General features: G+C 44.8%; 45 protein-coding genes and 1 pseudogene (1 of these 46 running past the window's edge). 21 read left to right on the forward strand and 25 right to left on the reverse strand.

Features of this window, described 5'->3' with window-relative positions; translation table 11 throughout:
• Positions 1 to 209: 209 nt before the first annotated feature.
• Positions 210 to 554 (forward strand): annotated as a pseudogene (locus tag FKN08_RS18845) (reverse transcriptase domain-containing protein); the annotation flags it as partial.
• Between the two features lie 470 nt (positions 555 to 1,024).
• On the opposite strand, the gene gcvP reads toward FKN08_RS18845, so the two are convergent.
• The 3 genes from gcvP to FKN08_RS18860 all read right to left on the reverse strand — a co-directional run bounded on the left by gcvP (position 1,025) and on the right by FKN08_RS18860 (position 5,748).
• Complete coding sequence (gcvP, locus tag FKN08_RS18850; RefSeq protein ID WP_170892685.1) at positions 1,025 to 3,889, reverse strand: aminomethyl-transferring glycine dehydrogenase; 2,865 nt, start codon at positions 3,887 to 3,889, stop codon at positions 1,025 to 1,027.
• A gap of 128 nt (positions 3,890 to 4,017) precedes the next feature.
• On the reverse strand, positions 4,018 to 4,398 hold the full coding sequence (gene gcvH, locus FKN08_RS18855) for a glycine cleavage system protein GcvH (protein ID WP_046876056.1): 381 nt from the start codon (positions 4,396 to 4,398) through the stop codon (positions 4,018 to 4,020).
• A 54-nt stretch (positions 4,399 to 4,452) separates the two neighbouring features.
• Positions 4,453 to 5,748: a serine hydroxymethyltransferase gene (locus FKN08_RS18860; RefSeq protein WP_170892686.1), complete on the reverse strand. Its 1,296-nt coding sequence runs from the start codon at positions 5,746 to 5,748 to the stop codon at positions 4,453 to 4,455.
• Between the two features lie 377 nt (positions 5,749 to 6,125).
• On the opposite strand from FKN08_RS18860, the gene FKN08_RS18865 reads away from it, so the two are divergent.
• Positions 6,126 to 6,749, forward strand: coding sequence for an XRE family transcriptional regulator (locus tag FKN08_RS18865; protein ID WP_164665596.1), 624 nt, complete (start codon positions 6,126 to 6,128; stop codon positions 6,747 to 6,749).
• Between the two features lie 260 nt (positions 6,750 to 7,009).
• On the forward strand, positions 7,010 to 8,128 hold the full coding sequence (gene gcvT, locus FKN08_RS18870) for a glycine cleavage system aminomethyltransferase GcvT (protein ID WP_170892687.1): 1,119 nt from the start codon (positions 7,010 to 7,012) through the stop codon (positions 8,126 to 8,128).
• A gap of 132 nt (positions 8,129 to 8,260) precedes the next feature.
• On the opposite strand, the gene vdeR is transcribed toward gcvT, so the two are convergent.
• Positions 8,261 to 8,989: an efflux transporter transcriptional repressor VdeR gene (vdeR, locus tag FKN08_RS18875; RefSeq protein WP_006742273.1), complete on the reverse strand. Its 729-nt coding sequence runs from the start codon at positions 8,987 to 8,989 to the stop codon at positions 8,261 to 8,263.
• Between the two features lie 161 nt (positions 8,990 to 9,150).
• Between vdeR and FKN08_RS18880 the strand changes: the two genes are divergently transcribed.
• The 4 genes from FKN08_RS18880 to FKN08_RS18895 all read left to right on the forward strand — a co-directional run bounded on the left by FKN08_RS18880 (position 9,151) and on the right by FKN08_RS18895 (position 15,233).
• The gene (locus FKN08_RS18880) at positions 9,151 to 10,224 is read left to right on the forward strand and encodes an efflux RND transporter periplasmic adaptor subunit (protein ID WP_074190630.1); all 1,074 of its coding nucleotides are present in this window, start codon (positions 9,151 to 9,153) and stop codon (positions 10,222 to 10,224) included.
• Positions 10,224 to 11,285 (forward strand): efflux RND transporter periplasmic adaptor subunit, encoded by a 1,062-nt coding sequence (locus FKN08_RS18885; RefSeq protein ID WP_170892688.1) that lies wholly within the window; start codon positions 10,224 to 10,226, stop codon positions 11,283 to 11,285. Before FKN08_RS18880 ends, FKN08_RS18885 begins: the two co-directional genes overlap by 1 nt.
• Positions 11,285 to 14,344: an efflux RND transporter permease subunit gene (locus FKN08_RS18890; protein WP_048625002.1), complete on the forward strand. Its 3,060-nt coding sequence runs from the start codon at positions 11,285 to 11,287 to the stop codon at positions 14,342 to 14,344. The genes FKN08_RS18885 and FKN08_RS18890 overlap by 1 nt, the downstream gene beginning before the upstream one ends.
• Before the next feature lie 175 nt (positions 14,345 to 14,519).
• Positions 14,520 to 15,233, forward strand: a complete 714-nt coding sequence (locus FKN08_RS18895) for a hypothetical protein (protein WP_170892727.1) — start codon at positions 14,520 to 14,522, stop codon at positions 15,231 to 15,233.
• 82 nt (positions 15,234 to 15,315) lie between these two features.
• Here the strand turns inward: FKN08_RS18895 and fruA are convergent, their stop codons facing one another.
• The 3 genes from fruA to fruB are packed head-to-tail and all read right to left on the reverse strand — an operon-like array spanning position 15,316 to position 19,188.
• Positions 15,316 to 17,055: a PTS fructose transporter subunit IIBC gene (fruA, locus tag FKN08_RS18900; protein ID WP_167427470.1), complete on the reverse strand. Its 1,740-nt coding sequence runs from the start codon at positions 17,053 to 17,055 to the stop codon at positions 15,316 to 15,318.
• Positions 17,056 to 17,073: 18 nt separating this feature from the next.
• Entirely contained in the window at positions 17,074 to 18,045 is a 972-nt protein-coding gene (pfkB, locus tag FKN08_RS18905) for a 1-phosphofructokinase (RefSeq protein WP_170892689.1), read from the reverse strand.
• Between the two features lie 9 nt (positions 18,046 to 18,054).
• Positions 18,055 to 19,188 carry a fused PTS fructose transporter subunit IIA/HPr protein gene (gene fruB / locus FKN08_RS18910; RefSeq protein WP_005397987.1) on the reverse strand — a complete coding sequence of 378 codons (1,134 nt, stop codon included), beginning with the start codon at positions 19,186 to 19,188 and terminating at the stop codon, positions 18,055 to 18,057.
• Between the two features lie 374 nt (positions 19,189 to 19,562).
• On the opposite strand from fruB, the gene cra reads away from it, so the two are divergent.
• Positions 19,563 to 20,543 (forward strand): catabolite repressor/activator, encoded by a 981-nt coding sequence (gene cra, locus FKN08_RS18915; RefSeq protein ID WP_006742265.1) that lies wholly within the window; start codon positions 19,563 to 19,565, stop codon positions 20,541 to 20,543.
• 9 nt (positions 20,544 to 20,552) lie between these two features.
• On the opposite strand, the gene FKN08_RS18920 is transcribed toward cra, so the two are convergent.
• Positions 20,553 to 21,506, reverse strand: coding sequence for an endonuclease/exonuclease/phosphatase family protein (locus tag FKN08_RS18920; RefSeq protein WP_164665602.1), 954 nt, complete (start codon positions 21,504 to 21,506; stop codon positions 20,553 to 20,555).
• 226 nt (positions 21,507 to 21,732) lie between these two features.
• Here FKN08_RS18920 and FKN08_RS18925 point away from each other — a divergent pair, with 226 nt between their 5' ends.
• On the forward strand, positions 21,733 to 22,266 hold the full coding sequence (locus FKN08_RS18925) for an RNA-binding S4 domain-containing protein (protein WP_170892690.1): 534 nt from the start codon (positions 21,733 to 21,735) through the stop codon (positions 22,264 to 22,266).
• A gap of 103 nt (positions 22,267 to 22,369) precedes the next feature.
• On the opposite strand, the gene FKN08_RS18930 is transcribed toward FKN08_RS18925, so the two are convergent.
• The 7 genes from FKN08_RS18930 to FKN08_RS18960 form a co-directional block, all read right to left on the reverse strand.
• Positions 22,370 to 23,188, reverse strand: coding sequence for an EAL domain-containing protein (locus tag FKN08_RS18930; RefSeq protein WP_005397994.1), 819 nt, complete (start codon positions 23,186 to 23,188; stop codon positions 22,370 to 22,372).
• A 92-nt stretch (positions 23,189 to 23,280) separates the two neighbouring features.
• A complete protein-coding gene (locus FKN08_RS18935; RefSeq protein ID WP_170892691.1) occupies positions 23,281 to 24,201 on the reverse strand; it encodes an amino acid ABC transporter permease in 921 nt (306 codons plus the stop codon).
• An 81-nt stretch (positions 24,202 to 24,282) separates the two neighbouring features.
• Entirely contained in the window at positions 24,283 to 25,101 is an 819-nt protein-coding gene (locus FKN08_RS18940; protein WP_170892692.1) for a transporter substrate-binding domain-containing protein, read from the reverse strand.
• A gap of 9 nt (positions 25,102 to 25,110) precedes the next feature.
• Positions 25,111 to 25,908, reverse strand: a complete 798-nt coding sequence (locus tag FKN08_RS18945) for an amino acid ABC transporter permease (RefSeq protein ID WP_170892693.1) — start codon at positions 25,906 to 25,908, stop codon at positions 25,111 to 25,113.
• Positions 25,908 to 26,642: an amino acid ABC transporter ATP-binding protein gene (locus FKN08_RS18950; RefSeq protein ID WP_020835258.1), complete on the reverse strand. Its 735-nt coding sequence runs from the start codon at positions 26,640 to 26,642 to the stop codon at positions 25,908 to 25,910. The genes FKN08_RS18945 and FKN08_RS18950 overlap by 1 nt, the downstream gene beginning before the upstream one ends.
• A gap of 209 nt (positions 26,643 to 26,851) precedes the next feature.
• Positions 26,852 to 28,330 (reverse strand): pyruvate kinase, encoded by a 1,479-nt coding sequence (pyk, locus tag FKN08_RS18955; protein WP_170892694.1) that lies wholly within the window; start codon positions 28,328 to 28,330, stop codon positions 26,852 to 26,854.
• 136 nt (positions 28,331 to 28,466) lie between these two features.
• Positions 28,467 to 29,846: an MFS transporter gene (locus FKN08_RS18960; protein ID WP_170892695.1), complete on the reverse strand. Its 1,380-nt coding sequence runs from the start codon at positions 29,844 to 29,846 to the stop codon at positions 28,467 to 28,469.
• Between the two features lie 287 nt (positions 29,847 to 30,133).
• Here FKN08_RS18960 and FKN08_RS18965 point away from each other — a divergent pair, with 287 nt between their 5' ends.
• Genes FKN08_RS18965 through FKN08_RS18975 form a run of 3 tightly spaced genes read left to right on the forward strand, consistent with a single transcriptional unit; the run spans position 30,134 to position 35,032 of the window.
• Positions 30,134 to 31,420, forward strand: a complete 1,287-nt coding sequence (locus FKN08_RS18965) for an ABC transporter substrate-binding protein (protein WP_170892696.1) — start codon at positions 30,134 to 30,136, stop codon at positions 31,418 to 31,420.
• Complete coding sequence (locus FKN08_RS18970) at positions 31,420 to 33,774, forward strand: ATP-binding protein (protein WP_170892697.1); 2,355 nt, start codon at positions 31,420 to 31,422, stop codon at positions 33,772 to 33,774. The genes FKN08_RS18965 and FKN08_RS18970 overlap by 1 nt, the downstream gene beginning before the upstream one ends.
• Positions 33,764 to 35,032, forward strand: a complete 1,269-nt coding sequence (locus FKN08_RS18975) for a sigma-54 dependent transcriptional regulator (RefSeq protein WP_074190641.1) — start codon at positions 33,764 to 33,766, stop codon at positions 35,030 to 35,032. The genes FKN08_RS18970 and FKN08_RS18975 overlap by 11 nt, the downstream gene beginning before the upstream one ends.
• 88 nt (positions 35,033 to 35,120) lie before the next feature.
• On the opposite strand, the gene FKN08_RS18980 is transcribed toward FKN08_RS18975, so the two are convergent.
• Together FKN08_RS18980 and FKN08_RS18985 are read right to left on the reverse strand one after the other, a co-directional pair.
• Positions 35,121 to 35,777 (reverse strand): lysoplasmalogenase, encoded by a 657-nt coding sequence (locus FKN08_RS18980; RefSeq protein ID WP_170892698.1) that lies wholly within the window; start codon positions 35,775 to 35,777, stop codon positions 35,121 to 35,123.
• Between the two features lie 296 nt (positions 35,778 to 36,073).
• A complete protein-coding gene (locus FKN08_RS18985; RefSeq protein WP_006742257.1) occupies positions 36,074 to 37,222 on the reverse strand; it encodes an iron-containing alcohol dehydrogenase in 1,149 nt (382 codons plus the stop codon).
• Between the two features lie 206 nt (positions 37,223 to 37,428).
• Between FKN08_RS18985 and FKN08_RS18990 the strand changes: the two genes are divergently transcribed.
• Both FKN08_RS18990 and FKN08_RS18995 read left to right on the forward strand, forming a co-directional pair.
• Positions 37,429 to 38,310, forward strand: a complete 882-nt coding sequence (locus FKN08_RS18990) for an AraC family transcriptional regulator (RefSeq protein WP_164665609.1) — start codon at positions 37,429 to 37,431, stop codon at positions 38,308 to 38,310.
• 277 nt (positions 38,311 to 38,587) lie between these two features.
• Positions 38,588 to 41,752 (forward strand): glycosyl hydrolase family 18 protein, encoded by a 3,165-nt coding sequence (locus FKN08_RS18995; protein WP_170892699.1) that lies wholly within the window; start codon positions 38,588 to 38,590, stop codon positions 41,750 to 41,752.
• A gap of 97 nt (positions 41,753 to 41,849) precedes the next feature.
• Here the strand turns inward: FKN08_RS18995 and glgC are convergent, their stop codons facing one another.
• The 4 genes from glgC to FKN08_RS19015 all read right to left on the reverse strand — a co-directional run bounded on the left by glgC (position 41,850) and on the right by FKN08_RS19015 (position 47,470).
• Positions 41,850 to 43,067 (reverse strand): glucose-1-phosphate adenylyltransferase, encoded by a 1,218-nt coding sequence (gene glgC, locus FKN08_RS19000; RefSeq protein WP_006742254.1) that lies wholly within the window; start codon positions 43,065 to 43,067, stop codon positions 41,850 to 41,852.
• Between the two features lie 410 nt (positions 43,068 to 43,477).
• Positions 43,478 to 45,226, reverse strand: coding sequence for a formate--tetrahydrofolate ligase (locus FKN08_RS19005; RefSeq protein WP_170892700.1), 1,749 nt, complete (start codon positions 45,224 to 45,226; stop codon positions 43,478 to 43,480).
• Positions 45,227 to 45,462: 236 nt separating this feature from the next.
• Positions 45,463 to 46,767, reverse strand: a complete 1,305-nt coding sequence (locus tag FKN08_RS19010) for an inosine/guanosine kinase (protein ID WP_005397615.1) — start codon at positions 46,765 to 46,767, stop codon at positions 45,463 to 45,465.
• A gap of 232 nt (positions 46,768 to 46,999) precedes the next feature.
• Positions 47,000 to 47,470: a CreA family protein gene (locus tag FKN08_RS19015; RefSeq protein WP_005397614.1), complete on the reverse strand. Its 471-nt coding sequence runs from the start codon at positions 47,468 to 47,470 to the stop codon at positions 47,000 to 47,002.
• A 262-nt stretch (positions 47,471 to 47,732) separates the two neighbouring features.
• Here FKN08_RS19015 and FKN08_RS19020 point away from each other — a divergent pair, with 262 nt between their 5' ends.
• Together FKN08_RS19020 and FKN08_RS19025 are read left to right on the forward strand one after the other, a co-directional pair.
• Entirely contained in the window at positions 47,733 to 48,242 is a 510-nt protein-coding gene (locus tag FKN08_RS19020; RefSeq protein WP_170892701.1) for a flavodoxin, read from the forward strand.
• Between the two features lie 194 nt (positions 48,243 to 48,436).
• Positions 48,437 to 49,105, forward strand: a complete 669-nt coding sequence (locus FKN08_RS19025; RefSeq protein ID WP_005397612.1) for an HAD-IA family hydrolase — start codon at positions 48,437 to 48,439, stop codon at positions 49,103 to 49,105.
• Between the two features lie 429 nt (positions 49,106 to 49,534).
• On the opposite strand, the gene FKN08_RS19030 is transcribed toward FKN08_RS19025, so the two are convergent.
• On the reverse strand, positions 49,535 to 50,965 hold the full coding sequence (locus FKN08_RS19030) for a methyl-accepting chemotaxis protein (RefSeq protein WP_170892702.1): 1,431 nt from the start codon (positions 50,963 to 50,965) through the stop codon (positions 49,535 to 49,537).
• A gap of 568 nt (positions 50,966 to 51,533) precedes the next feature.
• Between FKN08_RS19030 and FKN08_RS19035 the strand changes: the two genes are divergently transcribed.
• Both FKN08_RS19035 and FKN08_RS19040 read left to right on the forward strand, forming a co-directional pair.
• Entirely contained in the window at positions 51,534 to 52,136 is a 603-nt protein-coding gene (locus FKN08_RS19035; RefSeq protein ID WP_170892703.1) for an ACP phosphodiesterase, read from the forward strand.
• 67 nt (positions 52,137 to 52,203) lie between these two features.
• Entirely contained in the window at positions 52,204 to 53,463 is a 1,260-nt protein-coding gene (locus FKN08_RS19040) for a DEAD/DEAH box helicase (protein WP_170892704.1), read from the forward strand.
• A 27-nt stretch (positions 53,464 to 53,490) separates the two neighbouring features.
• On the opposite strand, the gene FKN08_RS19045 is transcribed toward FKN08_RS19040, so the two are convergent.
• A complete protein-coding gene (locus FKN08_RS19045; RefSeq protein ID WP_124007872.1) occupies positions 53,491 to 54,279 on the reverse strand; it encodes an EAL domain-containing protein in 789 nt (262 codons plus the stop codon).
• A 186-nt stretch (positions 54,280 to 54,465) separates the two neighbouring features.
• On the reverse strand, positions 54,466 to 55,098 hold the full coding sequence (locus FKN08_RS19050; RefSeq protein WP_005395531.1) for a hypothetical protein: 633 nt from the start codon (positions 55,096 to 55,098) through the stop codon (positions 54,466 to 54,468).
• Positions 55,099 to 55,284: 186 nt separating this feature from the next.
• Between FKN08_RS19050 and FKN08_RS19055 the strand changes: the two genes are divergently transcribed.
• The 3 genes from FKN08_RS19055 to FKN08_RS19065 all read left to right on the forward strand — a co-directional run bounded on the left by FKN08_RS19055 (position 55,285) and on the right by FKN08_RS19065 (position 56,807).
• Positions 55,285 to 55,527: a DUF2164 domain-containing protein gene (locus tag FKN08_RS19055; RefSeq protein WP_170892705.1), complete on the forward strand. Its 243-nt coding sequence runs from the start codon at positions 55,285 to 55,287 to the stop codon at positions 55,525 to 55,527.
• A 174-nt stretch (positions 55,528 to 55,701) separates the two neighbouring features.
• Positions 55,702 to 56,241, forward strand: a complete 540-nt coding sequence (locus FKN08_RS19060; RefSeq protein ID WP_170892706.1) for a cytochrome b — start codon at positions 55,702 to 55,704, stop codon at positions 56,239 to 56,241.
• On the forward strand, positions 56,238 to 56,807 hold the full coding sequence (locus FKN08_RS19065) for a YceI family protein (RefSeq protein WP_005395526.1): 570 nt from the start codon (positions 56,238 to 56,240) through the stop codon (positions 56,805 to 56,807). Before FKN08_RS19060 ends, FKN08_RS19065 begins: the two co-directional genes overlap by 4 nt.
• A gap of 138 nt (positions 56,808 to 56,945) precedes the next feature.
• On the opposite strand, the gene focA is transcribed toward FKN08_RS19065, so the two are convergent.
• Positions 56,946 to 57,671, reverse strand: the end of a protein-coding gene (focA, locus tag FKN08_RS19070) for a formate transporter FocA (RefSeq protein WP_170892707.1). Its footprint extends 726 nt past the window's final position; the window shows 726 of its 1,452 coding nt (coding positions 727–1,452); its start codon lies beyond the right edge, outside the window; it ends in the stop codon at positions 56,946 to 56,948.

Here is a 57,671-nt window from a genome sequence, read left to right on the forward strand (position 1 = left end):
GCTACATCATTGGATATTACTGTCAACTCAGGCCACATCAGTATAACGGTGGTCTAACTCCCAATGAGTCAGAACGATTATATTGGGAAAACTCTAAAACAGTGGCCAATTTTAGTTGACCACTACATCTACAAGTTAAACGGGTTTATCTTAACTGCGGATATTCTAATAATGTAGCTTCTGTTCTTTCAAATCTTTGTACCTATAATGGAAGACTGCCACAAGGAGCTTGTACAAGCCCGATATTGAGCAACATTATCTTGAAAGAGTTGGATGACGCACTTCAAAATATTTCTGAAAAATATTCGCTAACTTACACACGTTATGCGGATGATCTTACCTTTTCGGGAAATTCTATATCTGATGATGTACAGAATGAAATCAAAGCTAATATAGAGGGATTTGGATTACCTATAAATGAAGATAAGGTTCGTTTATTGAAACCGAATCAGAGAAAGGTTGTTACTGGTCTACTAGTTGGAGACAGTTCTCTCCGTGTCCCCAAAAAAATGAGACGAGCGTATCGTCAGTCAAGAAAGCTACTACTTGATTAAAAGTGGAAAGAGTCAGTTCGATGGTAGTATCAAGCCCTTAAAGCCACTGTATTTAGATGAGGTGATAGGGCGTGGAAGTTACATTTTGCAGGTTGAGCCAGATAATGACTACGTAAGAGATAGTTTGAAGGAACTTTCTAAACTTAAAAGTCATTTATTTTCAATTGATTAGAAATGTTCAAGTTTCCTTTTTTAGGGACAATTTCCTCCAATTTATTGACAGCTAGCACGATCGAAAACATGTATCTTGTGGTTTAAGCTTTCAACATCTTTCTGAGCTTAACTATCGGAGACCCGTTGCCAAACTAGAGTCTGCTAGAGTGCTACAATGCAAGGCTTTATGCGTAATTTAGAAAAAGGCGAACCAAATGGTTCGCCTTTTGTTTTCAAGTTAGTTTCCAACTTAGTTATCGGTTTCCAACTCGGTTATCACAGTTTCCAACTTGGTTATCTGTGATCACTACCAAAAATTAATCTTCGTAGTTATCGATGCTTGGGCACGAGCAGATTAGGTTACGGTCGCCGTATACGTTATCTACGCGGTTTACTGTTGGCCAGTACTTCCAAGATTTGGTCGCTTTAGAAGGGAAGCAGCCAAGCTCGCGAGAGTAAGGACGGTCCCACTCTTCAGCAGAAAGGTCAACTTGTGTGTGTGGCGCATTAACGAGAGGGTTGTTCTCTAGTGGCCATTCACCGCTTTTCACTTTTTCCATTTCTTCGCGGATAGCGATCATCGCATCACAGAAGCGGTCTAGCTCTTCTAGATCTTCCGATTCCGTTGGCTCTACCATTAGCGTGCCCGCCACAGGGAACGACATAGTTGGTGCGTGGAAACCGTAGTCCATTAGACGCTTCGCAATGTCTTCTTCGCTGATGCCTGTTTCTTCTTTCAGTGGACGAATGTCGATAATACATTCGTGCGCTACACGACCATTTTTGCCACGATAAAGAACAGGGTAGTGTTGGCGAAGTGTTTCCATCACGTAGTTTGCGTTCAGAATTGCTACTTTTGTTGCATCTGTTAGGCCTGCTTCGCCCATCATTGCGATGTAAGCCCAAGAGATCGGTAGGATAGAAGCGCTACCCATATCTGCTGCTGATACTGCAAAATCTTCGCCTTCTACACCGTCTTCAATATGGCCTGGTAGGAAAGGCGCTAGGTGAGATTTCACACCGATAGGCCCCATACCTGGACCGCCACCACCGTGCGGGATGCAGAAGGTTTTGTGTAGGTTTAGGTGAGAAACGTCTGAACCAATAAAGCCTGGTGATGTTAGACCAACCTGCGCGTTCATATTAGCGCCGTCTAGGTAAACCTGACCGCCAGCGGCATGAACCATTTCACACACTTCTTTCACTTTCTCTTCGTAAACTCCGTGCGTAGAAGGGTAAGTGATCATAATGCTTGATAGGTTGTCTTTGTGTTTCTCGATTTTCGCTGCTAGGTCGTCGATGTCGATGTTGCCTTCTTCATCACACTTAACCACGACAACTTTCATTGACACCATAGATGCTGTCGCAGGGTTAGTACCGTGCGCAGAGCTTGGGATCAAACATACGTTGCGGTGACCTTCGCCACGGCTTTCGTGGTAGCGTTGAATCGCGATAAGACCTGCGTACTCACCCGATGCGCCAGAGTTTGGCTGAAGTGAGAATGCGTCGTAGCCTGTGATCTCACAAAGCTTTTCTTTAAGATCTTTTGCGAGTGCTGCATAGCCCGCCGCTTGTTCTGCTGGCGCGAATGGGTGGATAGAACCAAACTCAGGCCAAGTGATTGGGATCATCTCTGCTGCTGCGTTCAGCTTCATCGTACAGCTGCCTAGTGGGATCATGCCGTGCGTTAGCGAGAAGTCTTTGTTCTCTAGCTGTTTCAGGTAACGCATCATTTGCGTTTCGCTGTGGTGCGTATTGAATACAGGGTGAGTCAGGTATTCTGTTGTGCGGCGTAGCGCTTCTGGAATTGCCGCAAACTCGTTGCCTGCGATTTCCGTCGATAGTGCTGCTACGTCTTCTTTTATACCAAAGACTGCAAATAGTGCTTCTACATCAGCGACCGTGGTTGTTTCGTCACAGCTAATACCTAGCTTGCCAGGTAGTAGGCGTAGGTTGATGCCTGCTGAAAGTGCTTTTGCGTAAAGCTCTTCTGTTTTTGAACCTGTGTTGATGGTGATGGTATCGAAGAAGCTGTTATGAGCAAGTTCAAAGCCGCCTTTGGTTAGGCCAGCGGCGATAATCGCAGTCATATGGTGTGTACGGCGAGCAATAGTGCGTAGACCTTCTGCGCCGTGGTAAACCGCGTAAAAAGACGCCATGTTCGCAAGCAATGCTTGAGCGGTACAGATGTTCGATGTCGCTTTTTCGCGGCGGATATGCTGCTCACGAGTTTGCATTGCCATGCGCAGTGCTTGGTTGCCGTTAGTATCGATAGAAACACCGATAACACGACCTGGCATGGTACGCTTGTGTTTGTCACGCGTTGCCATGAATGCCGCGTGTGGACCGCCGTAACCCATAGGAACGCCGAAACGTTGTGCAGAGCCAATTGCTACGTCTGCGCCCATTTCACCAGCTGGCTTCAATAGGGTAGAAGCAAGCAGGTCAGTCGCAACAGTGACAAGCGTTTTGTTTGCTTGCGCTTTTGCGATGATGTCCGTTAGGTCACGAACTTCACCTGTTGTGCTTGGGTATTGAACTAATGCACCGAACACGTCTTGCTCTGGTAGGGATTCTAGCGAACCAACCAGAACTTCAAAGCCGATGAATTTTGCACGAGTTTTTACTACTTCTAGCGTTTGTGGGTGAACATCGTCAGCCACAAAGAATACGTTGCTCTTGCTCTTACCTGCGCGCTTACACAGAGTCATTGCTTCTGCTGCCGCTGTTGCTTCGTCTAGCAATGAGGCGTTCGCGATTTCCATACCAGTTAGGTCGATGATCATTTGTTGGAAGTTTAAAAGTGCTTCCAAGCGACCTTGAGAGATTTCAGGTTGGTAAGGTGTGTAAGCGGTATACCAGCCAGGGTTTTCTAGCACGTTACGTAGAATGACGTTTGGAGTAAACGTGTTGTAGTAGCCCTGGCCAATGAATGTACGTTTAATTTGGTTTTGTTTAGCAAACTGCTTCATCGTCACTAGCATGTTTGCTTCGCTTTTCGCTTCTGCCAACGTCATTGGTTGTTCTAGGCGAATTTGTGCAGGCACGGTTTCTTCGATGAGGGCGTCAAGGCTTACCGCGTTGATGGCATCCAACATTTTTTGTTGGTCTGATTTGCTTGGTCCGTTGTGGCGTCCAACGAACTCATTTTGTGTGCTGAGGCTTTGAAGTAATTCAGTCATTGTCCTTTACCTACTCCTTGGCTCGGGTAACGGAAATGGTCGTTAGTGACACATTTAATTATACGTCCGAACCTAGAAAAAAAGCTGCTCTCTAAAAAGGCTAGGGAACAGCTTTCGTCACATCCTAATTACTCTTCTTCGATAGAGTTTAGGTATTCTTCCGCGTCTTTTAAGTCATCCAACTCAGATGGGTTTGAAAGCTTCACTTTCACAATCCAACCACCTTCGTACGGTTCTTCGTTGATTAGCTCTGGGCTGTCTTCTAGTTCTTCGTTGATTTCTACGATTTCACCGGTAACAGGAGAGTAGATATCTGATGCTGCTTTTACAGACTCAACCAAAGAGAAGCTTTCACCTGCTTCTACTTCGTCTTCTACGTCTGGTAGATCAACGAATACTACGTCACCCAACATTTCTTGCGCATGCTCAGAAATACCAAGTGTTACTGTGCCGTCACCGTTGTCACGTACCCACTCGTGGCTATCTGTAAACTTCAGTGTTTTGTCCATTGCTTAATCTCCAAATAACTTGTCAGGAATTATTGTGATTTTTAAAAAAATCGTTTATTGGTAAAGAGGGAAGCGACTGCAAAGTTCTTTTACTTCTTTGCGAACGCGTTTTTCAACGTCTGCGTCACCTTCTGGGTTGTTCACCAAACCATCCAGTACGTCACCAATCCAATTACCGATGAGTTTGAATTCTTCAGCGCCAAAGCCGCGGCTTGTACCCGCAGGCGTTCCTAAACGGATGCCCGATGTAATCATAGGCTTCTCTGTATCGAATGGGATGCCATTTTTGTTACATGTGATCCCAGCACGTTCTAGAGCTTCTTCTGCTTTGTTGCCTTTCAAGCCCTTAGGGCGAAGGTCAACCAGCATTAGGTGCGTGTCTGTGCCACCAGTTACGATGTCGCAACCGCGAGTTTGCAATACTTCCGCTAGTACTTTTGCGTTATTGATCACCGAATCAATATAAGTTTTAAATTCAGGGCCAAGCGCTTCTCCAAATGCAACCGCTTTTGCTGCGATAACGTGCATCAGTGGGCCGCCTTGTAGGCCAGGGAATACGGCCGAGTTGATTTTCTTAATGATGTCTTCGTGGTTAGTCAGGATCATACCGCCGCGAGGGCCACGCAATGTTTTGTGTGTTGTGGTTGTCACAACATGCGCATGTGGCAATGGGCTAGGGTGTGCACCTGTTGCGATAAGGCCAGCAATGTGCGCCATATCGACCATAAGAATTGCGCCAACTTCGTCAGCGATTTCACGGAACTTAGCAAAATCGATAACGCGTGGAACAGCACTGCCACCCGCGATGATCATCTTTGGTTTGTGCTCTACTGCAAGTGCACGAACGTCGTCGTAGTTGATTTCTAGTGTTTCGCGATCAACGCCGTATTGAACTGCGTTAAACCATTTACCAGAAAGTGCTGGGCGTGCACCGTGTGTTAGGTGGCCACCAGCGTCCAAAGACATGCCAAGAATGGTGTCACCTGGTTGAAGAAGAGCCAGTTTCACCGCACCATTTGCTTGAGCGCCTGAGTGAGGTTGAACGTTTGCGTATTCGCAATTAAAAAGTTTTTTCGCGCGTTCGATAGCAATGGCTTCCACTGTATCTACGTGCTCACAACCACCGTAGTAACGACGACCTGGATAACCTTCAGCGTATTTGTTTGTTAGGCATGTGCCTTGAGCTTGCATTACCGCTTTAGAAACAATGTTCTCAGAAGCGATAAGTTCGATTTGTTCGTTTTGGCGAGCGGATTCCGCCTGAATTCCAGCAAAGACAGCATCATCTGTCGCAGAGAGGTTGGTAGAGAAAAAGTTTTCCAAGCTGTGGTTAGGGTAACTCTTATTCATGGTAGTTGACCTTCCAAATCTTAAAATGAACCCGCAATAGATGAATTATGATTTGCGGTTGTGGTTCATTTGTCCTCAAAACAGCTGAACTGCATAGCAGAACAGAGTGAACATCCGGCCCTAAATGTGGGCAAAAACTCCGTCGGATTGCGTGTTTCCTTTACCAATCTCTTACGGAAATATGCATCTCTACATCTAACAAGTTGGTAACATAGCGCCTGCAGCGGGAACAATCAACCAAAAATTTCCTATAGGAAACAAGATTTCAAAAATTGTTAACAAGAGCACGGTTTAATTCACTTGGTGGACTTTTATCCACTATGTGCTTCATGCACAATGCTAGTAGGATAAAAATAAGGATATCTATAGAGGGATTTATGGCAGAAAGTATTTACGATGAATACCCATCGATGACGTTAGCGAAAGAGCAAAATGAGCAAAATATCGAGCCATTAAAGCTGGGTCAGCGTATCAAGGATATCCGCTCAAAACTTGGTATTACACTAGAAGAAGCCAGTCAGCGAACAGGGCTTGCTCGTTCTACACTGAGTAAAATAGAAAATGAGCAGATTTCTCCGACATTTCAAGCAATGCAAAAATTGGCGCTTGGCTTACAAATTGATATGCCGCAACTCTTTGAGCCACCTAGAAAAAAGGTTGCGACAGGGCGTAGGGATGTTACCAAGAAGAATGAAGGCAAACCACACCCAACGCAAACCTATGAACATGAACTGCTCGCTACTCAACTTTCCAATAAGAAAATGATGCCGTTTAAGAGCCAAATTCGTGCTCGCAGTTTTGATGAATATAAAGACTGGGTTCGTCATGATGGTGAAGAATTTCTGCTTATCTTATCTGGTGAGGTCATGTTCTATTCTGAGTTCTACGAACCTGTCGTTCTAAGCGAGGGCGACAGCGTCTATTACGATGCGAACATGGGACATATGTTGACCAGTGTTAGCGAGGAAGATGCGCACATTTTGTGGGTGACAGCCAAATAGTAATAAATTATTGTAAATTTCCTATAGTGAAAGCAAACGATTGCTGTCGGTGGTCGTTATGATGAAAAGGCGCTTTTTTGATGAGAATACACTCATTAAAGCGCTTTTTTTGTACGATTTGTTGTGATTAAAATGTTAAGAGTCACACTTTTGCAAGTCGATCTACGTCTTGTTCGTGCAAAATAGAATGAGCCGTGTTTATTATTGGAAACACATCGAATGCCGATAGCATTCTCGGGTCTATCTAAATGGAGACGAAAATGACTCAAGAACTACTGAAAACACCACTACACGCACTTCACGTTGAAGTTGGTGCCAAAATGGTCCCGTTCGCGGGTTACGATATGCCTGTTCAGTATCCTCTAGGCGTAAAAAAGGAACACTTACACACTCGTGATGCGGCAGGTCTGTTTGATGTTTCTCATATGGGACAACTTCGCCTAATTGGTGACGGTGCAGCTGCGTTCCTAGAAACATTAGTGCCAGTAGATATTGTGGATCTTGAGTCTGGTAAACAGCGTTATGCGTTCTTCACTAATGAAGAGGGCGGCATCATGGATGACTTGATGGTAGCGAACCTAGGCGATCATCTTTTTGTGGTTGTGAACGCGGCATGCAAAGAACAAGACATTGCACACCTACAAGCGCATTTGCCATCTGGTGTTGAGCTAGACATTATCGAAGACCGTGCTCTGCTTGCGATCCAAGGTCCTAAAGCGGCAGCTGTATTGGCGCGTTTTGCCTCAGAAGTTTCTGACATGCTGTTCATGGATATTCGTAAAGTCGATATTTTAGGCGCCGAATGCATTGTTTCTCGTAGTGGCTACACTGGCGAAGATGGTTACGAGATCTCGGTTCCTGCTGACAAGGCAGAAGAACTCGCACGTAAACTGACCGCGGAAGAGGAAGTTGAATGGATTGGCCTTGGTGCTCGTGATTCACTTCGTCTTGAGTGTGGTCTTTGCCTATACGGTCACGACCTAGACACAACAACTACGCCTGTAGAAGCAAGCTTGTTATGGGGCATCCAAAAGGTTCGTCGTATCGGCGGTGAACGTGAAGGTGGTTTCCCTGGTGCGGATATTATTCTTAAGCAGATCGAGACCAAAGATGTGGCGCGCAAGCGTGTCGGTTTGGTTGGCCAAACAAAAGCACCAGTCCGTGAAGGCGCGGAATTGTTTGATGCTGATGGGGTTAAAATTGGCGTTGTAACCAGCGGCACTGCGGGTCCAAATGCAGGTAAGCCTGTCTCAATGGGTTATGTGCGTGCTGATCTTGCTGCGATTGGTACCGAATTGTTCGCTGAAGTACGCGGAAAAATGCTACCAATGACGGTTGAGAAAATGCCGTTTGTACCGCAACGTTACTACCGCGGTTAGGTTACTCATTATTGTCATTCTTCGCGTATTCGGAGGCAAGAAACAAGCAAAAATGCCGAGCTTTCTAGCTCGGCATTTTTATGTATATCGGTTTTATTTATACGCTTGGAAGTTATCGTAGTTTCTGCAGCCTTATCCGACCGCTTTGTCGATTGTACAACACATGTCGATAACGATATCTTCAAGTTTTTCCGGATGAATCATGTCTTCTTTTGCAATCCCAAACTGAGACGCCATGATCGTATTGAACAACTCCCAATGTTTGATCAGCATTTTTTCGCGATTATCAGCGATGTCAGGCCATGTCTCTTGCATCATCGGAGTAAGACTGATTGCACCATGTGCAAAAATCAACATCTGCCACTTTGATTCCCACTGATCAAATTGGGCGTTAGGGTTTTCACTGTTGTACTGCTCAAAAATTCCGGTAAATATCGCAGCAAACTCATCTTTTGACTTTAAGAAATACTGCAGCAGGGCACCATCATCGCCTTGGCGAATAGCATCAGCGATCATCTGTACTGGGTGAGGATTAACGAGCGCAAATGCCAGCATGCGAACCATAAACAGATAAATTTTTCTATTCGAAGGTGTGTTCTCAGGCATCTCATTGATTAATTCAGCCATATAGCACTGCATGAATTCATCCATCGCGTCGCTAACCGCTTGCCAAATCTTCTCTTTGCTGCCGAAGTGGTGACGGATCAAACTATGTGAAACACCAGCCTTTTCACTGATATTGCGCAGTGAGACACGCTCGTAACCAAGTTCACAAAACATATCTGCTGCCACCTTAAGGATCAGACACTTAGTTTGTTCTGCGGCTTCAGCACTTCTACGCCCCTGCTTTCTTTCATTCATAGTTCGAATTTTCCCGAATATTAATCAACGCGCTTACTTTTACCAGAAACCGGACGCTTTGACTAATTAATTTGCTTTCCACCTGGAAAATATGTTGATCAATTTCAAATTCTGCATATACTGCACGACTGTGTAATATATAAAACCTACGGAGAAAGCGGGTGCGAAAACAATATTTAAAGCGCACTTTAGTTGGTGCTGTGGTGACATTAAGTCTCTCTGGCATGCTAACTGGGTGTAACAAAGCCATTTCCGAGCCGTCTGAACCTTTAATCAAACCTGTAAAATTACTGGCGGTGAAAGATCTAGAAGTTGAAGACTCGCATGCCTTTTTAGCGCGTATTGATGCGACACATCGCGCACAGCTTTCTTTTCAGGTTGGTGGTGAGGTCGATGAATTACTTGTTCGCATGGGCCAAGAGGTAAAAAAAGGTGAAGTGCTTGCAACGTTAGACCCTAAAGATCTTCAGCTTGCGTTAGACGCCTCTCAAGCTCAGTTCGCGTTAGCAAAAACGCAATGGGAGCGCGCGAAAAACCTTTATGGAAAAAAGCTGATTAGTACAGATGAGTACGACCAGAAAGAAACTCAATATAAAGCGGCATTGGCAAACTACGAACAAGCCAAAACAGATTTGAGTTATACCAAGATTCACGCGCCTTTTGATGGCATCGTGTCATACACCTATGTCAACCCGTTTCAAGTGGTCGCAGAGAAGCAAGAGATCCTGAATCTTATCGATAATACGACCTTAGATGTATCGTTCACACTGCCAGTCAGTTATGCGGAATCCGTATCACTTGAGTCACTGCAAAATTCCGATATGTGGGTGACGATGGATAGCGAGCCAGGAAAACGTATCCCTGGAAAATTTAAAGAAATTTCGACTCAGCCAAATGTCGATACCAATAGTTATGAGGCGATCGTAACTATAACTCGACCAGAAGATCGCAATTTGCTAACAGGTATGACAGGGCAGGTACACATAGCTAAACAACATCTATCGGACGCGATGACGTTGCCTCAATCCGCTTGGGTAAACAAAAAAGAGACGCAAGGCGAAGTGTGGGTAATGGACAGAAACACACAGCAAGTTAATAAAGTCACAGTGTCTCTTGATGCCTCTGGAGGTGTGAAAGCAGGGCTTGATAACAATGATTACGTTGTTGTTGCTGGCGTTGAGCGACTGGTCGAAGGACAAGTCGTGAAAGCTTGGGTTCGTGAGGGAGGCATTTAATGAAACGATCTCTATTTACGATCTCTGCAATTGCGCTTGCAGTTTTAACGGGTTGCAAAAATGAAAACCAAGCTGTCGTCGAGCAGCCGCTTTTTGTGTCGACTGTCTCTGTGGATGCGCCGGTACAAAGCCAATATCGAGCTTTTAAAGGAATAGTTGTACCAGCAGAGAAAACACCTATGGCATTCCGCCGCGCGGGAGAAATTCAACACGTGTTGGTGAAAGCGGGCGACGTTGTTAAGCAAGGCCAAATGATCGCAAAGCTGGATGACAGTAAAGAAAAGCAAGCCGTAAATGACGCAGAAGCGCAATATACACTAGCGATTCGTCAGCTCAAACGCGGCGAAGACCTACACGCACGTCAGATGATCTCAAAGGCCGAGCTTGATGAGCTAACAGCTAATAAAGAGTTGGCAGAGGCTAATTTCTATAACGCCACCAATCAATTGAACTACACCCGTTTATTCGCCCCGTTTGCCGGTAAAGTGTCGGACGTTTTCAAAGAGCGTTTTGAACGTGTGGCAGTTGGGGAGCCGGTGTTGAACCTATATCAAAACGATTTGGTGTACGTGCGTATTGAGCTTTCCGACAATGTTCTCGCTATGGTGGACCCAAATTCAGACAACATGAGTTACAAGCCTAGAGCAACCTTCTCCGGCATTAGTGACACATTTGCTTTGGACTATTTAGAGCACACAAGTGAGCCTAACTCCGAAACTCAAACTTACGAAATGTATTTGACGATGCCACAGCCAAAAGCAGAGATTCTACCGGGAACCAGCGTCAGTGTTCTGGTCGATATGGTGAAAGCGGGGATTACCTCCATCGATGGTTACAGTATTCCAGTAACGGCGCTTCAAGCGGGCAGCGAAGAGAATGAGTTCTTTGTATGGAAAAAGGAGAGTGACGTTGTCACTCAGGTGCCTGTGATGATTTCTCAAGTAAATGGCAACGGAGCCATTGTGTCGTCGGGAGTTAAGGAAGGCGACGTTCTGATTAATTCAAACCTACGTAAATTACGTGAAGGGAAACATTTGGATGTTGTGGAGAATAAACAATAATGAACATTGCTGAGTACTCAATAAAAAATAAAGTCATCAGCTGGTTGTTCATTATTATCCTTGCTGTTGGTGGTCTAACGTCGTTTTTGGAGCTTGGACGACTAGAAGACCCGGCATTTACGATTAAAGATGCCATGATCATTTCAACATACCCTGGCGCGACGTCGAAAGAGGTTGAAGAAGAGCTGACGTATCCTTTAGAAAAAGAGATTCGAAAACTCCCTTACATAGACAAAATTACCTCTACGTCTTCTGATGGTATGTCTCAAATCACGGTCAGTATGGAAATGGACTATGGTCCTGATGAACTGCCGCAAATTTGGGATGAAATGCGCCGTAAAATTAATGACTTGCGACCAACTTTGCCTCAGGGCGTACAATCTTTGCAGATCATTGATGATTTCGGTGACGTTTATGGCGTGATGCTGATGCTCACTGGTGACGATTACGATTATGTCGAGCTAAAACGCTATGCTGATTACCTGACTCGTGAAATCGAGCTGGTTGATGGCGTAGGAAAGGTGGATATCACGGGCGATCAACAAGAAATGCTGTTTGTTGAGATCTCTCTTGACCGCCTTGCCGCGCTGAACTTAGACATGAACGTGGTTGCGAGCTTGTTGAACCAACAAAACAATGTGGTTTCAGCAGGGGAAGTGATGGTCAATGGCGAAAGCCTTGTCATTCGTCCAAGTGGTACCTTAAACACCGTAGAAGCGCTAGAAAACTTGATCATTCATGGTCGTGACACTGGGAACCTAATTCGTCTAAAAGACGTAGCAACGATTTCTCGTGGTATCCAAGAGAAGCCAAGCAACGTCGTACTCTTTAACGGTCAAAAAGCAATTAATATCGGTATCTCGTTTGCGTCAGGTGTGAACGTGGTTGAGGTTGGCGAACGTTTGGATGCGGAGCTTGCGAGCCTTGAGTCTATCAAGCCTGCTGGCATCGATATGAACTACTTTTACAACCAAGCCAATGAAGTGGATGAGTCCGTTAAAGCGTTCGTAATTAGCCTAGCAGAGGCAGTGGCGATCGTTATCATCGTTCTGCTGTTTACGATGGGCTTACGCAGTGGTGTCATCATTGGCGTCGTGCTGTTATTGACGGTGTTCGGTACCTTCATCTTGATGAACTACAACAATATCGAGCTGCACCGTATTTCTCTTGGCGCGTTAATTATTGCTCTGGGTATGCTGGTTGATAACGCGATTGTGGTCGTGGAAGGCATCTTGGTTGGCCTAAAAAAAGGGCGCACTAAAGTTCAAGCGGCCGTCGATATTGTAAAGCAAACACAGTGGCCTTTGCTTGGCGCAACCATCATTGCGATTACGGCTTTTGCACCTATCGGTTTGTCGCAAGATGCAACGGGTGAATTCATGGGCTCTCTATTCTGGGTGCTGTGTTTCTCACTATTTTTGAGCTGGATTACCGCTATTACGCTGACGCCATTCCTCGCAGATCTATTGTTGAAAGAAGAGGACAAGGGCCAAGATACTAACGAAGAAGATCCCTACAAAGGTTGGCTGTTTGTTGTATTTGGCGCATCGCTGAAATTCGCACTGCGATTCCGTTGGCTAACGGTTGCTGGCATGGTCGCGCTATTAGTGGGTGCTGTCGTGGCATTTGGTAATGTAAAACAGCAGTTCTTCCCACCATCGAACACGCCGATGTTTTACGTTGATATGTGGATGCCAGAAGGTACGGATATCCGCGAAACGATCAAAAAAGCCGAAGAAGTGGAAAGCTACATTCGTCAGCAAGACGATATTGACTTTGTTTCTGCTTCAATTGGGCAGGGTTTGCAGCGTTTTGCTCTTACGTATCAGCCAGAGAAAAGTTACGAAGCGTACGCCCAGTTCCAAGTTCGCGCTACTGATCGTGAGAACATGTTCGGTTTGTTGCACAAGTTAGACGCTAACCTTGCGAAGACGTTTGATGCACCGACATTTCAATTTAAATTGATGGAATTTGGCCCTTCGCCAGCGTCTAAGATCGAAGCGCGTATTACTGGTCCCGATCCACAAGTCTTACGTGACTTGGCGGTGCAAGTGGAAGATATCCTTCATACCGACCCTGGCGCTCGAAATATTCGTCACGATTGGCGAGAGCGTACTAAGGAGCTGGTGCCTGTTTTCAATGAGTCTAAAGCTCGCCGCTTAGGCATTTCGAAAGAAGATCTTTCAAGCACACTGCAAATGGCGTTTGGTGGTAGCACGTTGGGTTACTTACGCGATGGTACACACACTTTGCCAATTATGACGCGCCTTCCTGAAGAAGAACGCGTGGACTTTGAATCACTACAAAACGTGACCATTTGGAGCCCATCACTGCAAACGTATATTCCGGTCGACCAAGTGATTGATGGCGTTAAATTGGATTGGAGCGAGCCGCTAATTCAGCGTCGTGACCGTAAGCGCACGTTAACTGTGCTCGCTGACCACGATGTGTTGAGCGACGACACGGCGGCAAGCTTATTTGCGCGTGTGCAGCCTAAAGTGATGGCACTGCATATTCCAGAAGGTTACGAAATCACATGGGGTGGTGAGTATGAATCATCGAAAGATGCGCAAGAAGGTCTGTTTGGTTCGTTGCCTATGGGTTACTTGTTGATGTTCATCATTACTATTTTGCTGTTTAACTCAATTAAAAAGCCGTTGGTCATTTGGTTCACCGTGCCGTTGGCGATCATTGGTGTTGCTTTTGGTTTGCTTACCACGAATATGCCGTTCAGCTTTACAGCATTCCTTGGTTTGCTGAGCCTAAGTGGGATGATTTTGAAAAACGGTATTGTGTTGCTTGATCAAATTAACCTTGAGTTGGAGTCAGGGAAAGAGCCTTACCTCGCGATTATCGATAGTGCGATCAGTCGTGTTCGTCCGGTAAGTATGGCTGCTCTGACGACCATCTTGGGGATGATTCCACTCGTCTTCGATGCCTTCTTTGGATCGATGGCAATAACGATTATGGCAGGTCTTGGTTTTGCTACAGTACTGACACTGATTGTAGTGCCAGTGATGTTTGCGATTCTGTTTAGGGTAAAACCGACCACTGCATAGGGACTCCTGGCTATTTGCCAGCTTCCTGCCTAGCCCTGAAGGTTTTCTTCAGGGCTTTTTTGATCTTACCAATGTACAGCAACCCATTCATTTACTTGATTCTAATGATTTTCTTACGAATGCAATGCAAATCATGCGTATACTGATGGAACGACACATCAAAGAGCGAGATAACATGAACAAGCGCGTATTACACGGACTCTTCTTCGTCGGTTCTTTCACCTTGGTCGGCTGTACTACGACAGACAGTATGACTACAGAAGAGGCTAAGCAAGCCGTTCCTAAAATCAACAGCGTTAGCACTGAAGTCATCTCCAACTGGATTGATAACAAGGTTTTAGCGCCTGAAGGGCTTTCACTCGAACAAGACAATCTACGTTATATATCGGGTAGCGCCGACTTAAACAGCGATGGCAATGCAGAACACATTGTATTACTACAAGACCGTTATTTCTGTGGCAGCGGTGGTTGTGCAGCTTATATGTTTGATAACGAGGGGAACGTTATCAATCGAATGTCTATAACTCGCACGCCGATTGTACTTGCAGATAGTTACAGCAATGGCTGGCAAGATTTCATCGTTTGGAGTAATGGCTCATATCGACTCATGAGTTACAACGGTGAATCTTACCCGAGTAACCCTTCTTTGGAGCCAAAGGTGGATCGTGACTCAAACCAGCAGGCGGCAATTGCGAATGTAATGGCGACAGAGCTTTATCAGCAAGATGGCTATGACATTATGCCCGCTGATTCGAAAACTTTGTGGACGCCGGCCAACGTATACCACTTCACCTTTAAACATTACGGTGATCCGCATAGTACTTATAAAGCTACCGTGGATATGAACAGTGGGGAAGTAGACATTGTTGCCGTTCCGGCTGCGGAATAAAAAACACCTCCCTTAACCGGAATTAAAGGGAGGTGCTGAATGCCAAATTCGAGGGTGGCATTGTTAAGCGGTGTAATTCTGTTTATGCCGCGACTTCTTGTTTGGCTTCTGCTTTGCTTTTTAAGAAAGCGTAAGTAAAGCCAGTTACTGCTGTACCAGCTGCGATAGCCACTAAGTACATTAACACTGGTGAAATTGCGTTAGGGATTAACAGTACGAACAGACCGCCGTGTGGTGCCATTAATTTTGCACCGAACAGCATGGATAGGGCACCAGTAAGCGCGCCACCTGCCATACAAGATGGAATCACACGCATTGGATCTTTGGCGGCAAATGGAATTGCGCCTTCAGAGATGAAACACAGGCCCAATACAAATGATGCTTTACCAGCCTCACGTTCATTTTGTTCAAATTTGTTCTTCGCAATGAAGGTCGCTAAACCCATACCTAGCGCAGGAACCATACCAGCAGCCATGATTGCTGCCATTGGCGCGTAAGTTTGCGAAGCCAATAGACCGACGCCAAATGCGTAAGCGGCTTTGTTTACTGGGCCACCTAGGTCGAAACACATCATCGCACCAAGGATAATACCTAGCAGAACTGCACTGTCAGATCCCATGTTGTTTAGGAAGTCAGTCAGGCCGTTCATGATGCCTGAAACTGGGCCACCTACGATGTATATCATCACAAGGCCAGTGAACAGTGTTGCTACAAATGGAATGATCAGAATTGGTTTAAGCGCTTCCATCGATTGTGGGAGTTTTACTTTGTCCGCAAGGAGCTTCGCTGCATAACCGGCAATGAAGCCAGCTGCGATACCACCTAGGAAACCAGCACCCGTTGAGCTTGCCAGCATACCGCCAACAAGACCAGGAGCCAGACCCGGACGGTCAGCAATTGAGAACGCGATGTAACCCGCAAGAACAGGAATCATCAATGCGAATGCAGAGCCACCACCAATGTTCATCAACGCTGCTGCTAGCGTGCCTTCTTCTTTAAATGCTTCAATACCAAACACGAACGATAGGGCGATGATCAAACCACCAGCGACAACCACAGGCAGCATGTGCGATACCCCTGTCATCAAGTGTTTGTAAGCGCCTTTCTTCTCGTCCGCTGCCGAAGCAGAATTTGCAGAACCTGAGTGTTGGTAAATCGTGGCTTGCTCGAATGCTTTGTCCATCTCTTCGGCTGTTTTCTTCAGAGCTGGGCCTGTTTTCGTGCGGTACATCTTTTTGCCGTTGAAGCGGTCAAGTGGCACTTCGATATCGGCAGCAATGATCACTAGATCAGCGTCTGCGATGTCTTGATCTGTCAGTTGGTTTTTCGCACCAACTGAACCACGAGTTTCCACCTTGATTTGATGGCCACGGCGTTTGCCTTCTTCTTCTAGCGCTTCTGCTGCCATAAAGGTATGCGCAACGCCAGTAGGACAAGCGGTGATTGCGACAATTTTCTTCGCTGCTGATGTTGCCTCAGGAGTGATAGGGGCTGCAAGTGTGGTTGCTTTTTCAAGTAAAGTGGCGTTTTCAACCGCTTGCTGGAGAAACGCAGTTGCGTCTTTTGCTACTTCGCTGATTTCCGCTTGGTAAACCTTTTTCCCTACGAAACGAGAAGTATCCACGCTAGTATTTGCCGCAATGATAATGACTTCTGCCTGTTCAACGTCAGCTTCCGTCAGCAATGTAGGTTCAACCACACTTGATTGACATTCGATTTTTGCATTCCAGGTTAATTTTGCGGCTGCTTGTTCTAGTAACCCTGCCGCAAGGATGCTATTTGCAACACCGCTCGGACAGGCAGTAATAATGGCAATATTCATACGATAACCTTCTGTTCCTTAGTTTTGTTCTAAGTTTGTAATAGGGTAAAGCTCGCTAACTTCAGTTTGCTGCTTGATGTTCTCCAGTTCTTCCTGACTGGTTAGCCCTACGCCGACTTGACTAACTGCCAAGGCAGAAAGTGCTGTAGCGAAGCGCAATAAATCGTTTTTCGGCATCAGTTGCATGTGGCCCCAACACAAGCCAGCAACTAGCGTATCGCCTGCGCCAACGGTGCTTACCACATTCATTCGAGGGGGGTGTGCACGAAGCCATTTGCCTTGGTTTAGCCACATCACACCGTCAGCGCCCATCGACACAACAATGTTCTCGATGCCTTTGTCACTCAGTGTTTGCGCGGCGGCTTGGCATTGTTCTGGTGTTTCTAGGTGTTCGCCAACAAAATCACCAAGTTCTTCATCGTTAGGCTTAATCAACCATGGGTGAGCCTCAATACCTGATTTCAATGCGGCTTTACTGCTGTCGAACAACACCTTTTTGCCTTGTTGATGCAGTGCTTTTATCCACGCAGCACATTGTTCGGCGGTTACGCCACCAGGTAAGCTACCCGCAAGCACAAAGTAATCGTGAGTCTCTGCGAGACGGAATAGCGTCTCCTCAAAGCGAGCAATTTCGTCAGCCGTTACTTGAACACCAGGGAAGTTAATGTCACTAACGTTGCCATTAGCCTCAACGAGCTTGACGTTGATACGAGTGGCACCTTGTACTTCTACAAACTCATTCTTAACGCCGATGTCATTGAAAAGCTGATGGAATAGCTCAGGGTTATCTTTACCAAGAAAGCCGGTAACCGTGACATCTGCGCCTAAATCGCTCAACACTTTTGCTACGTTGACACCTTTACCTGCAGCATGGAGATTGCTTTGCTGCACTAGGCTCACGGAACCAACGTTTAGCTCATTTACTGAACCTGTTAAATCTAATGCCGGGTTGAGCGTAATAGTGACAACTTTACTTGTTTTGTTCGTCATATCGGCTCCTTAACCTTCACCAAGGCCAGAAGCGATAGCATTCCCGATAGACTCCAAGGCTTGCGGTGCATCAGGGCCTTCCGCAGTAAATTGAAGTTGATGACCGTGCTTAACGCCAAGCGCAATGACTTTCATTAGGCTCTTCGCGTTTACTGTTTTGCCATCACCGTCTAGGTTGGCAACGCGAATAGTGGATTCAAATTTTTTCGCTTCCGCCACTAACATTGCACCCGGACGAGCATGTAAACCATGAGAGTTTTTGATTTTAAATACAGCGGTATTGCCTTCTTCTGAGGATGCGGCTGTGACTTCTTCACCTTTAAACAAAGCAAGAATCTGTTCTACTGATGCATCTAAAAGCTTGCCGTGCTCATTGTTAAACACGATATTAGAAAGCGTTTTTAGGATAGGCTGGTGAGCATTGTTACATGCCGCAAACGCGACAAGTGCACGCACTTTTTGACCTTCATATTCGCAGTCGTTTGCCGTCGAGACAAATGACACGCCTGTGCGAGTTACATGTTTGTCACTGCCAATTAACCAAAGGCCATTACCTAAGTGAGTTGGTGTTTTGGTAACGAGATCTGCGACGAACTCGTTATCAGCACAGCCCGTGTTTTTCAAAAGACCACCAGCAACAGCACTCATTTGTAGCATATCGCTCGCAGGGAACATAAGTTGAATTAAAGAAGCGTCAAAGTCTGCTTCAAGCTGAACATCACCGTGGAGCAGGGCAATAATCTCGTCTTCATTTTTTGCATTACGTAGGCGTTCTTCTACGCCGTCAGCGCCTAGCACTTTCGTTAGCTGTTTAAGAATGCCAAGGTGCTCATCAGATTTAGCTGCAATGCCGATAGCGACGAATACCGTGTTACCATCACCCCAGTCGACACCTTGTGGAAAGTGGTGCACAGCAACACCCGTTGTTTTCACCATTGAGCGAGTGTCAGTCGTGCCGTGCGGGATGGCAATACCGTTCCCCAAAAACGTAGAGTTTTGGTTTTCACGGTTTAGCATGCCTTCCACATAACCTTGTTCAACAAGGCCTTTGTCTGTCAGGCTTTGCGCAATATTCTTGATTGCTGCAAACTTATCTGTCGCTGATTGCGAGAGGGTAATGTCGTTCTTATTTAGCTTAAGCATGGTGCTTCTCCAGCCTTAAGGTATCAATTTAAAAATGTATTCTGTGTGAGAAGTTGAACGCCGCTTCTTCTGAGCGATTATCACTCCTCAAACCTTTTTATTTTTCAAGCTAAATCGATTCAGCTTGTTGGCAAATTTTTTAAAAGACTCAGAAAAACTGTTTTAAAAACTGACGTTAACAAACGAGCCTTTGCCGCTGTCCTATAGCCTAGCTCACAAATTGGTTTGTTGTGTATTCGGGTGATTTACGTCAATTTTTAAGTTTTGCTGAATCCTTTCAGCTTTTATACTGAATCGGTTCAGCTTATAATTCAACTTATCGAAAGATCGTTGATGTATTAATATGATCGCGCGCACAGAATAAGGTTTAGAATATGACACTGGATGAAATAGCCAAATTAGCAGGCGTTTCTAAGACAACTGCAAGCTATGTGATTAACGGAAAAGCGCAGAAATACCGCATCAGCGAGAAGACTCAGAAGAAAGTGATGGCCGTTGTAGAAGAATACAATTATAAGCCAGATCATGCGGCGTCCTCTTTGCGAGCAGGTAATTCACGCTCATTTGGGCTTATCATCCCAGACTTAGAAAACACCAGTTATGCGCGTCTTGCAAAACTGATTGAACAAAACTCGCGTAAAGCAGGGTACCAAATTTTAATTGGCTGCTCTGATGATGATCCTGATACAGAGCAAAAGGTGGCGGAAGCGTTAGTCAGTCGTCGCATTGATGCGTTATTTGTGGCAAGTGGTATGCCCACTGCAAACGAGTATTATCTTAAGTTGCAAAATTCTGGTACGCCAGTTATCGCGCTAGACCGCCCAATGGATGATGAGCACTTTTGTTGTGTCATCAGCGAAGATTTTGACGCCGCACTTGAACTCACTCAGTCAGTACTGTCCGAGGATATAAAGTCCATAGGCTTGATTGGAGCGTTGCAAGACCTTCAAGTTTCAAAAGAGCGTGAGCTCGGTTTTCGATCCGCTTCTCAACAAGGTGGCAAAACGGCAACAGTGGGTTATGGGCAGCATTTCTCCCGAGAAGAAGGCAAGAAAGTCTTAGAGAGATGGCTAGCAGAGAACGAGCTGCCAGATGCCATTGTCACAACGTCATACACACTGTTAGAAGGTGTGTTGGATGTGATGCTCGAAAAGCCAGAACTCATGAGCAAAGTGCGCCTAGCGACGTTTGGTGATAATCGACTGCTGGACTTCTTGCCAGTGAAAATCAACTCTTTACCTCAACAATTTGAGTTGATCGCGGACAGTGCAATGGAGTTAGCACTCAACGCTTCCGCCAAACGTTATAAACCGGGTGTTGAGTTGATTCCACGTAAAATTGTTAAACGTCACTAAACAGGTTACTCAAAGCTTTACTTCAGCCGTCAGCGCCACAAATGCGTGGTCGCTGGCGTTTTTATCTCTGTCATAAATCGGGTTGATCAGATGTTGGTTAGACACCTGATAATCAACAACCTCGGCAACCGATATATCTGATAAGGTGTCAAACTCTTGAGAGAGCAAGATATAGTCGAGCACATTCCCAGTGGAAAAATGATAATGCGTAGCGGGGCGTTCATCCTTCAGAGCGTCACTTTGTAATGACCATCCATCTTTGAGTTGCAACTCAGTGACGCTGTCACCAGTATTGGCTACCAATGCGCTATTAACACTGGTTGGAGTGATAGGTTGATTCATATCGCCCATTAATACCGTTGGCATTGGCTCCTTTCTATACCTTTTTTGCATCGCGTCTCTTAACATCGCTGCTTCCCAACCTCTTTGCTGGGTGGATAACCAGCGCCCAATAATCGTGCTAGACGTTTCTGGTTGTTCTGAGTCGGCTGGGCGTTGAGATTTTAAGTGCGTTACGTAAACGGCGATATGGCCGAGTACAGGATGTATCACTTGCGCATAGATAGGTTTGCGACTGAACTCTGGAGCAACATTCACTCCAAAAGGCTCAAGTGTTGCTAAGTCAAACTCTACCGCTTGTACTTTTTCGATTGGAAACCGAGATGCGATTGCCACAACAGGGCTTGAGTAAATGTACTCATCCTCTACATGTGGGGTGTCAACGGTCGCAAAGTAGGGGTAGCCGATGGTTGAAAAGAATGCCTGAGTCTTCTCGAGACTGAACACTTCTTGTAAGCCAATCACGTCAGCTTCGAGTTTTTCAATTTGGCGTTGCGTCCAAGCAAGTTTGTCTTGCCATTGCTCTAACGAGTAGATGTTTTCGAAATCATAGTAGGCATCAGGAGGTGCGACAAAATTAAACAAGTTAGCCGTGACAAAGGTAATTCTACTTGGTTGAGACAAAGTATTCGCTCTTTTCAACAATAACTTGAAGAGTATATACCTTCAGGTTGCGTAATTGCAGCTTCGTTTGAGCTACGCATCGATATACAAGCTAACGAGCGACAAGTTAAATGGGTTAAGAGGTGCTCAAATGTCAAGGCTAATCGGTGATTGAGCATCGGCAGAGGTTTCTATTTTTAAGCATTGCGTTTAAACTTCAGGGCATCAAATAGTAAGAGTAAGTAACATGACCCAAGATTACGACCACGAAGAGTATTTAGAAGGCGAAGAGATTGAGATCGAAGCGATTGGCATCGACGTTGATGCGCATCCGATCGAACTGTACAAGCTTTTTAAAATCGCGAACTTGGTCAGCGGTGGCGGCGAAGCAAAGCATATCATCGAAGAAGGTTACGTCGCGGTGAATGGTGAACTAGAAACACGTAAGCGCCGCAAGATGTATGATGGTGACTTTTTTGAGTTTAACCAGGAATATTATGTTGTGGTTTGCGATGCGCCAGTAACTGAACCTGAAACGGCAGAGCAAAAAGCGGAAAAGAAAGCGAAGAAAGAAGCGCAATCTGCACGTAAAGAAAAATCTCGCCAAAGCAAGTCAGCTAAAGGCTCTGGACCTAAGTCAACAGGCCGAAAAGCAGCGCATAAAGAGCGGAAAGCACAACAAAACGCGCTGTCGCAATCGGCGAAGAAAGGTAAGAATGCTGAAAAGCCGCAAGCGACTCGCGATCCGAAGAGTGGGCGTAACTCTATTGACTTTTTCTAAGCAAATTAATATCTAGCTAGGCAGGTCATCGCCAAGCAAAACCAAAAAGCGCCGAGTATATATCGGCGCTTTTTTGGTTTTACTGTATCGTAAGGGGGCAGTGTCAATGCACTGTCGTTTCAATGTTTAGGCTATCGGTCCAGTGATGAATGGCGCAAGGCTTACCTAAGTAAAAGCCTTGGTAATAATCCAAATCAAGTTGATACATCGCTTGCAGCTGCACGTCTTCTTCTACCCCTTCTATGATCACTTTTGCTCCCATATGAGCCGCGAGCTCAACGGCGCTATGTATGGAAAAGGTTTCTCCGGCGCAGTAATCAAGTAGATAAGAGCGATCGATTTTTATGATGTCAGGGCAGAGCTGCTGAACACGTGCGATATCAGAATGTTGAGCGCCAAAATCATCGATAGCAAAGATAAAGCCATTCGCTCTCATTAACTGCACGGCTTTGATCAGTAAATCTGTATCACCGCAGGACTCTTCGACTACTTCAAACACCACGTCTGATGGGCTCATACCAAGGTCGGAAAGGCGCTTGTAAAGCAGGCCGTTGTCTTTAAAGCCCATGTCTTTGGTTAGGGTGAGTAGGGTTTGAGGCATGACATTGAGAAACAGTTTGATAGGCGTTCCTGCGAAACAGCGTGCAAAATTTCGAATGTGCATTGCTCTGGATAAAAACTCAACACACAATCGAAAGTAGGGATCGAGGCCATTGTTGGCCAGAAATACATCAGGACGAATTAACGAACCATCAATGCCACGAATTCGCAGTAGAGCTTCCATTCCAATAATACGCTGGTGCTTATCAAAAATCGGCTGATAAACACTGTGAAAAGTGAATTGATTGAGAACTACGTAATATTCACCAAGATTATCTTGCTTAATGTATCGCTCGTAGTCCGATTGATTCTTTAACTCCATGAAAAACGCCGAAAATTTAGCATCTTTTCAATGTAACAGGATGCAATTCTGATTTGAAGATTCAAATGTGTCTAATTACATATACAGTTGAGTTAATTTGAAATGGATTCCGATTTTGCTTCAATGTGGCGAAAAATAAGTGACAACCCAAAACAAATCAAAAAGTAAGCAATGCCGACAATGAGCCAAATTTCAAAGATATAGCCTGATGAATTTGCCATTTCGGTCCCAACAAACGTCATTTCTTGTATCGAGATCAGTGAAACGATGGAGGTGTCTTTCACTAGAGAGATGGTTTGACCTGCAAGTGCTGGGGTGATGACTTTGAGCACCTGTGGCGCGATAACGAATCGGTACTTCACCCATCGAGACAAGCCCAATGAATCTGCCGCTTCCCACTGTCCCTGGTCGATACTTTGTAAACCTGCACGCACCACTTCTGCAACGTAGGCAGAAGAGAGTAGGCCGACGCATAACACGCCAGAGGCAAGATTTTCCCAAAGGTTATAAGGCCCAAAAAGAAAGCTCTGTAGCGCATTTGGTTCGCCGTTATAGTTTCGTAGAATATCTTCCAAACCGAGTAACGGGATCAACTGGTTAGAAATGAAAAAGTAGAAAATAAAAACAAAAACCAACGGTGGGATGTTTCTTACCAACTGGATAAATGTGTTTGCAGGTGTGCGCAACCAAACGGAGCGAGAGAAGCGTGCTAAGCCTAGCAACGTGCCAAGCACTAACGCGAAGCTGATGCCCCAAATACTGAGCCTTAACGTCGAAATCAAACCTTGGAAGAAGTAGGGCAAACCACCATCGGCTCTTGGCGTAAAAAGTAGTTCAAACGCCTCTTTCCACTGCCACAAATAATGTACACCAACAGTGGAGCGATGGTACAGCCAAACGCCACCAATACCACAGATAATAAGCAGTACCCAATCTAGCGTGTTTAACCGCGATAGAAAGGAACCTGTGTTGGAATTAGTGGGTACTGTGCGAGTGGTGGTTTGTTCGCCCAAAAATTTGACTCCGATAGATGATGAAAAAGTAAAATGGATGATTGGAAAGTATAGGCTCGCGAAGACCACGAGCCTTTTAGATTACTGGCCTTGCGCGACTTGATCTTGCCAATCTAATGTCGAGAACCAGTATTCATAACGCTGTTTTAACCATCCATCTTGGGTTCTTGCTTCAATCCATTTATTGAAAAAGGCTTTTTTATCTTCTTCCCCCAAGCGCACAGCAAAGGCTTCGTTACCTTTTGATAGTCGCTCAGAGAATGGAAGGAATAGTTTGTCGCTGTGTTTCACTGTCTCATGTTCTGGTTTTGGGCTAGAAGCAATAACCGCATGGGCGTTACCATTCAGCACCTCTTGGAAGGCTTGCGCGTCGTCATCAAATTGCAGAATCTTCGCTTTCGGGAAGGTTTCTCTGGCGACTTGAACGGTGAATGCGCCCCGACGGGCCGCTATTTTTACGCGTCGTGAGTCAAAGTCCGAAAATTCGCTAAAACCAGAAGCCAGTTCTTTATTTGCTGCTACTTGAACACCGGAGTGTGAATAGGGTTCAGTAAACAACACGCTTTTCGAACGCTCGGGCGTGACCGACATGCCACCGATGATCACGTCGAACTTTTTCGCCAGTAGTGCGGGAATAATGCCATCCCACGCGGTCGGTACAAATTCCACTTTCAAACCTGAATCTTCTGCTAAGCGTTTGGCAACATCGATTTCAAAACCGATTAACTCACCTTGCTTGTTGCGCATTGCCCAAGGTACAAATGTTGACATACCAACGCGCAAAGTGCCTCGTTCCTTGATTTGATCTACGTTGGGTGTGGCAGCTTCTTCTTTAGCGAGAGTAGGCATAGCGATGGCTAGCCCCAATAATGCAGTAATGGTCGCTTTGAATAACTTCATGTTATCTCCTTATAATTTGCGCCAACTGGCTCCGAGTTTGTGTTCTAGCCATGCAGACAAGCCAGACAATGATAGGGTGAGAGCAAGATAAATTGCTGCCACGGTAAACCAAATTTCAAACGGCATCGCCGTTTCTGAAACGATGTTTCGCGCTTGTGTTGTTAAGTCAAAAATCGCCATCACGCTCACAATGGAAGAGTTTTTAATTAGAGAAACCACTTCATTGGTCAACGGGGGTAATGTGCGTTGTAAAACCTGAGGCAAAATCACGTCTTTGTAAGTGTAAAACGGTGATAACCCGAGCGTTTGTGCCGCTTCGAATTGCCCTTTAGGAATACTGTTTAAACCTGAGCGGAATATTTCCGCAGTGTAGGCACCTTGGAAAAGGGACAATGCCAAAACGGCGGTACTGAATCGGTCCAAACCAATCACGGGGCCAAACACGAAGTAGAGCAAATAGATTTGCACCAACAACGGCGTGTTACGTATTACTTCGACATAAGTGGTGCCAATAGCATTGCCGACTTTCGAATCGCTAAGCCTTAGTAACGCAGTGACCAACCCCAACACTAAGGTGAAGAATAGACTAATGACCGATATGTTAAGCGTGACCAATAGCCCATCGATAAGTTCTGCTGGCCACCATTCGCCATCTTCATAAAAAGCGATGTAATCAGGTACGCGTTCCCATTGCCATTGATAGCCCATAGCATCGGCACCAGAGTCCAACACCCACACAATAGCGATGAAGAGTAGCGTCATTTGCAGTAAAGCTTGAAGGACGGATTTGATTACGCGAACTATCATCAGTAACTTAAAATTTGGTTCAAAAATGCTTGGGTTCGTGGATGCTGTGGCGTCTCAAATAAGGCGATCGGTGAGTTCATTTCCACGATTTGGCCTTCATCCATAAATACCACGCGGTTCGCTACTTTTTTGGCAAATCCCATTTCGTGCGTGACGCAAATCATCGTCATTCCGCTTTGAGCCAGCTCAACCATGACATCTAACACTTCGTTGATCATTTCCGGATCAAGCGCCGAAGTTGGTTCGTCAAACAGGAGCAAATCCGGTTCCATACACAAGGAGCGGGCAATCGCGACGCGTTGCTGCTGACCGCCAGAAAGCTGGATAGGATACTTACTCGCTTGCTCTTCAATATTGACTCGCTTGAGGTAATGTCGTGCGCGTTTTTCAGCTTCTTGTTTTGACAATTTGAGTGTGCGAATCGGCGCTAAGGTGAGGTTTTCCAATACAGTCAAATGAGGAAAAAGGTGGAAGTGCTGGAACACCATGCCGATTTTACCGGGCTTGAGAGATTTTGCGTGAGAAGGCTGGTCAAACACATGAAGTTGGCCTTCTTGAATCGATTCAAGATGGTTGATGCAACGAATGAGCGTTGATTTTCCTGAACCAGAAGGGCCACACACAACGACGATCTCGCCAGAATGTACGGAGAAGTTGATATCTTTTAGAGCGTGGTAATCGCCATACCACTTGTTTACGTTGCTAAATTCGACGACGGGAGTGTTCTCTTTCAAAGGGGCACGCTTTTAGGGATAACAATCGCTCTACAATAACAAGTTGTGAATGCGATTTCATTAAGTTAACGCTCATATTCCAAGAGTCAGCGAATGGTTGGTTATATCGTGCGCAATAAAAAGGACCTGCCATTTGGCAGGTCAAGTCCCTGTGGAGCAAGTTATGGGGGAGAAATTCAAGGTCGAGCTTGAATAAGGGGGAGGTAAACCTAAGCCGCGATTTCTTCCACTGGCTTCATGTGAGAAGGCACATTCAAGCTCAGCAAGCGACAAACGTTGATTTCACCCATGCCTTCGATGGAATCGAGCTGGGTCATCAAAATGGAGGAAATATGTGCTTCTTTGGCCTTTTGACGTAAGCATTCCACTAACTGCGGCGCGAGATCGACGTGGCTTTCTGCTGCTTTGAAATACAAAGGTTCAACACCGCGTAGAATTGTCATTTGTGCAAGTAAAGCTGGGTTGTCGCTCAGGGCCCAAATCTTAGTTTTACTTTGGCAGCGAGACATCAACAGCGGCGTTTCACCATGTTGGGTTAAAATCGCAACGCCAAGATCTTGATGAACGCGAGAAGCCGAAATCATTGATGAAAGCGCGAAACTTTTGCCTGGGTTAGAACATAAGTGTTGCAGAGTATCCCAGCAGTCATGGTTACATTCCAGCTCGTGCTCTGCACCTTGTGCGATGCGAACCATGGCTTCGACCGCTTCGATTGGGTATTTGCCCGCCGCCGATTCCGCAGAAAGCATGACGGCGTCTGTGCCGTCAATAATCGCGTTTGCCACGTCTAACACTTCAGCGCGAGTAGGGAGTGGGTTTTCGATCATCGATTCCAACATCTGGGTAGCGGTGATTACCGGTTTGCCCCAATGCTTAGAGCGATTGATCAGTGATTTTTGCACCATTGGTAATCGTGCATCGCCAATCTCTACACCCAAATCGCCGCGAGCAACCATGATGATGTCTGATGCTTTAATCACGTCATCCATCGCTTCTTTGGTTTCAACCACTTCTGCACGTTCAACCTTCGCAACAATCTTGGCATGACAACCTGCTTTTTGCGCTAAGCTGCGAGCGTATTCAATATCTTGTGCATTGCGTGGGAAAGAAATGGCAAGGAAGTCGGCACGAAGCTTGGCCGCAGTGTCGATGTCTTGAATGTCTTTTGCGGTAAGAGCCGGAGCGGAAAGACCGCCACCTAATAAGTTAATGCCTTTACGGTTCGACAGTTTACCGCTGTTCAATACTGTGGTTTTGATCCACTGCTCGTCACGGTGTACTTGGCTTACTTTGAGTTGAATACGGCCATCATCTAGCAGCAAAATATCGCCTTCGTTTACGTCTTGAATCAGCTCTGGGTAATCAAGTCCAACCATCTCTTGGTTGCCAGAGTGTGCGTCGAGTGTGCCGCTCAGCGTGAATTCGTCGCCTTGATTGAGTAGAACTGCGCCATTTTCGAAACAAGAAATACGAATTTTAGGGCCTTGTAAATCCACTAGTACACCAACATAAGTGCCGAGTTCAGCCGCAATTTCACGGACCAAGTTCGCGCGTGCGATGTGCTCTTGCGGCGTTCCGTGAGAGAAGTTAAGTCTGACTACATTCGCGCCTGCTTGAATCAATTTAGCCAGTGTTTCGCCGCTTTCACTTGCTGGACCTAGCGTAGCCACAATTTTAGTTTTACACATTTGTCACCTCAATCGACACTTAAAAAGAAAATAGAAATAGGGGGGGGGATCTTCTATCAATCTCGTAAGCACTCTTTGCAAAAGAACTTAAGACATTGGGTAAGTAAGCGGGAGTTGCCTCCCGCTTTAGTCAGGATTAGTGACTAGGGCGAGCTTCTAGCTCTTTTTCTTCAACTGGGTCGATATCAACCACTTTCTTCGCATTCCAAACGGTCAGAGCAAGAAGTAGAGAAACCACACCAGCAGCTAGCCAGAAGTATTGCGCTTGAGAGAAGTCGTATTTAGTTACGCCGTCAACCTCAGTGATTTTGATTAGAGAAGCTGACGCTAACTCTTGACCAGAAGCAGCGATGTAAGAGAACAGACCGATAAAGCCTTTCACTGCGCCAACTGCGTTCTTAGGCATCAAGTCACAAGCAGTTAGACCTGCAAGGAACACAACCAGACCACCGATAGCGAAACCGATCATACCTAGTGCTACTGCGTCAACGATGCGGTTATCTGGGCCGAAGAACATCAAGCACATACCACCGATGTTCGCCAATCCGTAAAGTAAAGTCGGAATATGGCGGTTGGAGTTAAACACCTTGTCAGAGATGATGCCTGATAGGATTGCACCTGCTAGACCCGCGATAGGGTATGTAGACATTGCGAAGCCAGCGTCAATCAGTGAGTAACCTTTTGCTTCTTGTAGGTAAAGCACTGCCCAAGAAGACATCGCGTAGCGAGAGATGTACATCGCTGCACACGCTGCTGCAATTAGCCAAACGGTTGGTTGCTTCAGGATGAACATTTGAGCGCGACGAGTTGCTTGCGGATCGTTCTTTTTCTTGATCTCAGGTTCTTCGTCGAATGCTGTTGCTGAATCTGGCAAACCGTAAGTTTGTGGACGGTCTTTTAGGATGAAGAACATGCAAATCGCTGCTGCAATCGCTGCAATACCCGCACCGATGAAACCTGCACGCCAACCGAAGTAGCTCACTAGAGACGCCGTTAGGATCCAAGTGATACCTTCACCGATGTTACGTGAGCCACCCCAGATAGAGTAACGGCTACCACGTTGTTTTGGTGAGAACCATTGGAACAGAGACACACAAGACGGTGCTGAACCAACAGATTGGAACCAACCGTTTAGACCCCAAAGCAGAACAAAGAAGAATGCCGTGGTGTTCAAACCCATGAATACTGCGGTGATACCAGACAGTAGTAGAGAGAACGACATAAATCGGCCAATGTTGGCATAGTCAGAAAGGAAGCCGTTCGAGAACTTACCAAAAGCGTAAGTGAAGAAGAAAGCTGAACCCATGATACCGAGTTCTTCGATGGTTACGATGCCTGCATCCAGCATTGGTTTTTTAACAACACCTAAACTCATACGAACTACGTAGAAGACGGCGTAACCGAAAACCAAGCCTAAAAATACATGCCATTGGTAGCGTTTGAAACGCGCTTGCATTTCCTCTTTCGAGCCATCTGAAAGAGGGAGGTCAGGGCGTGTTTTAAAGAAATTAAACATCTTGCACTCCAAGTTTTAATCACAAATGTTTTGTTGCAGGGCTATCTTGAAGTGACAGATTGCACAGTACAAAGGCATGAATTTGAGACAGAATTGACCCATATTGATATTTAGGTTGAGTCAAAAACGGGAATTTAGAACGTTAGGCTGACACTTGTTACTGATAAAATATGCTTAGTTCTGGTTGAAGTGCGTCAATAGTGACTCAAACATACTCTGTAAGATTTTTTGACAATCTTTCATAGATTTGAGTTACCGCACACTATTTAAGGTTTTTGGTTAATTTGATGGCTTATTTCAAGCAATTTGGGCGTCGTTTACTTCTTGGTGCGGCGCTTTATGCACCACTCACAATGGCAGCAGAAAAAGAGTTGGTGATACTCACGACCTTCTCTCAAGCACCAATCACTGCTTTGGTGGATGACTTTACGCAGCACTATCCTGATGCTGAAGTCCGAGTGGTTCACCGACGCACTCAATCAAGCCTGCAATTGCTCAGCAAAAGCTACATGAAGGATATCGACTTGGTGTTGAGCTCGTCACCGTTTCTGATGCAAGAGCTGTCTAATGAACATCGTTTGGCTGATATGTCGTCGCGTGTGCAAGTGCCGAAATGGTTGTCCCCTTATCTATTACCCAATAACGATCAAGTTGTAGCGTTTGGATACTCCGGCGCCGGGATTGTTTGGAACAAAGATTATTTGGCCGCGAACCATTTACCAGAACCGACGCGTTTTCAAGATCTGACCAACCCACTGTACTTTGGTCACGTCACCATGAGTACACCAAGCCGCTCCGGAACCACGCAATTGATGGTCGAGAGTGTGCTTAGTCAATATGGTTGGCAAGAGGGCTGGCGGATTTTACTCAATGTGGGAGCGAACCTCGCGACGATCTCTTCTCGCAGCTTTGGAGTGGCGGATTACATCGCCAAAGGTAAGTTTGGTATTGGACCAACGATTGACAGCTACGCACTGATTGCGCAACGCAAGTTCGACTACGTTGGCTTTGCTTATGATCAAGACTTTACGCTGATGCCTACTTATATTGCACAAATAAATCGGGGCAAGAGTGATAAGTTGGCAGAGTCCTTTATTGCTCTCTTGCTTTCGAAAGAAGTACAAGAGCAGATGGAAAGCAGCACCTTCTCCAAAACAGCGCTTGACGATACGGCTCGATACGGTGGAGAAAATCCCATCCTCGACCTAGAACAGGTAATGCCACGCGAAGCGTTAATCAACTTGATTTTTGATACCGCGATCACCAAGCGTCTTCCTGAGCTTCAAGACGCTTGGCTCTCGCTCATTAAATTGAATCGACTCGCCGCCGGAAAACCAGAGAAACAACGTTCGCTACAAGCCATTGAAAAACAACTGTTTGAATTGCCACTGAGCAAAGCGCAAGTAACCCAAATTGCGCAAAAGCTGTCGACCATGGATAAAGATTCCGAAGTTGGCATGACGCACTACCAAGCGTTGTTGGCTGAGTTTTCCCATGAACTGGGGCGTGCGATGTCGGAAAAATTGGACAACGTAAATCAGCAATTGGCTCAATGGCGAGGGAAAGAGAAGTAGTGTTATACCCGAAATACAAAACCATTGGCGCCCGCTTAATTGCCGCATTTGCTTGCAGTACGCTCTTGCTTACCGTGGTGTGTTTGGTCGCTTGGGCGACATGGAACAGCTTGGATAATCAGGTGCGCCTTTTGTTGGAAGATAGCGTGCCTAAATATAACGCCAGCTATTTTCTCGAAAGTAAAACCAGTGAAATTAACCGCCGCGTAGAAGCGCTGCAAGCGGTAGACAACAAAGTACAGCTGACTGAACAAGCCATGCAGGTCAACGAGCAATTGGCTTCTATCTCGACAGTTCTGAAAAGCAATAAGATGAGCTCGGAGTTTTATCAATTGCTCGAATCGGAAGCTGGCCTTGCCTCGCTACTGGAAAAGTACGTGGATATGATTTCAACTCGCATCGATCAAACTCGCCGCGTCGACCAACTGATGGAGCAGATTAACTGGCTTCACCAAGATATTCGCTCTGAGCTCAAACCGGTTCGACAAGAAGTGCATTGGCAGATTGAGCGGGTAAACGACTCGAAAGAAATTCAAAACTTGCTGGTGCAATTGAGTACTTTGCAACGGGTCATCGATATTGAATCGGCGGTGTACGACATGGCGATTGATGTTGCTGGCGCATCAATGCCGGAGCAGGTCGACAATGGGATGAAGGTGATTCACTTTCGTTTGATGGATCTGCAAGAAAGCAGTACAACCTTAATGAATCAGCCAACCTCAATCGCTTACAAACAGTTATTGCAAGAACTTGTGGTTGTGTTGAGTCCAGAAGGCGCGTTCGATAAACAATTGATGTCATTAGTGACGCTGAACGGCGACATTCAGAAAATACAAGAGCAAATCGCGCTCAGCATGGAAGCCATTCATCAACAAATTGGTGAACTGGTTTCTACTGCGGACCAAACGTTCAAACAGGTGAAGAGTGAAACCGCCGAGCGTGTGTCTTACGGAAACCACGTTTTGATCGTCTGCTTTAGTTTGTCGATCATGACGAGCATGTTCTTGACGTATTACTTCATCAACCGCCGCATTGTGGCACGTTTGATAGGGTTAGGTGACAGTATTGATGCCATCATCAAAAACGACCTGAGTCATCCGGTTGTGGTAGACGGCAACGATGAGATCGGGCGCTTGAGTGAAAAGCTCATCGAGTATGGTGACAAGGTTCAGGAAATTCAGCGGACTAACGCCTTGAGCCTAATCAACAACACCACGGCGAGTTTGATTACCAGTGATCTCAATGGTGTTGTGGAATCAGCAAACTTAAGTGCGCGTAAGTTATTGAAACTTGGTGAGGTTAACGAAAGTTATCCGATTTGGGAGTACTTCCCAGAGAGCTGTCGAGAACAACTGAAAAAGGTATTCAATGGTTCTCATTTGTGGATTGAACTCGGCAAAATTCATGTGACATTGTCACTTGGAGACGAGAAACCAAAGTATGTGCGTTTCGATATTCGTCCTTTCGCTCATGGTGCTGAATACAAACTGATCATGACCATTACGGATGTCACTCATCAAGAAATGACTACGCGTACCTTGGAAAGTCGAGTGTTAGAAAAAACGCAAGATTTGCTGCTGAAAAACCAGCAGTTAGAAAACGAAATCGAAGAGCGTATTCGAACCGAAGACAATCTTAAAAAGACGCAAGATGAGTTGATTCAAGCTGCAAAAATGGCGGTTGTAGGGCAAACCATGACCAGTTTGGCGCATGAGCTTAATCAGCCATTAAATGCGATGTCGACGTATTTATACAGCGCGAGAATGTTCCTTGAACAGGAATCTCCAGAAAAGGTTGGTGAATCCATTACCCACATCGAAGGTTTGGCGACTCGGATGAGTAAGATCATCAACAGTTTGCGCCAGTTCGCTCGCAAGCCAGAAGGTGAAAGAGAAGTGAAGTCTGTAAGCGTTCATGAGGTGGCGGAGCAAGCATCCACCATTGTGAACACGCGAGCGAAGCGTCAACAGATCATCATAGAAAACCAGTTACCTGATGATGTAAAAGTGCAAGGCGATATGTTGGCGCTAGAACAGGTCTTCATTAACGTCCTAGTAAACAGTTGTGATGCGTTGATGGAAATCACAAGGGACGAACAAAGACGGATTCAAATGGCGCTGGTGGAACGAACCAGCCAAACCACACTGATTGCGATCAGTGACAACGGCATTGGGTTTGGCGAAGATATCGTGCAGCGGATTTTTCAGCCTTTTGTTTCGACAAAAGAAGTTGGTCTAGGGCTGGGGATGAATATTTGTAAGTCATTAATAGAAAAGCATAAAGGAAGTATCTACCTCGCTTCCTCATTAGAAAAAGGTGCGATGGTTGTGTTGGAGTTACCTAATGAGCAATAACCCATATTCAGTATTATTGGTCGATGATGATCAGGATGTTTTGGACTCTTATTCGTACTTGATGAACATATCATCAATCAAGTCAAAGGCCATAAACGACCCAACACAAGCACTGCAATACGTCTCTCCAGAGTGGGCGGGCGTTGTTATTCTCGATATGTACATGCCGCAAATGCATGGATTAGAACTGCTTCGGATGATCAAAAACGTCGATGAGCGAATCCCTGTCATTGTGATCACTGGGCACGGCGATATTCCAATGGCGGTTGATGCAGTAAAGCAGGGCGCGTGTGAGTTTTTAGAAAAACCGATCAATCCTTCTGAGCTCTTAACACTAGTAAAACAGCAGCTTGAAACTCGAAGCAGCCAGGTGGAATTGCAGTTAAAGGCGGAGAAATCTATTTCGCGCTCATTAATTGGCAAGTCTGCGCATATGGAGCAGATCCGCAAGCTTGTTGCTCAATACGCGTTACTGGACACGCACGTGGTGGTTTATGGTGAGTCGGGCACTGGGCGTCATAGTGTCGCGGGGTTAATTAAAGACATGATGTCTAAGAGTGAAGAAACGGAGTATGGCTCTTTTGCTCTCAGTGCAAGCACAACAATGGATAGTATTGATGACGCCATCGACAAACAGCAGTTGTGTATACTTGTGTTAGAGAACTTACCTGAACTGCCTGAAGAGGGGCAGCGGCATCTGGCTCAATTATTACTGGCGCGAGAACGTTGTGGCAAAAAGAATCTGCGTGTTGTAACGATTTTTGACTCAGAGCCAGAAGAGTACATCGCCAAAAATCAATTGCTGCCGGAGCTGTACTATCTGCTCAATCAAGGCGTGGTTCACGTACCGCCATTGCGTCAGCGCCCTGACGACATCGTGACGATATTTCATTACTTCTTAAAACTGAGTTGTAAGAAATTAGGCAAAACGTTGCCAAATGTCGACTCTAGCTATCTTGCGCTACTGAGAGGATACCCGTGGCCGGGCAACATCCGTGAGCTAAGAAACATCGCTGAGTTATACGCAATCGGAATTGTTAAGTTAACGGGTAAAGAGCGCATCTACTCACAAAATGAGATTCAGCTTCCATTGGATGATTTAGTTGACGATTTTGAAAAGCAGCTCATAGAAGATGCGCTATTTTTGCACTCCGGGCGAATTACCGATGCGGCAAACCATCTGCAAATACCGCGTAAAAAGCTGTATTTGAGAATGAAAAAGCACGGAATTGAAAAAGGCAATTACAAGTCGCGATAACAAAAAGCGTTTGAGGTTTACATCAGTAGGCTTAAACGCTTTTTCATCATAATTCAGAGTGATGAGCAACAATCTAAGGCATAGAAAATTAATTGATCACTGTGAGATACGGATAACGAACAACGATGGCAACAACGGACATAACCATCAATGTTTGTGCGGAATAGTAGGTCACCATTACGACTTGTCGCGAAAATACGGATCGTCCCCCGAAGCGTTCAAAAGCTAAGACGGTACCAGAAACGATGAAGATAAAGCTTCCGAGCACTGCAAACGAGGACGATTGTGTTTTTCCACTCAAATAATACTCGATAGCAGCCCAACACATGGTCATCAATACCAATATGTAGCTGGCAACCGGGAGCTTTTCTTGACCAAGGTCCGGTCGAAACAACCAATAGAAACACACACCGAGTCCAAATAAAGCAATAGGGAGCCAAGGCGTAAAATGCCAAGCGGACATGATGGTAAAACCGTAGCTATAAGAAAGATGGGCAGAGCAGAAGAGCACTAATCCGGTAATAAACTTATCTCTAGGGAGCATTAATAGTAGATCACCAAGCAACGAGAGCGATAAGCCAACCAAAATCCAATGCGTGTATGGCATATGATAGGCAGGAGACTGGATTAAAATCCCTAACATACAGAGCACTGGTAATGGTTTGGATACGTAGAAAAGCCACTTAGGACCTTTACGGATACTGATGATATGTATGAATGCTAATACTACAACAACTAGCCACATAAAATGGATTCTCGAACAGACAAGCTAATGTAGTGGATAACTACAACAAATAAAAGGTCCATTAAATGAGTAAGTTAGACCTTTGAATTCAATTTTATTTTTGTTTGTGTAAAGCTAGACAGTTGTCTCTTTACTGACCTACACGATCAATGAGTTTGTAGGGATTAATCGTTATTTTGAGGAGTTCCCGAATTTGAACGTGATGAAGCTTACAAAATAGCATAAAAAAACGGTATTGTGACCGTTAAGTCACAATACCGTTAAACCCTAGAAAGGGCAGTGAACTGTTTTTGCTGTTAGGCAACAGCGAGTTCTAAAATTTCACGACTACGTTCAAGAGTAATCGCTTGGTTTTCACCGAGAACGGTCATTCCGTGTTTGTTGAGTTGTTCGATGATGGCATCGATCGCTTGTTCACGACTTTCACCATAGTTTTCTAGCTTAGTTGCGACATCAAGTTGATGATAAAACGCTTCGATCGCTTCGATGGTACGTTCAGCAAGGTCGTCTCCAGCTTCAAGTCCAAATACGTTGCGACCCATTTGCTCTAGCTTAGGACGTTTAAATTGCATTTGGTTGCGAAGTAGCGATGGTTGGACGATTGCAAGAGAACGTGCATGATCGACGCCCCATAGAGCCGTTAATTCATGGCCGATCATATGTGTCGCCCAGTCTTGTGGAACGCCACTACCAATTAACCCGTTCAATGCTTGGTTAGCAGACCACATTAAGTTTGCGCGCCACATATCGTCGTCTCGCTCGGCAAACTGTTCTCCGAGTGTTTTTAAGGTTTTCAGCAGTGTTTCTGCATAGCCATCTTGAACCATTGCGCCAGTAGGAAGCGTCAAGTATTGCTCACATACGTGCACCCATGCGTCAACAATGCCGTTGATCAACTGGCGTTCTGGCAATGTTTTCATTACATCCGGGTCTAACACCGCAAATTTAGGCTGTACTGCTGGAGACATGAACGGAAGTTTGTCTTGAGTTTCTTTTTTAGTGATAACTGCGCCCATGTTTGACTCTGAGCCTGTTGCTGGCAGTGTCAAAATTGCAGCTAGAGGCGTCGCTTCAGTGACTTGGTGTTTACCAATCATGATATCCCAGCCATCACCATCATACTTAGATGCTGCTGCTACGTATTTAGAGCCATCAATGACTGAACCACCACCTACAGCAAGAATAAAGTCAACACCATGTTCTTTTACCATTGCGACCGCTTTATCGAGCGTCTCTTTGGTTGGGTTGGGTTCAACACCAGAAAACTCTAGCCATTCATGTCCCTCTAGTGCTTCTGAGACTTGGTCGTACACGCCATTCTTTTTAATTGAGCCACCGCCGTATACCACTAAAACTTTTTGGTCGGATGGGATAGCTTCTTTGATTGCAGCGATTTGTTTTTGACCAAAGAAAATCTTGGTTGGGTTTACATAAGAAAAGTTCATTATTAGCCCTCTTGCTTCCAGTAAAGGAGATTGAATACGTGCATATTAGTCCTGATTGACGTTCGTTAATAGGTCGATTTCTGCAAATAATCTGCCTATTTCTACAAAATTGATGCTCTTGAGCTAGAAAGTTAAAGTCGAGAGGAAGTATAGTGCACGAAATGATAATAGAGACCAAACTCGTTGGTCATTGATGGAGCGCTCTAATGCACACTCTCGCAGATATCATGCAGCAATATGTTGAAAAGCAGGGACTGCATGACTTAGAAGGTATGAAGAAAACCGCAATAGATGGCGTATGGTTTTATCGCAGTAGCAAAGGAAATCATCGCCAGCCGTTTGTCTATCAGTCTGGCATTATTGTATTAGGTCAAGGACATAAGAACATTCATATCGGTGATACACCTGTCCAATATGGGCCCGATGATTACCTTGTCGTAGGAGTTCCCATGCCCCTGGAGTGCGAAGCGTTTGCGACAAACAATGAGCCTTTACTTGGCATCTCGATAGATATTTCGCCAACGCTTCTTCATAAGCTCGTTAAAAAACTTGAGGCTGAGAAATTCAGTAATAAGTGCCTGGACACTACCCGTTGCGGCCTTAAATCGGTACACATGAGCGAAGGTATGCTGGATGCATGCAAGCGACTAATGAGCGCGTTGTGTAATGAGCTGGATGTTGTCATGCTCGGTGATCTACTTCTTGAGGAAATTGTTTATCGCACTTTGGTAAGCAAAGAAGGGTATGTTTTATTTGACTTAGCACACCAAGAAGGCTCTTACGCGAGGGTCGCTAAAGCACTGAATCGTGTTCATCAAGCGTACCATGAACAGTTGAGCGTACAAACATTGGCAGAAGAAGCCAATATGAGTGTGTCTGCTTTCCATCAAGCTTTTCGCAATGTCACGCTTGAATCTCCGTTGCAATACATTAAGAAAGTTCGACTTAATAAAGCGCGCGAGTTAATCCAGTTGGAGGGGCGACGTGTTAATGATGCCGCGAGACTGGTCGGGTACACGAGCCCATCACAGTTTAGTCGCGAGTACAAGCGACATTTTAATGAAACGCCAAGGTCAACAAAGGCTTAGTGATCTTTATTTCAAAATAACGACTTTTTTTGCCTTTTTTATTAATTTGCGAGTGACATATTTATTTGATTTATAAAATTAGTTACTGGTGCCAAATAATAGGTACGTTGTTGCAAGCATTTAGTGGATTGTTGCGAGGCGGTGTGGAAAACTCGTAAATAGATAGTGTGAAATCACCAACTTGTACTTAAGTTATTTTACGTCGAAATAAAAGTATAAGTGCGCTTTGTTTAGCGCATTTAGTATTGTTTTAACAATAACTTAAGGAAGAGCGATTATGCACCTTAAAAACGGCAACGCAGTGAAAAGCGTGTTCACACTAAGCACTCTCACCGCTTCTTGTCTTATGGCCTTCAATAGCTACGCAGCGGTTGACTGTGCCCCTCTAGAAACTTGGCAATCATCAAAAGTTTATAACGGTGGTGACCAAGTTCAACATGAAGGTAATGCTTACAAAGCACGTTACTGGACGCAAAACAGTAACCCAGCGCAATCTGGTGAGTGGGGCGAGTGGGAAACACTTGGCGCATGTGATGGCACTGGGCCGGTTGATCCACCTCAGAATGAAGTCCCGACTGTTACTCTGACATCGCCTTCTGCGTCGGCTTCTGTGACTGCGGGGGATGTTGTTAACCTAGCTGCAGATGCATCAGATACCGATGGAACCGTTAGCAAAGTAGAATTCTTTGTTGATGGCGTATTAGTTGGTCAGGCAACGTCTGCGCCTTATGCTGCGTCATGGACAGCGACTGAAGGCCAGCACGCATTCTCTACTAAGGCGTATGATGATGCAGGTGCAGTAAGCACAGCAAGCGCTGTGACGTTAACTGTGGCACCAGCACAACCTGGTAACGAAGCGCCGACAGTGGATGTTGCACTTTCTGCGACTTCTATTGACTTGGGTGGCTCCGTCACACTGACTGCGAATGCCGCAGATGCGGATGGCACCGTTGCTAAAGTTGATTTCTATGTGGCGGGTGTCCTTGCTGGCACCGCAACAACTGCACCATACACGCTTGATGTAACGCCTTCACAAGCTGGTTCGTTAAGTGTTTATGCGAGAGCAACCGATGATGCCGGAGCAACTGCAGATTCTGCACTTGCGACGTTAACGGTAAACGGTGGCGCGGTGACATCTAACTGTCGCCCTGATGGCTTGTATCAAACAACGGGTGTAGACGTTCCTTACTGTTCTATTTATGACGAAGAAGGTCGCGAGAAAATGGGCGCCGATCACCCACGTCGTGTGATTGGTTACTTTACTAGCTGGCGCGCAGGTGAGGACCCTCAATCTACTTACCTTGTTAAAGATATTCCTTGGGAGCAACTTACTCACATTAACTACGCGTTTGTGAGCATTGGTTCTGATGGTAAAGTAAACGTTGGTGACGTTAATGACCCTAACAACCCTGCTACGGGTAAAACTTGGCCTGGCGTTGAGGTAGATCCTGCTCTTGGCTTTAAAGGTCACTTTGGTGCGCTAGCGACTTACAAGCAAAAACATGATGTTAAAACGCTAATCTCTATCGGTGGTTGGGCTGAAACGGGCGGTCACTTCGATACGAACGGCAATCGTGTAGCTGATGGTGGCTTCTACACCATGACGACGAATGCGGACGGTTCTATTAACCATGCAGGCATCGAGAAGTTCGCAACTTCAGCCGTTGAAATGATGCGTCAGTACAAGTTCGATGGTCTGGATATCGACTATGAATACCCGACATCAATGGCTGGTGCTGGTAACCCTTACGACAAAGACTTCATGGAACCACGTCGTCAGTATCTATGGGCGTCTTACCAAGAGCTGATGAAAGTATTGCGTGAGAAACTTGATGCGGCATCCGCGCAAGATGGCATTCATTATATGCTGACTATCGCAGCACCATCTTCAGGTTACCTACTGCGTGGTATGGAAACCTTCGATGTAACTAAGTACCTAGACTACGTAAACATCATGTCTTACGACTTGCATGGGGCTTGGAATGATCACGTTGGTCACAACGCAGCATTATTCGATACAGGTAAAGACTCGGAGCTAGCCCAGTGGAACGTATACGGCACTGCTGCATACGGTGGTATCGGTTACTTGAACACAGACTGGGCTTACCACTATTTCCGTGGTTCTATGCCAGCAGGTCGTATCAACATCGGTGTTCCTTACTACACCCGTGGTTGGCAAGGTGTTACTGGTGGTGAAAATGGTCTGTGGGGCCGAGCAGCACTGCCAAACCAAGCTGAGTGTCAACCAGGTACCGGTGAAGGTGAGAAGAACAACTGTGGTCACGGTGCTATTGGTATCGACAACATGTGGCACGATACAGACCCCAAAGGCAACGAAATGGGTGCTGGCTCTAACCCAATGTGGCATGCGAAGAACCTAGAAAATGGTATCTGGGGCTCTTACGCAGCCGCTTACGGTCTTGATCCAGTTAACGATCCTTCGGATAAGTTTGTTGGTACATATACTCGTCATTACGATAGCGTTGCTGTAGCGCCTTGGTTGTGGAACGCAGAGAAAAGCGTGTTCCTATCTACGGAAGATAAAGCTTCTATCGAAGTGAAAGCTGATTACGTTATCGATAAAGAAATCGGCGGTATTATGTTCTGGGAACTGGCAGGTGACTACAACTGTTACGTACTGGATGCAAATGGTAATCGTACGGCAGTAGATGCAACTGAACAAGCTTGTGCAGCTGGTAATGGTGAGTACCACATGGGTAACACTATGACCAAAGCTATCTACGACAAGTTTAAGTCTGCAACACCTTACGGCAATAAAGTTGCGACGGGTCCAACACCAACAGAAGCGGTAGACATTACAGTCAGCGTTGGCGGCTTTAAGGTTGGCGACCAAAACTACCCAATTAATCCGAAGATCACGTTTACGAACAACACTGGTCAAGCGATCCCTGGTGGTACTGAATTCCAGTTTGATATCCCAGTATCAGCTCCTGATAACGCGAAAGATCAATCTGGTGGCGGTTTGAAAGTCATTGCTTCTGGACATACTCGAGCAAACAACATCGGTGGCTTAGATGGCGTAATGCACCGCGTATCGTTCTCTCTACCTGCTTGGAAAGATTTACCAGCGGGCGGTACTTACGAGCTTGATATGGTTTACTACCTACCAATCTCTGGTCCGGCTAACTACTCAGTGATTTCTGGTGGTAAAGAGTTTGCGTTCAAGTTTGAACAGCCAGAACTGCCAATTGGTGACCTAAATGCAGGCTCGGGTGATGGTGGTACTACTGAACCAGGTACGTGTGATACGACAGGTTTAGTGACATACCCAGCTTTACCACAAACGGATTGGGCTGGTAACCCAAGCCACGCAAACCAGGGTGATAAGATCATCCACAACGGTGTGGTTTACCAAGCGAATTGGTGGACAGCGGCTGAGCCGGGCACAGATGGTAGTTGGTCAACGGTATGTAACATCTAATCGTTTTTGATTAACTGTTATAGCCTAACGTTAATAGGCTCTTAAACAAAAGCGCACGATCATCATCGTGCGCTTTTTTGTTGCGATGGTTTGTCGTTTAATCGAATTGATAACTTTCGGGTATGACGACAATACCTTTGTCTGAGATTTTAAATCGCTTCGCATCTTCTAGTTTGTTGATGCCAATTTGAGTATGTGGCGGAATACGAACATGTTTATCAACTATGCAGTTGACCAACTGACTTCCTTCACCGACCTCTACGTCATCAAAAATGATGGAATCGACAACCGTTGCACTGTCTTGAATACGTACGTTAGAGGAAATGATGGAATGCTGTACTGAGCCTCCAGAATTGATGACACCGGTAGCAATGATGGAGTTAATAAAAATACCTTCATTGCCCGTGGCTGACGATACGGTACGAGCTGGTGGAAACTGCGGCTCGTAAGTACGAATCGCCCAATTGGATTGATATAGGTTCATTGGTGGTACAGGCTCTAGCAGATCCATATTCGCTTCATAGAAGGAATCAATGGTACCCACATCGCGCCAGTAGCAATCCTTATCAACGCGCCCTTTACTGCCACAGAATTGATAAGCATAAACGGATTCCGTATCAATCAGCTTAGGTATGATGTCTTTTCCGAAGTCATGGCTTGATGAATCGAGTTTTGAGTCGTCTTCGAGTGCTTCTTTTAAAACATCCATATCAAAGATATAAATCCCCATGGAAACGAGGCTTCTGGTTTTACTGCCTGGAAGGGTAGGTGGGCATTCTGGTTTTTCTATAAATGAAGTAACTAGCCCGTTTTCTGCGGTGCCCATTACCCCGAATGCTGAAGCATCCTCTACGGGAACATCCATACAGGCAACGGTGAGCTTAGCACCTTTCTCTTTATGCTCTTCAAGCATTGCGGCGTAGTCCATTCGATAGATATGATCGCCGGATAACACAACCACATACTTCGCGTCATTGCGCGATAGTAACCACATGTTGTGATAAATCGCATCAGCGGTTCCTTCATACCATGCACCACCTTTGCGCATTTGAGGTGGAACCGCAGTAATGTACTCGCCAAGCTCTGGATTGAATATCGACCAACCATCTCGCAAGTGTTTTTGAAGTGAATGAGATTTGTATTGGGTCAAAACAAGGATTTTACGTAAACCTGAGTGTAAACAGTTGGTTAGTGTGAAATCTATAATTCTATACTTTCCGCCAAAAGGTACTGCTGGCTTGGTTCTATCATCGGTGAGTGGGCTGAGTCTAGACCCCATCCCTCCAGCTAAAATTACGGCGAGTGCGTCTTCCATATTATTCCCTTTCCCTTTTTTGCATGCATCAAAACGGTGCTAACCAGGAGGAAGTGGTGTACAGCGCAGAGGTTTTGAAAGTGCATGTGCTGATGTGTTTACTACTGCAAACTTTAGTACAAGATTCGAGCCATAGAATATCTCTTTAAAAATCAAAGGGGTTAAAAGTTCATCGCAAGGTAATTGCACCACATTAGTGAAGTGCTAAGTAGGCCGTGCATCAAATTGGCGCAAGATTATAGGGAAGGGGAGAAAATAAGTATGGATTTACAATGTAAAGTGAGGATAAAACAGTAAGATAAAGATAATCAAGCACGCCTCTTCGTCTGTTCAAAGTGAGTGGATATAGAAATAAACCACTCACTCTTTAAACGTGCTTTCTTTATAGTCAACTATACGTTGATGTTACACTAAGAGAGACCGACGATATTTCCTTCATCATCAAGGTCTAAATTCATAAATGCAGGTTTATCAGGCAAACCTGGCATAGTCATCACCGTGCCTGATAACGCATACACAAACCCAGCGCCAGCACACAGACGTAACTCGCGGATAGGGACTGTAAAACCTGTCGGCGCGCCTTTGACAGCGGAATCTGTTGTTATCGATAGAGGAGTTTTCGCTATGCAAACCGCTAAGTTGTTAAAACCTAGATTTTCAAAATGGTTGAGCTGTTCAGTAGCAAGGGAACTCATTTCTATATTGGCGGCACCATAGCCAGCTTCACACACAGCCATAAGTTTTTCGTGTAACGATTGTTCTTTACTGTATAAAGGACGAAACTCTGTAGGCTGGGCACAAGCGTCAATAACATGTTGAGCTAACTGAGTTGTGCCTTGCCCGCCTTGCGCAAAAGCGGTGCTGATAGCGACTTTAACTTCCGGATTAAATTGCTGAACCAGCTCTTTAAGTATTTTAAGCTCTTTCTCACAATCTTGCGGAAACTGGTTAATAGCGACAACAGCTGGAATGCCATATTTATGGACGTTATTAATGTGCCATTTTAAGTTTTCAAATCCCGCTTCCAATGCTGCTTGGTCTGGATTAAAAATGGAATCTGGAATGGCCATACCTGGTCGTAAATCGTAGTGTCCAGAATTTGCTTTGAGGCCGCGTAATGTCGCTACTATCACTACACAATCTGGCGCCTTGCTGGCGGCGGCAGCTTTAATGTTACACGCTTTCTCAAATCCCATGTCCGAACCAAACCCCGCCTCTGTTACAGTGTAACTTGATAGTTTTAACGCGATATCGTCGGCAATAATGGATGAATTTCCATGGGCGATGTTTGCGAACGGGCCTGCGTGAATCAACGTAGGAACACCTTCCAGAGTTTGCATCAGTGTCGGTGCAATGGCCTCTTTTAATGTCACTGCCATTGCTCCTGCAACTTGCAGATCCTCAGTGGTTACCGGGTTTCCGTTCAAATCGTACGCTACGACAATTTTCCCAATACGCTGACGTAAATCTTTCAAATCTTTAGCCAGTGCAATGATAGCCATTAACTCAGACGCGGCAGAAATATCGAACCCTTCGTCGCGTTCGTATCCATTGATGACTTTTCCTGGCTCATTTAACCCAATTTTGACTTTACGTAGTGCACGATCATTATGGTCCATTACTCGTTTCCAAGTAATGCTTGCCGTATCGATTTTAAGTGCCTTTAATCCAGTACGTGCTTCAAAGGCATCATAGCCTTCGCGTTGTTCATGATACAAGCGAGCATCAAGCGCGGCTGAAGCTAGATTATGCGCCGCCGTCACCGCATGGATGTCACCAGTAAGGTGTAAGTTCAGTTCTTCCATTGGAGCAACTTGGGAATAACCACCGCCAGCAGCACCGCCTTTAATACCGAATACAGGCCCCATAGAAGGTTGTCTAATACATGCGATAACGGATTGTCTAAGCTTAGCTAAACCTTGCGCCAGTCCGACAGTTGTAACGGTTTTTCCTTCGCCAAGTGGGGTAGGAGTGATCGCAGTAACAAGCACAAGCTTACCGTTATCATTCTCTTTTAGCCGCTCCAAACATTTTGGATGGACTTTGGCTTTGTGCTTCCCGTGAGTGTCATATTCTTCGGGTAGTAACCCTACTTTTTCCGCAATAACATCAATAGAAGAAAGTGGTGTGTTTCGGCAAATTTCAATATCTGACTGCATGGATAATCCCTAAAGTGACTCGCAGGTAGTGTTGAAAAACAATCTGAGTTGGAGCAAGTATTATTGTTGGGCAAACGTTTGCTCGGTGATAGTACGGTTTCGATTCGGTATGTAAAGAGTTTACTGCTCTATACTGTGCTACATACTAACAAAATCTACTATTTACTGCGCCAGATCAAAACAAAAAGGCCACCAAATGGTGACCTTGATGTATTTTTAGCTTTAAAGCTGTGATCTTAACGATCCCAGTAAGTTTCTTCTAAGCTATCTTCTCGTTCAGGAAGTGCTCGCGATAGGCGAGGAGAGTGTTGCGTCAACACTTCATAGCTTACTCGGTTTGCATATTTACAGATCTGAGAAAGTGATGAGTAAGTCAAACAGCGTACTTCGTGCTTTTCTGAGTTAGGCACTTCTTTTTGATGGAAAGAGTTTGCAGCCATATCATGCAGTAAAGCAGAAAGCGCCGCATCACCTGCGCCGTTGGTGTTCTTAATCTCTAGTGGACCACCCAGGTAAGGACCAATGTAAGAGTATACCTTCATTGGCTTCTCACAATCTCCTTTACGCATCGCACGACTAAATTCGTATTGGTTAAAGGCTTCAATTGAACCTTCAAGAATGTCGTGTGTGGTTTCTCGTTTTACTTTTTCGTCGGTGTAACCTGCCATGTATAGGCCATTTGGCCCTGCAGTACATAGAACAAGATCGACCCACTCAAGTGCTTTATCAGCAGCCGCAAGCGGCTCTGTCTCGCCTGTTAATGCGGCGCCTTCTTCTTCATTCATTGCAACAACAGATATGTTCTCGCGAATGTACTCTTGCCACCATTGCGCGTTACCTTCGATAACGTACTTTGTGCCTAAAGTCAGTACAACAGGGACATCGTGCTTCTTGGCAAAGTCGATCGCTTTTTGTACCGCTTTCGGCATTGGATCCTCTTCTTTACCGCGCATTAGGTAAGAAGAAACAACCAGAGCTGATGCTTTCTCAAAGATCTCTTCAGGAATGCTTTCCGGAAGTAGTTGGTTCATGTGACCTTCATTGATAGCAAATGTGCGTTCGCCATCTTGAGAAATCAGGGTATAACAACGACCAATAGGACCATCTACCGTTTGTAGGTGGTTGAGGTTCATGCGTGAAGACGTGCGGCAAAGGTAACGGTAAGCAAAAGAACCAACTTGAATGTTCTTGGACATCACACCGAGCAAAACGGATTTGCTATCCGCCAATACTGAGTAATTGTGCAGAGTGTTGCCAATCGTGTCACCTGGGTATTGGTGTGTGATCAGGCCTTGCTCAACCAGTTCTTCGTAAAGTGCATCTGCTTTGCTTTCTTCAAGAACGAGTGAATGTCCTTTACTTAGGTTGTATTTTTCTAAAAACGCATCATCTACACGCGCTTCGATATCTACGATGGTTTGACCGACACCAACGATAGTTGGGCGATATAGCTTAGGCGCTTGTCGGATTTGGTTTACTAATGGATCTCGAGCGTGAGTTGGGAAGTAGTGTTTAGATTTACGCTGACCAGGAAACTTCATGCTTGTTCTTGAGTGAGAAAAAAAAGAGGCGGGATTGTATCACAAAAAAATGAAAATCGTGGCGTTTTATTACAAAGAAGTTTGCCCGCTGAAAAAATCAGCGAGCTGGAGAAATTGCGACCAAGATAGCCTAAATTGCTGATGCTTATATTACTACAATTGGTCTCTTTTCAGATTGTTGAGCGGTTATTCTCTTTAACAACGAGCTTGGAGCTATCCAAATTTAGCCGCGTTACTTTTTCACTTCAGTTGGCTCAACGTAAGCCTTGGTACCCCAAAGTGGAACTGTCGATAGGCTATGCTTAAAGCTACCGTCTGTCTCTTTTGTTGTGTAAGACAGGTAGAGTAAGGTTTGGTTGTCTGCATCATAAATTCGGCGAACCTTCATTGTTTTGAAGAAAATACTTTTTGACTTCTTAAATACAATTTCGCCAGACTTGCTTTTATCTATTTTTGCAATCATTTCCGGTGTGATTTCGCCAGTCTGACGACATGATATTGAGCTATCACTTGGATCCGCCAAGCTAAAATCGGCTTCGATAGAAGCGATGTGACACGTAACCCCCGTGACTACCTCGTCTTTTAATTCACCTACTTTGATGTCTTTCAAAGTAAACCAACCGAGTCCTACATCAGCAACATCGTTATCTGAACAACCAACCAGCGTAGTAGCAAGCAATGCACTTAACAGCATCTTTTTCATTATTTTTGTCCTTAACTAGGAAAGATATTGATGAAATCTATCAGAGGTTTGCAACTAAAACAAAATTTAGCCAAGGAAAGGTCTACGTACGCTAGGTTTGTTGTGGGCTTCATGCTAATGTACTGCTCTAAACGAAATGATGAGTTAGAGTGACCATACTTTCTCCCAATATGACTTTATATCGCTTGTCGCTCTGTCTAAGCTTCACTCTATGTGAGAATGAAACACTTTGCACATTTCGTTTTGCAACTAAGGTATCAAAATGAATGAACAACAGTTAGCCAGTATCGAGCGTAAAAATACATGGCTGTATGATCTGGTTGAAGTTGAATTTCCAACACCAGAGAGTCTGAAAGGGCGTGATGTCTATTTCAAAGCACTAGAACAAGCGACCTATCAAGTGGTCGACAAAGACACGCTACTTGAGAGTAATTCTGAATTTAGCTCTGACGATATTTTTCTGGTCGATTTTCACCGACTTACTATCATGTTTTCTGTCCTGCAGTCTCAGCGTTGGGATCAACAGTACGATAAAGATATGATTGTGGAATATCTCACTCAGATAATTCTAACGCCAGATTTTGAATTATATGTTGGTTTTAAATCTGGAGCTCCAATTGCTGCCGCTATTATTAGCCACCTTGAAGGAAACACGCTTATCTCTGATGTCGCGGTTTCTGAATCAAAATACAAGAGTTCGTTTGTGGCGGATCTTGCTAAAAGACTAAGTACCGAACACAAGCTTTTAGATTCGGTGATTATTGAAAGCTAATTTGCGCACTCAAATGCATAAAAAGCAAAGCAAGATGACGATAGGTGATCTTGCTTAGAAAAACTGTAATTGCTCCCCTCTATTTCCATGAAATGCCAAGCTCGTCGTTTCAACAATCCCAAACTTAAATAAGATTAAGCCAACATTTTTAAAATCAGCTAGGGCATTAGCCTTTAAGATGTCTGGAGATGGCTATGGCAATTACCAATATTAAGTGCGTGATATTTGATTGTGATGGTACGTTGGTCGATAGTGAACGATTGTGTTGCCAAGCTCTCGTCAATGTATTTAACCTGCATGGCGCAGAATTAACGATGGAAGAGTGCGTTTCTCATTTTAAAGGAGGAAAGCTCGCTGACATCCTTTTAGATACTAAAGAGCTGAAAGATATCAAAGTCCCTATTGATGTCTTAGAGCCGCAATACCGTGAAGAAGTCCAGTCTCTTTTTGTTCGCCACTTACAGCCGATGGATGGTGCAAAGCGATTAATTCAGTTTTTAGATTCGCATAATATCGAATATTGTGTCGCGTCCAATGGGCCGAAAGATAAAATAGAATACGCATTGGAGTTAACAGGATTGCTCGATGCTTTCCAGGGGAAAGTGTTCTCTGCATTCGATGCGAATAGTTGGAAGCCTGAACCTGACTTAATTATGTACAGTGCAATGAGCATGGGCTTTTTACCGAGCGACTGTCTTTATATTGATGACACACCTAAAGGCGTAGAAGCGGGATTAAACGCTGGCATTAAAACCGTACAGCTATTTAATGGTGAGGCAATCAATCGTGTTGATGATGAGCGCGTAATTCGCATTCAACATTTAGATGAATTAAAAGAGCAGCTATTTAGCTGCTCTGTTTAATCTCTTAATGGCACACCGTACTTAAGCTATGGATATGTTTAAGTTTGGATTGTAGGTAAGGGGTTTGATGTAGGCATTGGATGGATGAGAAGCTTTTTGTATGAAATCCGCAAGCAGCGCATGTGAATTTCTCTCCATCCGATGAAATGAGATATTCATCCCCCTGGCAGAGAGGGCAACTTAGGTTTTCGATGTCTTTTGTATCTTTGTAATTATTCATATTGTTTTCCAGCAGCAAATTGGAATTGGCAGGATTAAGCATAGCGGAACGCTTTGTTTATGAACATTATTTCATCAGGTACAGCGAGAACTTGAGATTCACTTCAAATATCCACTTGTGTGTAGTAGAAAATATCGACGATAACGGCTGAAAACGGTTTAAAGAAAAGGGCTCCTGAGGAGCCCTTGTTGATCATAAATGCTGCAAAGTTATGCTGTGCGGTAGCGTTGTAATACCTCACCAAGAGACACTGACGCCTGAGTGAGATTAGCTACCCCTACGGTAGATTGCTCTGCAACTTCTCTGATTGTGCTCGACTGGCTGCGAATTTCTGAAAGCTCAGATGCAATATCGTTGGCGACTGCGCTTTGTTCTTCTGCTGAGGTGGAAATTTGGATACTCATGTCCATCAATGAGCGTGCGGATTCAGCAATGGACCTCACATCATGACCAATTTCATCAATAAGCTGGCTACTGGTTTGCGCTTGTTGAACGGTTCGATCAGTGATTGAAGCAATGTTCTGGCTTTCGGCTTGTAGTTTCTCAATCATGGCTTGAATTTCTACTGTTGCCTGTTGAGTTCGGCTTGCCAATGTACGCACCTCATCAGCAACCACAGCAAATCCACGACCTTGTTCCCCGGCGCGTGCCGCTTCAATTGCCGCATTCAGAGCCAATAGGTTGGTTTGTTCTGAAATGGCATTGATCGTTGTAATAACGTCATTAATCTGCGTCGTGTTCTCATTTAAGTTGGTTACTGACGTGGAAGCCTGTTCAATATAGCTGGATAACGTCTCAATTTCTCCAATCACATTTTGCACGCGATTTCTGCTTAGCTCGATCTTTTGAGCGTCCTGATCGGATTGCATCGTCGCTTGTTGGGAAATGCTGGATACTTCTTTTGCAGAGGCTGTCATTTCTTCCATTGCTGTCGCGACGGAATCGAGTGTTTGATATTGATGAGATATCTGCGTTTCGCTCAACTGCATATCTTTTTCGAATGCAGAAGATGTCTCACTCAATGTAGCCGCATTATTTTTCACACTGTTAACCAGTTCACTTAAGGTGTCCATAGATTTATCTAACGCGCAACCAATGGTGCCAAACTCGTCTCGGCCAGGATGAAAACCAAGGCGAGAGGTTAAATCACCTTCACCAATTTTTTCGGTTGTCGTATATAAAACCCACAGGGCGCCTCCTATAAAGGTCGCAACCCAGTAAGAGAAAAGGGCAAAAGGAACAACCCATAAAAAGCTGAGTAACAGAGAGGTTAAGGCTGACGACTTTGCAGATTCGTATTGCGCGGATACGTTTTGAGTCAACTTAATCACTTCGCCAGAATGCAACTTTGCATAAGCGGTGACAGAGCCATCAACAAAAGAGCTCTCGCTTACGCGACTTGATTTCGATACGCCGTCAATTTGTGGAACATGACCTGGTTGAGCGTCAACAATACCAGAAAGTTTCGCTTCGCTAGCAGAAATCGCTTGTTGTTTAAATTGTTGTATTTCATTGAAGTAGCGGCTTCCAGCCACAGAAGTGAGGGCTACTAAAAACAGCAGGAATATAACCCACATTTTGTCGTTGATAGACATCTTGATAAACAGCCTGTCTATCGTTCTAAACTCAACTTCTCTCATTTAAAGCTCCATTAGAGATAAAAGATATTGACCAAATCTATTGCTATATCGAAACAAAATATGCGAAGTTAATCAGCAAAATATGTAACGAAAACTAAATTTAGTTTAAGAAATGAGATCTAAGGACGCCTATAACGGTATGTTATATCTTTAAATTGACATAAATATTGATAAAAGAGCTATTTCTCTGAAGTGCTAAGTAGATATGAAATCTGGTTGCAAACGTTTACTTTTGATTCTGCTCATAGGTTTTTAAATCTTTACTTCTCGCTGTCATGAATGTGTCATATAAAGACTATAAAAAGGAGTTGTTGACGTGGATATGGCAAGGCCAAGCCGTCAGCAAGTACAAGCAAGAGAGCTTAAAATAAAGGAGGTCACAATGAGCGACCAATACCAAAACGATGAGAGCCTAGAGCTGCTAGATGCGCTTGAAATTGGCATTATCTTGTCGGAATACGTTGGCTCAGACAACGAAGCCGAATAGCGGAACACTCTCATCTCGTCGTAATAGACGTTATACTAGGTTCATGTCACACCAAGCCTTAAAGGCCAAAACTGGCGTCGGATGAACTTTCTAGCCCACCTGCATATCGCAGACCACTGTAACAGCCATTTATTGGGGAACTTGCTTGGAGACTTCGTAAAAGGAGATCCAAGCAAGCTGTATGAACGTGATATCTCGAACGGCATTAAATTACATAGATTTGTTGACCGCATTACCGATCACCATCCTATTGTTAACGAATGCAAACCTCACTTCAAAGGTACTGCGCGGCGCTTTGCCCCTATCGCTCTCGATATGTTCTGGGACCATTGTCTCGCAAAACACTGGAACGACTTTTATGCCGTATCTCTCGAACACTTTGTCGACTCGGCATACGAGCGAGTAAACCGTGACGTTGATGAACATTTGCCATCGCGTTTTTTGGTGCTCCACAGCCGGATGTGGCACGGTCGATGGCTTCAGTCATACCAAGACCTGGATAATATCGAATTTGCATTACATCGAATGTCGCAAAGAAGCCCGAGAATGGCTGACCTTACTACAACATTTAAAGTGATTGAGAGTGATTACACAGAATTGGAAGAGAAGTTCTCGACACTCTATCGAGACGTTTTACGCCAGTCGTATGATTTTCAGCAACATCTTATTGATTCAGCCCAATGAGATAGAAAAGTAGTATGGCTATTGGGGCTCTGGTAAACTCTGCGCTCCAAAAATAATGAGGTTACACATGTCTGTTAATTTTGCTGACTTAGGCATTGAACAAAAGCTAATCGAGACGCTAAGCAATCTAAATATCGTGACACCAACACCAGTGCAAGAAAAGTCTATTCCACATGTCCTTGAAGGAAAGAACTTACTTGCTGCTGCACAAACTGGTACGGGGAAAACAGCTGCGTTTGGTTTACCTATTATACAAACCGTTCAGCAAAAGAAACTCAACGGTACGCCTCAAGCATTGGTTTTGGTTCCAACACGCGAGCTTGCGCAGCAGGTATTTGATAATTTGAATCAGTACTCTGCACAAACCGAACTTCGCATTGTGTGTGTTTATGGTGGTACAAGCATTGGCGTACAAAAGAGGAAGTTAGAAGAGGGCGTTGATATTTTGATTGCAACACCAGGCCGCCTTTTGGATCATCTGTTTAATGGCAACGTAAACATCTCCAAAACCAGTATGCTCGTTCTAGACGAAGCCGACCGTATGTTAGATATGGGATTCTGGCCTGACTTGCAACGCATCTTCCGACGTTTACCCGCCGAAAAACAGATCCTGTTGTTCTCTGCGACATTTGAAAAGCGAATCAAGACTATTGCGTACAAACTCATGGAATCGCCGGTTGAAGTTGAAGTGTCACCAGCAAACACGACGGCAGAAACGGTAAAACAGATGGTTTATCCGGTAGACAAAAAGCGTAAACGTGAATTATTGGCGTACTTGATTGGCTCGCGCAATTGGCAGCAAGTGCTTGTATTTACAAAAACTAAGCAAGGTAGCGATGAGCTAGCAAAAGAGCTTAAGTTAGATGGCATAAAAGCGGTTTCAATTAACGGGGATAAGTCACAGGGTGCGCGTCAAAGAGCGTTGGATGAGTTCAAACAAGGTAAGGTGCGTGCGTTGATTGCGACAGATGTAGCAGCACGAGGACTGGATATTCAAGAGTTAGAGCAAGTGGTGAACTTTGATATGCCATTTAAAGCCGAAGATTATGTCCACCGTATAGGCCGTACTGGCCGTGCAGGAAAGTCGGGGTTAGCTGTGTCTCTAATGAGTCGGGATGAAGAATATTTATTGCACGCTATCGAGAATTTGCTTGATCAACGCCTACCGCAAGAATGGTTGGCAGGCTTCGAGCCAAGCCTTATAGAAGAAGTCGAGCCTGAGAAAAATGGTAGTGGACGCCGTCGAAGCCGTTCATCAGAGAAGCGTAAGCTAAAAGCAAAATTAGCGATTCATAAGAACCGTGGTAAATCACGTAACTCTCGCTAAACCGCACAAACTTTTGTTCTTACATAGTCAGGCTGTTTTTGCCTCTTCATAAACGTCTAACGTTTGCGGGATAGCGAGTAGGTATCCTTGATACATATCGAAACCGAGTTTTTTCATTAAGTTAAGTTGATGCTCGGTTTCAATTCCTTCGATAACGGTTTTAGAATGCAACGTTCTTGCTAGTGATAATGCATCGACTAGAGCTTTCCAGTCACCATTTTCGTATCTCAGCATTAACGAGCGATCCATTTTTATTATGTCCGGACGAACGCCTTTCACTCGTTCAATTGTCGATGCATTGACGCCATAATCGTCGATCGCCAATTTAAACCCGCCTTGGCTTAATTCACGAGCTGCTTGCGACAAAGAGGACTCGTCTTCTACGTTCAACTCAAGCAACTCCATGACGATTTGTTCATTTACTAAATGAGATTGATAAATGGTTTGTTTTAGCAGCCTATTGTACGTGATGTCTCTGGCTAGTATTTTTGCTGCTTCTGGTAATACATTAAGAAACAGTTGTTTATTGTGAAAGTGAGATTGGGCAAAGTTTTTGATATGAATTAGGCGACTTAAGCGTTCGACATTGAGTAGGTCTTGAGCGGCAATGGTTTTTGATTGGAAAAACTGATCTGGCCTGATCATGGTACCATTAGCATTGGTAATTCTTACTAGTGCCTCAAGTCCAACGATAGAAATATCTTTTTTATATATAGGTTGAAAGACACTTCGAAGAGTGAGCTTTGTGTATTTCGCAATGTATTGCCCGTCGGCTTGTTTGCGGATGCAACTAAGGAGTTGCGAGGTGCTCATCATTGTTATAACAACCTAAGTCAATGCTTCTACATCAGCGCTATCGCGCTAACTTTTTATTTCATTGGCAGTGAATCTAAGTGGGCTCATGAACTCAAGCAAGAACGATGGTAAGACATGATTAGATTTGTCGAGTGATATCAAACAAATTGATGAAATGACTGACAATCTTCCTATTGCAATTTGATGTTACCATTGTAGTACTGCATACAGTTGTAAGTATTTTCTGACCAACTGTTGTTTGTTCGAGCGACGCAAAGGATGACCAAACTTAATGTAACAAGGGCTAATGCCAAATCGAGTGTCTAACGATTGCGTGAGCTGCGATTCGCTGGTGTACAGCGTGATGCCTTGCTCCGTGTATTCGTTGATCTGATCGGGCAGTTCACCCATCCACCAATGAAGCAACTCTCGGCTCGTTTTGCTGCGACTGATCCAATGATCACAAACTAAAAAGAGTAGATCATTCGGTTGCAGCGCATAACCATATTCGCTTTGCCATTCCGTAATTGATGAGAGTAAGTTCTCTCGACAAGATTTTCCCGCACTGACCATATGGTGGCTCAGGACCCAAACCGTACCTATTTCGGATGAAATACGATAGTGATGAGGCAGATCCGGCGTATTTAAAACTTCAATTGGTTTTACCACGCTGTTGTATCCGAAGTGACGGAAAGTGTGTTCCATTCGTCTTGAAAACGCGAGACCAAGATGATGCTCACTCATGCCTTGGTTATGTACCGCAGGGTAATGCTTTTCACACAGCTTAAGACAGTCGTCTTGAAAATCATTAACACTTTGAATCACTAGGTCGAGTAGCAAAGAATATCCCTTAATAATTAACAAAACGAACTGCAAAAGGTTAGCATAGTCTTTTGAGAATAGACTAATTTACTTCGGCAACTTCTTGATCTAAACACCAAATTTCTCACAAATGATCGCGCCTACTCTTTAAGAGAGCAAGACGATAGAAGCACACATAGAACAAAATTCTGAAAAAGGGCAAAGATGATAAAGTTAGAACGTGCGCAAAAAGAAACGCTGGCAACCGCCATTCAAGATTATATGCAGGACGAACTAGATGTTGAGATTGGCCAGTTCGATAGTGAATTTCTTATTGATTTCATTACAGAAAAACTAGGGCCAATTTATTACAACAAGGGGGGGGAAGATGCAAAATCACTGGTTGAACGTAGAATGTTAGAAGTGTCCGAAGAGCTGTATGAGATAGAACAAGAAGTTAAGCTGTAAGTTTCAGTTTTATAAACGATTTAAAGTTCCTTCAAAAAATTCGAACAACTTGATAGATACGGTGCCATTGGCTGGATGTAAATGATGGTAAATAATCTGTTTCATATGACGTAAATAGGTTAATGTAGTGTTTCTTGCTCAACATTAACTTAGGAATATATCTAGGAACTTGAGATGGATACACTGGTAAAGAATTACAACCTTACTGCACGCGTGATGCACTGGTTATCTGCGCTGTGCATTATTGGTCTATTTGCAGTGGGTTTGTGGATGGTCGACCTTAGCTATTACAGCGAATGGTATCGAACTGCGCCACATTACCATCGCTCTGTCGGTATTTTACTCGCTATTTTAACTTTGGCACGCATTGTATGGAAACATGTTACGGCGTCACCAAAGGTAGAAGGCAAACCTTACGAAGTGCTTGCTGCTAAAGCAGCGCATGGTGTTATGTACCTACTATTGGTCACCATCTTTGTTTCAGGTTACCTCATTTCAACGTCTGATGGACGCGGTATCGAAGTTTTTAATTGGTTTACCGTGCCAGGAGCGGGAGAGTTATTCCCAGGACAATCAGACATAGCGGGTGAAATTCACTTCTACGCAGCTTGGGCCGTCATCCTGATAGCAGGTTTGCACGCTATTGCTGCGCTTAAACACCACTTAATCGATAAAGACAACACATTAAGAAAAATGTTAGGAGCTTCAAAATGAAAAAGTCACTCTTCGCTACAGGATTAGCTATCGCTATGGCACTACCATTTGGTGCGCAAGCTGCAGATTATGTCATCGATACCAAAGGTGCTCACGCTTCAATTAACTTTAAAGTTAGCCACTTGGGTTACAGCTTCATCAAAGGTCGTTTCAATACATTTTCTGGTGACTTTTCTTTTGATGAGAACAACATTGCTGATTCAAAAGTGAATGTTGTTGTTGATACAACTAGCTTAGACTCCAACCACGCTGAACGTGACAAGCACATTCGTAGTGGTGACTTCATTGATGCTGGCAAATACAGCGAAGCGACCTTTAAAAGCACAAAAGTGGTTGATAAAGGTAATGGCAAGCTAGATGTAACTGGTGATCTAACGCTACACGGTGTTACTAAGCCTATTACTATCGAAGCTGAATTTGTTGGCGCAGGTAGTGACCCATGGGGTGGTGAGCGCGCTGGCTTCGTTGGTAACACTCGCCTCGAGCTTGCTGACTTTGATATCCCAGTAATGGGTGCTTCAAGCTATGTTGATATGGAACTTCATATCGAAGGCGTTAAGAAGTAACGAACTTCTTTTAGATACAGTAAAAGCGCTCTTCAACGGAAGAGCGCTTTTTTATTACCTCAATCGCAATCGACAACCTTGGCAAGCCAGTTAGTACCAGCGATTGAAAGCCAACAGACGTTGCAAGCGTTTAATGAATTACGCTGTTTCCAACTCGTTTTTTTCTACTAGGTTTAAACGCTCACCAAAAATCGGGCGTAGTGCTTTTAATACTTCAGTACGAGTAACAACACCGACCATCTGGCCATTTTCAAGTACAGGAAGTACTTGTGGCTTGCTCACTTTGATGCTTTTTGCGCGTTCTTCTAAAGATAAAGACGTCATGCGAGTGGCGATGCCCATGCTGCTCGTTGGGTACAACTGCTCTTTATCGATACATAGGAATTCGACAACATCAACGAGACGATCACCAGCATCAATTGCGACCACATCGCGGCTCATGATGTCGACGACTTTTTGGTCTTTCACCGGAATGTAGTCCTCACACCATAGTTCTACCATCACATCGTGAGCAGAGAAGAAACCAACCAATCGATTTTGTACGTCTACAACAGGTGCGCTAGTTACGTTGTTGTCAAGTAGCACATCCAGTGCGATTGCTATCGGTGTTTCTGCACTGATGGTAACTGGTTTTGGGTTCATAATGTCTTTAACAAAAGATGCGTTTTTCATGGTGAAATCCTTAACTGACGAGAGTGTTGTAGTCGTTGTGATAGAAGAGATATTCGCTGCTTTTAGTTCTGGTCGGCGAAAAATACACCAGTTTGCAAGACCAACTAAAACCGCTCCGCCGACGATGTTGCCAAGCGTGACAGGAATTAAGTTAGCGGTAATAAAGTGGCCAATATTTAAGTCTGCGTACTG

The organism is Vibrio sp. 1-2 (7-a), assembly GCF_013048515.1.
GTDB classification, from domain to species: domain Bacteria; phylum Pseudomonadota; class Gammaproteobacteria; order Enterobacterales; family Vibrionaceae; genus Vibrio; species Vibrio diabolicus.

What these genes read in the sequence shown, in the direction of transcription:
- gcvP (WP_170892685.1), bottom strand. Translation starts at nt 3,889, where the DNA reads ATGACTGAATTACTTCAAAGCCTCAGCACACAAAATGAGTTCGTTGGA.
- gcvH (WP_046876056.1), bottom strand. Translation starts at nt 4,398, where the DNA reads ATGGACAAAACACTGAAGTTTACAGATAGCCACGAGTGGGTACGTGAC.
- FKN08_RS18860 (WP_170892686.1), bottom strand. Translation starts at nt 5,748, where the DNA reads ATGAATAAGAGTTACCCTAACCACAGCTTGGAAAACTTTTTCTCTACC.
- FKN08_RS18865 (WP_164665596.1), top strand. Translation starts at nt 6,126, where the DNA reads ATGGCAGAAAGTATTTACGATGAATACCCATCGATGACGTTAGCGAAA.
- gcvT (WP_170892687.1), top strand. Translation starts at nt 7,010, where the DNA reads ATGACTCAAGAACTACTGAAAACACCACTACACGCACTTCACGTTGAA.
- vdeR (WP_006742273.1), bottom strand. Translation starts at nt 8,989, where the DNA reads ATGAATGAAAGAAAGCAGGGGCGTAGAAGTGCTGAAGCCGCAGAACAA.
- FKN08_RS18885 (WP_170892688.1), top strand. Translation starts at nt 10,224, where the DNA reads ATGAAACGATCTCTATTTACGATCTCTGCAATTGCGCTTGCAGTTTTA.
- FKN08_RS18890 (WP_048625002.1), top strand. Translation starts at nt 11,285, where the DNA reads ATGAACATTGCTGAGTACTCAATAAAAAATAAAGTCATCAGCTGGTTG.
- FKN08_RS18895 (WP_170892727.1), top strand. Translation starts at nt 14,520, where the DNA reads ATGAACAAGCGCGTATTACACGGACTCTTCTTCGTCGGTTCTTTCACC.
- fruA (WP_167427470.1), bottom strand. Translation starts at nt 17,055, where the DNA reads ATGAATATTGCCATTATTACTGCCTGTCCGAGCGGTGTTGCAAATAGC.
- pfkB (WP_170892689.1), bottom strand. Translation starts at nt 18,045, where the DNA reads ATGACGAACAAAACAAGTAAAGTTGTCACTATTACGCTCAACCCGGCA.
- fruB (WP_005397987.1), bottom strand. Translation starts at nt 19,188, where the DNA reads ATGCTTAAGCTAAATAAGAACGACATTACCCTCTCGCAATCAGCGACA.
- cra (WP_006742265.1), top strand. Translation starts at nt 19,563, where the DNA reads ATGACACTGGATGAAATAGCCAAATTAGCAGGCGTTTCTAAGACAACT.
- FKN08_RS18925 (WP_170892690.1), top strand. Translation starts at nt 21,733, where the DNA reads ATGACCCAAGATTACGACCACGAAGAGTATTTAGAAGGCGAAGAGATT.
- FKN08_RS18930 (WP_005397994.1), bottom strand. Translation starts at nt 23,188, where the DNA reads ATGGAGTTAAAGAATCAATCGGACTACGAGCGATACATTAAGCAAGAT.
- FKN08_RS18940 (WP_170892692.1), bottom strand. Translation starts at nt 25,101, where the DNA reads ATGAAGTTATTCAAAGCGACCATTACTGCATTATTGGGGCTAGCCATC.
- FKN08_RS18945 (WP_170892693.1), bottom strand. Translation starts at nt 25,908, where the DNA reads ATGATAGTTCGCGTAATCAAATCCGTCCTTCAAGCTTTACTGCAAATG.
- pyk (WP_170892694.1), bottom strand. Translation starts at nt 28,330, where the DNA reads ATGTGTAAAACTAAAATTGTGGCTACGCTAGGTCCAGCAAGTGAAAGC.
- FKN08_RS18960 (WP_170892695.1), bottom strand. Translation starts at nt 29,846, where the DNA reads ATGTTTAATTTCTTTAAAACACGCCCTGACCTCCCTCTTTCAGATGGC.
- FKN08_RS18965 (WP_170892696.1), top strand. Translation starts at nt 30,134, where the DNA reads ATGGCTTATTTCAAGCAATTTGGGCGTCGTTTACTTCTTGGTGCGGCG.
- FKN08_RS18975 (WP_074190641.1), top strand. Translation starts at nt 33,764, where the DNA reads ATGAGCAATAACCCATATTCAGTATTATTGGTCGATGATGATCAGGAT.
- FKN08_RS18980 (WP_170892698.1), bottom strand. Translation starts at nt 35,777, where the DNA reads ATGTGGCTAGTTGTTGTAGTATTAGCATTCATACATATCATCAGTATC.
- FKN08_RS18985 (WP_006742257.1), bottom strand. Translation starts at nt 37,222, where the DNA reads ATGAACTTTTCTTATGTAAACCCAACCAAGATTTTCTTTGGTCAAAAA.
- FKN08_RS18990 (WP_164665609.1), top strand. Translation starts at nt 37,429, where the DNA reads ATGCACACTCTCGCAGATATCATGCAGCAATATGTTGAAAAGCAGGGA.
- FKN08_RS18995 (WP_170892699.1), top strand. Translation starts at nt 38,588, where the DNA reads ATGCACCTTAAAAACGGCAACGCAGTGAAAAGCGTGTTCACACTAAGC.
- glgC (WP_006742254.1), bottom strand. Translation starts at nt 43,067, where the DNA reads ATGGAAGACGCACTCGCCGTAATTTTAGCTGGAGGGATGGGGTCTAGA.
- FKN08_RS19005 (WP_170892700.1), bottom strand. Translation starts at nt 45,226, where the DNA reads ATGCAGTCAGATATTGAAATTTGCCGAAACACACCACTTTCTTCTATT.
- FKN08_RS19010 (WP_005397615.1), bottom strand. Translation starts at nt 46,767, where the DNA reads ATGAAGTTTCCTGGTCAGCGTAAATCTAAACACTACTTCCCAACTCAC.
- FKN08_RS19015 (WP_005397614.1), bottom strand. Translation starts at nt 47,470, where the DNA reads ATGAAAAAGATGCTGTTAAGTGCATTGCTTGCTACTACGCTGGTTGGT.
- FKN08_RS19020 (WP_170892701.1), top strand. Translation starts at nt 47,733, where the DNA reads ATGAATGAACAACAGTTAGCCAGTATCGAGCGTAAAAATACATGGCTG.
- FKN08_RS19025 (WP_005397612.1), top strand. Translation starts at nt 48,437, where the DNA reads ATGGCAATTACCAATATTAAGTGCGTGATATTTGATTGTGATGGTACG.
- FKN08_RS19030 (WP_170892702.1), bottom strand. Translation starts at nt 50,965, where the DNA reads ATGAGAGAAGTTGAGTTTAGAACGATAGACAGGCTGTTTATCAAGATG.
- FKN08_RS19035 (WP_170892703.1), top strand. Translation starts at nt 51,534, where the DNA reads ATGAACTTTCTAGCCCACCTGCATATCGCAGACCACTGTAACAGCCAT.
- FKN08_RS19040 (WP_170892704.1), top strand. Translation starts at nt 52,204, where the DNA reads ATGTCTGTTAATTTTGCTGACTTAGGCATTGAACAAAAGCTAATCGAG.
- FKN08_RS19045 (WP_124007872.1), bottom strand. Translation starts at nt 54,279, where the DNA reads ATGATGAGCACCTCGCAACTCCTTAGTTGCATCCGCAAACAAGCCGAC.
- FKN08_RS19055 (WP_170892705.1), top strand. Translation starts at nt 55,285, where the DNA reads ATGATAAAGTTAGAACGTGCGCAAAAAGAAACGCTGGCAACCGCCATT.
- FKN08_RS19060 (WP_170892706.1), top strand. Translation starts at nt 55,702, where the DNA reads ATGGATACACTGGTAAAGAATTACAACCTTACTGCACGCGTGATGCAC.
- FKN08_RS19065 (WP_005395526.1), top strand. Translation starts at nt 56,238, where the DNA reads ATGAAAAAGTCACTCTTCGCTACAGGATTAGCTATCGCTATGGCACTA.